Annotated in this window: 49 protein-coding genes, 1 tRNA gene and 1 pseudogene (2 of these 51 cut by a window edge); 25 read left to right on the forward strand and 26 right to left on the reverse strand. The window is 34.9% G+C overall.

Annotated features, from left to right (window positions below):
* The 3 genes from EKM00_RS09350 to thiL form a co-directional block, all read left to right on the forward strand.
* A protein-coding gene (locus EKM00_RS09350) for a GatB/YqeY domain-containing protein (RefSeq protein WP_126452703.1) crosses the window boundary here: on the forward strand, positions 1 to 269 show its 3' portion. It extends 181 nt beyond the left edge of the window; the window shows 269 of its 450 coding nt (coding positions 182-450); the start codon falls outside the window, past its left edge; it ends in the stop codon at positions 267 to 269.
* Positions 270 to 340: 71 nt separating this feature from the next.
* A tRNA-Arg gene (locus EKM00_RS09355) sits at positions 341 to 414 on the forward strand.
* 454 nt (positions 415 to 868) lie between these two features.
* On the forward strand, positions 869 to 1,915 hold the full coding sequence (gene thiL, locus EKM00_RS09360; RefSeq protein WP_126515999.1) for a thiamine-phosphate kinase: 1,047 nt from the start codon (positions 869 to 871) through the stop codon (positions 1,913 to 1,915).
* Positions 1,916 to 1,977: 62 nt separating this feature from the next.
* Here thiL and EKM00_RS09365 read toward each other — a convergent pair whose 3' ends face one another.
* The 4 genes from EKM00_RS09365 to EKM00_RS09380 form a co-directional block, all read right to left on the reverse strand.
* On the reverse strand, positions 1,978 to 2,673 hold the full coding sequence (locus EKM00_RS09365; RefSeq protein WP_126516000.1) for a response regulator: 696 nt from the start codon (positions 2,671 to 2,673) through the stop codon (positions 1,978 to 1,980).
* A gap of 24 nt (positions 2,674 to 2,697) precedes the next feature.
* Positions 2,698 to 4,722 (reverse strand): tetratricopeptide repeat-containing sensor histidine kinase, encoded by a 2,025-nt coding sequence (locus EKM00_RS09370; protein ID WP_233592271.1) that lies wholly within the window; start codon positions 4,720 to 4,722, stop codon positions 2,698 to 2,700.
* Positions 4,723 to 4,828: 106 nt separating this feature from the next.
* A complete protein-coding gene (locus EKM00_RS09375) occupies positions 4,829 to 5,014 on the reverse strand; it encodes a hypothetical protein (protein ID WP_126516001.1) in 186 nt (61 codons plus the stop codon).
* 173 nt (positions 5,015 to 5,187) lie between these two features.
* Positions 5,188 to 6,000, reverse strand: coding sequence for a LytR/AlgR family response regulator transcription factor (locus tag EKM00_RS09380; protein WP_126516002.1), 813 nt, complete (start codon positions 5,998 to 6,000; stop codon positions 5,188 to 5,190).
* Positions 6,001 to 6,570: 570 nt separating this feature from the next.
* On the opposite strand from EKM00_RS09380, the gene EKM00_RS09385 reads away from it, so the two are divergent.
* Positions 6,571 to 7,089, forward strand: a complete 519-nt coding sequence (locus EKM00_RS09385) for a DUF3575 domain-containing protein (protein WP_158614720.1) — start codon at positions 6,571 to 6,573, stop codon at positions 7,087 to 7,089.
* 70 nt (positions 7,090 to 7,159) lie between these two features.
* Here EKM00_RS09385 and EKM00_RS09390 read toward each other — a convergent pair whose 3' ends face one another.
* Positions 7,160 to 8,701: a glycine--tRNA ligase gene (locus tag EKM00_RS09390; protein WP_126461762.1), complete on the reverse strand. Its 1,542-nt coding sequence runs from the start codon at positions 8,699 to 8,701 to the stop codon at positions 7,160 to 7,162.
* Between the two features lie 97 nt (positions 8,702 to 8,798).
* Here EKM00_RS09390 and EKM00_RS09395 point away from each other — a divergent pair, with 97 nt between their 5' ends.
* On the forward strand, positions 8,799 to 9,482 hold the full coding sequence (locus EKM00_RS09395; protein ID WP_126452715.1) for a ComF family protein: 684 nt from the start codon (positions 8,799 to 8,801) through the stop codon (positions 9,480 to 9,482).
* Between the two features lie 330 nt (positions 9,483 to 9,812).
* A complete protein-coding gene (locus EKM00_RS09400; protein ID WP_126452717.1) occupies positions 9,813 to 10,421 on the forward strand; it encodes a superoxide dismutase in 609 nt (202 codons plus the stop codon).
* A gap of 298 nt (positions 10,422 to 10,719) precedes the next feature.
* Here EKM00_RS09400 and EKM00_RS09405 read toward each other — a convergent pair whose 3' ends face one another.
* The 4 genes from EKM00_RS09405 to EKM00_RS09420 all read right to left on the reverse strand — a co-directional run bounded on the left by EKM00_RS09405 (position 10,720) and on the right by EKM00_RS09420 (position 15,940).
* Entirely contained in the window at positions 10,720 to 12,618 is a 1,899-nt protein-coding gene (locus EKM00_RS09405) for an amidophosphoribosyltransferase (RefSeq protein ID WP_126516003.1), read from the reverse strand.
* Positions 12,619 to 12,749: 131 nt separating this feature from the next.
* The gene (locus EKM00_RS09410) at positions 12,750 to 13,673 is read right to left on the reverse strand and encodes a PfkB family carbohydrate kinase (protein WP_126461778.1); all 924 of its coding nucleotides are present in this window, start codon (positions 13,671 to 13,673) and stop codon (positions 12,750 to 12,752) included.
* A 144-nt stretch (positions 13,674 to 13,817) separates the two neighbouring features.
* Entirely contained in the window at positions 13,818 to 14,354 is a 537-nt protein-coding gene (locus tag EKM00_RS09415) for an ankyrin repeat domain-containing protein (protein WP_126516004.1), read from the reverse strand.
* Positions 14,355 to 14,416: 62 nt separating this feature from the next.
* Positions 14,417 to 15,940, reverse strand: coding sequence for a catalase (locus tag EKM00_RS09420; RefSeq protein ID WP_126516005.1), 1,524 nt, complete (start codon positions 15,938 to 15,940; stop codon positions 14,417 to 14,419).
* A gap of 96 nt (positions 15,941 to 16,036) precedes the next feature.
* On the opposite strand from EKM00_RS09420, the gene EKM00_RS09425 reads away from it, so the two are divergent.
* Complete coding sequence (locus EKM00_RS09425) at positions 16,037 to 16,975, forward strand: hydrogen peroxide-inducible genes activator (RefSeq protein ID WP_126452727.1); 939 nt, start codon at positions 16,037 to 16,039, stop codon at positions 16,973 to 16,975.
* A 3-nt stretch (positions 16,976 to 16,978) separates the two neighbouring features.
* Here the strand turns inward: EKM00_RS09425 and rnhA are convergent, their stop codons facing one another.
* Both rnhA and purN read right to left on the reverse strand, forming a co-directional pair.
* Positions 16,979 to 17,449 (reverse strand): ribonuclease HI, encoded by a 471-nt coding sequence (gene rnhA / locus EKM00_RS09430; protein WP_126516034.1) that lies wholly within the window; start codon positions 17,447 to 17,449, stop codon positions 16,979 to 16,981.
* A 5-nt stretch (positions 17,450 to 17,454) separates the two neighbouring features.
* Positions 17,455 to 18,024 (reverse strand): phosphoribosylglycinamide formyltransferase, encoded by a 570-nt coding sequence (gene purN / locus EKM00_RS09435; RefSeq protein ID WP_126516006.1) that lies wholly within the window; start codon positions 18,022 to 18,024, stop codon positions 17,455 to 17,457.
* A 176-nt stretch (positions 18,025 to 18,200) separates the two neighbouring features.
* On the opposite strand from purN, the gene EKM00_RS09440 reads away from it, so the two are divergent.
* From EKM00_RS09440 to EKM00_RS09465, 6 genes are all read left to right on the forward strand, one after another.
* On the forward strand, positions 18,201 to 18,437 hold the full coding sequence (locus tag EKM00_RS09440) for an acyl carrier protein (protein ID WP_007137004.1): 237 nt from the start codon (positions 18,201 to 18,203) through the stop codon (positions 18,435 to 18,437).
* Between the two features lie 178 nt (positions 18,438 to 18,615).
* Positions 18,616 to 19,869 carry a beta-ketoacyl-ACP synthase II gene (gene fabF / locus EKM00_RS09445; RefSeq protein ID WP_126516007.1) on the forward strand — a complete coding sequence of 418 codons (1,254 nt, stop codon included), beginning with the start codon at positions 18,616 to 18,618 and terminating at the stop codon, positions 19,867 to 19,869.
* A 6-nt stretch (positions 19,870 to 19,875) separates the two neighbouring features.
* On the forward strand, positions 19,876 to 20,616 hold the full coding sequence (locus EKM00_RS09450; protein ID WP_126452733.1) for a ribonuclease III family protein: 741 nt from the start codon (positions 19,876 to 19,878) through the stop codon (positions 20,614 to 20,616).
* Between the two features lie 113 nt (positions 20,617 to 20,729).
* Positions 20,730 to 21,218 carry an IPExxxVDY family protein gene (locus EKM00_RS09455; RefSeq protein WP_126516008.1) on the forward strand — a complete coding sequence of 163 codons (489 nt, stop codon included), beginning with the start codon at positions 20,730 to 20,732 and terminating at the stop codon, positions 21,216 to 21,218.
* A 5-nt stretch (positions 21,219 to 21,223) separates the two neighbouring features.
* Positions 21,224 to 22,654: a pyruvate kinase gene (gene pyk, locus EKM00_RS09460; protein ID WP_126452737.1), complete on the forward strand. Its 1,431-nt coding sequence runs from the start codon at positions 21,224 to 21,226 to the stop codon at positions 22,652 to 22,654.
* Between the two features lie 350 nt (positions 22,655 to 23,004).
* Positions 23,005 to 23,787, forward strand: coding sequence for an alpha/beta fold hydrolase (locus tag EKM00_RS09465; RefSeq protein WP_126452739.1), 783 nt, complete (start codon positions 23,005 to 23,007; stop codon positions 23,785 to 23,787).
* On the opposite strand, the gene EKM00_RS09470 is transcribed toward EKM00_RS09465, so the two are convergent.
* The 6 genes from EKM00_RS09470 to EKM00_RS09495 all read right to left on the reverse strand — a co-directional run bounded on the left by EKM00_RS09470 (position 23,784) and on the right by EKM00_RS09495 (position 34,171).
* Positions 23,784 to 24,233, reverse strand: coding sequence for an ATP-binding cassette domain-containing protein (locus EKM00_RS09470; RefSeq protein ID WP_233592272.1), 450 nt, complete (start codon positions 24,231 to 24,233; stop codon positions 23,784 to 23,786). The genes EKM00_RS09465 and EKM00_RS09470 overlap by 4 nt on opposite strands.
* Positions 24,234 to 24,320: 87 nt before the next feature.
* Positions 24,321 to 27,092, reverse strand: a complete 2,772-nt coding sequence (locus tag EKM00_RS09475; RefSeq protein WP_126516009.1) for a PD-(D/E)XK nuclease family protein — start codon at positions 27,090 to 27,092, stop codon at positions 24,321 to 24,323.
* A gap of 63 nt (positions 27,093 to 27,155) precedes the next feature.
* A complete protein-coding gene (locus tag EKM00_RS09480) occupies positions 27,156 to 28,598 on the reverse strand; it encodes an OmpA family protein (RefSeq protein WP_126516010.1) in 1,443 nt (480 codons plus the stop codon).
* Between the two features lie 112 nt (positions 28,599 to 28,710).
* Entirely contained in the window at positions 28,711 to 29,904 is a 1,194-nt protein-coding gene (gene kbl / locus EKM00_RS09485) for a glycine C-acetyltransferase (RefSeq protein ID WP_126452747.1), read from the reverse strand.
* Positions 29,905 to 29,951: 47 nt separating this feature from the next.
* Positions 29,952 to 33,542, reverse strand: a complete 3,591-nt coding sequence (locus EKM00_RS09490; protein ID WP_126516011.1) for a UvrD-helicase domain-containing protein — start codon at positions 33,540 to 33,542, stop codon at positions 29,952 to 29,954.
* Between the two features lie 173 nt (positions 33,543 to 33,715).
* Entirely contained in the window at positions 33,716 to 34,171 is a 456-nt protein-coding gene (locus EKM00_RS09495) for a DinB family protein (RefSeq protein WP_126452751.1), read from the reverse strand.
* Positions 34,172 to 34,246: 75 nt separating this feature from the next.
* On the opposite strand from EKM00_RS09495, the gene EKM00_RS09500 reads away from it, so the two are divergent.
* From EKM00_RS09500 to nadD, 6 genes are all read left to right on the forward strand, one after another.
* The gene (locus EKM00_RS09500; protein WP_126452753.1) at positions 34,247 to 34,597 is read left to right on the forward strand and encodes an arsenate reductase family protein; all 351 of its coding nucleotides are present in this window, start codon (positions 34,247 to 34,249) and stop codon (positions 34,595 to 34,597) included.
* Positions 34,597 to 35,484: a DMT family transporter gene (locus EKM00_RS09505; RefSeq protein ID WP_126461822.1), complete on the forward strand. Its 888-nt coding sequence runs from the start codon at positions 34,597 to 34,599 to the stop codon at positions 35,482 to 35,484. The genes EKM00_RS09500 and EKM00_RS09505 overlap by 1 nt, the downstream gene beginning before the upstream one ends.
* 184 nt (positions 35,485 to 35,668) lie before the next feature.
* Positions 35,669 to 36,529: a YicC/YloC family endoribonuclease gene (locus EKM00_RS09510; RefSeq protein WP_126452757.1), complete on the forward strand. Its 861-nt coding sequence runs from the start codon at positions 35,669 to 35,671 to the stop codon at positions 36,527 to 36,529.
* Positions 36,530 to 36,558: 29 nt separating this feature from the next.
* Positions 36,559 to 36,732: a hypothetical protein gene (locus EKM00_RS14735; RefSeq protein ID WP_158614889.1), complete on the forward strand. Its 174-nt coding sequence runs from the start codon at positions 36,559 to 36,561 to the stop codon at positions 36,730 to 36,732.
* Between the two features lie 115 nt (positions 36,733 to 36,847).
* Positions 36,848 to 37,420 carry a guanylate kinase gene (gene gmk / locus EKM00_RS09515; protein ID WP_126516012.1) on the forward strand — a complete coding sequence of 191 codons (573 nt, stop codon included), beginning with the start codon at positions 36,848 to 36,850 and terminating at the stop codon, positions 37,418 to 37,420.
* A gap of 67 nt (positions 37,421 to 37,487) precedes the next feature.
* The gene (nadD, locus tag EKM00_RS09520) at positions 37,488 to 38,099 is read left to right on the forward strand and encodes a nicotinate (nicotinamide) nucleotide adenylyltransferase (protein WP_126516013.1); all 612 of its coding nucleotides are present in this window, start codon (positions 37,488 to 37,490) and stop codon (positions 38,097 to 38,099) included.
* On the opposite strand, the gene EKM00_RS09525 is transcribed toward nadD, so the two are convergent.
* Positions 38,100 to 38,996: a LysR family transcriptional regulator gene (locus tag EKM00_RS09525; RefSeq protein WP_126516014.1), complete on the reverse strand. Its 897-nt coding sequence runs from the start codon at positions 38,994 to 38,996 to the stop codon at positions 38,100 to 38,102. It lies immediately after the preceding gene.
* 86 nt (positions 38,997 to 39,082) lie between these two features.
* On the opposite strand from EKM00_RS09525, the gene EKM00_RS09530 reads away from it, so the two are divergent.
* The 4 genes from EKM00_RS09530 to EKM00_RS09545 all read left to right on the forward strand — a co-directional run bounded on the left by EKM00_RS09530 (position 39,083) and on the right by EKM00_RS09545 (position 42,573).
* Positions 39,083 to 39,847 (forward strand): type 1 glutamine amidotransferase domain-containing protein, encoded by a 765-nt coding sequence (locus tag EKM00_RS09530; protein ID WP_199734632.1) that lies wholly within the window; start codon positions 39,083 to 39,085, stop codon positions 39,845 to 39,847.
* A gap of 4 nt (positions 39,848 to 39,851) precedes the next feature.
* The gene (locus EKM00_RS09535; protein WP_126516015.1) at positions 39,852 to 41,015 is read left to right on the forward strand and encodes an iron-containing alcohol dehydrogenase; all 1,164 of its coding nucleotides are present in this window, start codon (positions 39,852 to 39,854) and stop codon (positions 41,013 to 41,015) included.
* 308 nt (positions 41,016 to 41,323) lie between these two features.
* Entirely contained in the window at positions 41,324 to 42,319 is a 996-nt protein-coding gene (locus EKM00_RS09540; protein ID WP_126452769.1) for an NAD(P)H-dependent glycerol-3-phosphate dehydrogenase, read from the forward strand.
* A 38-nt stretch (positions 42,320 to 42,357) separates the two neighbouring features.
* Positions 42,358 to 42,573: a hypothetical protein gene (locus EKM00_RS09545; protein ID WP_126452771.1), complete on the forward strand. Its 216-nt coding sequence runs from the start codon at positions 42,358 to 42,360 to the stop codon at positions 42,571 to 42,573.
* 228 nt (positions 42,574 to 42,801) lie between these two features.
* On the opposite strand, the gene EKM00_RS09555 is transcribed toward EKM00_RS09545, so the two are convergent.
* From EKM00_RS09555 to EKM00_RS09565, 3 genes are all read right to left on the reverse strand, one after another.
* Positions 42,802 to 43,209 (reverse strand): hypothetical protein, encoded by a 408-nt coding sequence (locus EKM00_RS09555; RefSeq protein ID WP_126452773.1) that lies wholly within the window; start codon positions 43,207 to 43,209, stop codon positions 42,802 to 42,804.
* 78 nt (positions 43,210 to 43,287) lie between these two features.
* Complete coding sequence (gene pheS, locus EKM00_RS09560) at positions 43,288 to 44,307, reverse strand: phenylalanine--tRNA ligase subunit alpha (protein WP_126452775.1); 1,020 nt, start codon at positions 44,305 to 44,307, stop codon at positions 43,288 to 43,290.
* An 83-nt stretch (positions 44,308 to 44,390) separates the two neighbouring features.
* Positions 44,391 to 44,747 (reverse strand): hypothetical protein, encoded by a 357-nt coding sequence (locus tag EKM00_RS09565; protein WP_126452777.1) that lies wholly within the window; start codon positions 44,745 to 44,747, stop codon positions 44,391 to 44,393.
* Positions 44,748 to 44,893: 146 nt separating this feature from the next.
* Here EKM00_RS09565 and EKM00_RS09570 point away from each other — a divergent pair, with 146 nt between their 5' ends.
* The gene (locus EKM00_RS09570) at positions 44,894 to 45,397 is read left to right on the forward strand and encodes a CvpA family protein (protein WP_126452779.1); all 504 of its coding nucleotides are present in this window, start codon (positions 44,894 to 44,896) and stop codon (positions 45,395 to 45,397) included.
* A gap of 243 nt (positions 45,398 to 45,640) precedes the next feature.
* Here the strand turns inward: EKM00_RS09570 and EKM00_RS09575 are convergent.
* From EKM00_RS09575 to EKM00_RS09590, 5 genes and pseudogenes are all read right to left on the reverse strand, one after another.
* Positions 45,641 to 46,006, reverse strand: a pseudogene (locus EKM00_RS09575) (ribulose-phosphate 3-epimerase); the annotation flags it as partial.
* Between the two features lie 248 nt (positions 46,007 to 46,254).
* Complete coding sequence (locus EKM00_RS15090; RefSeq protein ID WP_255416275.1) at positions 46,255 to 46,383, reverse strand: hypothetical protein; 129 nt, start codon at positions 46,381 to 46,383, stop codon at positions 46,255 to 46,257.
* A 2-nt stretch (positions 46,384 to 46,385) separates the two neighbouring features.
* Positions 46,386 to 47,303: a hypothetical protein gene (locus tag EKM00_RS09580; RefSeq protein ID WP_126452781.1), complete on the reverse strand. Its 918-nt coding sequence runs from the start codon at positions 47,301 to 47,303 to the stop codon at positions 46,386 to 46,388.
* 61 nt (positions 47,304 to 47,364) lie between these two features.
* Positions 47,365 to 55,941, reverse strand: a complete 8,577-nt coding sequence (locus EKM00_RS09585; RefSeq protein WP_126516017.1) for a LamG-like jellyroll fold domain-containing protein — start codon at positions 55,939 to 55,941, stop codon at positions 47,365 to 47,367.
* 53 nt (positions 55,942 to 55,994) lie between these two features.
* On the reverse strand, positions 55,995 to 56,897 hold the full coding sequence (locus tag EKM00_RS09590) for a tail fiber protein (protein WP_158614890.1): 903 nt from the start codon (positions 56,895 to 56,897) through the stop codon (positions 55,995 to 55,997).
* A 112-nt stretch (positions 56,898 to 57,009) separates the two neighbouring features.
* Between EKM00_RS09590 and EKM00_RS09595 the strand changes: the two genes are divergently transcribed.
* Positions 57,010 to 57,671, forward strand: the 5' portion of a protein-coding gene (locus EKM00_RS09595) for a helix-turn-helix domain-containing protein (RefSeq protein ID WP_126516019.1). The gene runs 475 nt beyond the window's last position; the window shows 662 of its 1,137 coding nt (coding positions 1-662); its start codon is at positions 57,010 to 57,012; its stop codon lies beyond the right edge, outside the window.

Consider the following 57,671-nt stretch of genomic DNA (forward strand, 5'->3'; position numbering starts at 1 on the left):
CCCGTAAGGATAGCGCTAAAATTTTTACAGAACAAAATCGTTTGGATTTGGCTGAACCAGAATTAGCACAAATAGTAGTAATAGAAAAATTCTTGCCAGCACAATTAAGCGAAGCAGAAGTAGAAGCTGTAGTAGCAAAAATCATTGCCGAAACTGGTGCCGCAGGTATTGCAGCAATGGGAAAAGTAATGGGATTGGCCGCAGCACAATTAGGTGGAACTGCTGAGGGGAAAACGATCTCTACTATAGTTAAAAAATTATTGACATAGATTTATGATTTAAGAGTAACAGTTTTATATATAGGATATAAAACTGTTGCTGAATAATCTGAAATAATATTGACTGCGTAGTTCAACTGGATAGAATATCAGATTTCGACTCTGAGGGTTGCAGGTTCGAACCCTGCCGTGGTCACTTTAATAAACTCAATTACCTTGCTTTTTGGTAGTTGGGTTTTTTTTTGTTTTTTGAAAGTGCCAAACCATTGCCAAACCATATTAAAAACACTGAAAATTTAATACATTCGTAACTGTTTGATGATTTCAAATTTTAAACCAACGTTTGAACAACGTAAAACGGTAGCTTGAACAACTACCGTTTTTTTATACGTTAAGGGTTTCCTTGAGCGCGTGAGCGTATTGATTCATTTTTATTAATTATTTTACTTGTATACGTGTCACAGATAGGTGCAAACCTTTATTTTTACATCATAAGTAAATTTTCAATTATGCCCAACGGGTAACGATATCAAATAATTTCATTTTGTCCGATTTAAGTATTTGAAAGTTCAAATGAAATTAATGAAAATTGGAACAAATCAAGGCGAATATTTCTTTGTATATTTGCTACCTCAAAAATAATTTAAATAATGATCGAAGATAAAAACCCACAACGCACAAGTATTGCTCAGTTAGGTGAATTTGGATTGATTGCCCATTTGACAAAAAACTTCAAAATCAATCATCCTTCAACTTTGAAAGGAATTGGCGATGACGCCGCTGTTTTGGATTTCAAAGATAAAAGAGTAGTAGTTTCGACAGATTTATTGATAGAAGGTGTGCATTTTGATTTGGCATACATGCCCTTAAAACATTTGGGTTACAAAGCGGTAGTGGTCAATGTTTCTGATATTTGCGCCATGAATGCTAAACCCACGCAAATCACGGTTTCAGTAGCAGTCTCTAATCGTTTTCCTTTAGAAGCTTTGGATGAATTGTTTGCAGGGATTACGCATGCTGCAAATGAATACAATGTAGATGTTATCGGTGGGGATACGACTTCCTCCCAGAAAGGGTTAATCATCAGTATAACTGCCATTGGCGAAGCAGATGAGAATGAAATCGTGTATAGAAATGGTGCCAAACAAACTGATTTATTAGTCGTAACTGGCGATATTGGGGCTGCTTATATGGGTTTGCAAGTTTTGGAACGCGAAAAGCAAGTGTTTCAGGTGAATCCGAATTCACAACCGGATTTAGATGCGTACACGTATTTAATTGAACGGCAATTGAAACCTGAAGCACGCAAAGATGTTCGAACTTTATTGCACGCTTTAGAAATAAGACCAACTTCAATGATAGATATTTCAGATGGATTATCGTCTGAGATTATTCATTTGTGCAAACAGTCTAAGGTAGGGTGTAATTTATACGAAGACAAACTACCAATTGATCCAACATTTATTAATGTTTGTGAAGAATTCGATATCGACAGCACCACTGTTGCCATAAACGGAGGCGAAGATTATGAATTGCTTTTTACTATTGCCATGGACGATTTTGAAAAAATCAAAGGGAATCCAAACTTTACGATCATCGGGCACATGACACAAGAAAGCGAAGGTATTCATTTAGTGACTCGTGCCAACACTAAAATAGCATTGAAAGCCCGTGGTTGGGATGCTTTGAGTGAATAGAAATCTCTTTAAAATAAACAAAAAACGACACCTATTAAGTGTCGTTTTTTGTTCTTTTTACTTTAAAAAAGCAATCCTTTGTTTTTAGCTTCTCGAACTAAATCAATATCGCTTCCATGTTCTATTTTTAATAATTCTTTTAAATTCAGTTTGCGTTGCTCAATTGCGCCAAGTGAAATTGGAATATATTGTGGAATGTCATTCAGCTTGGTTCCTTTTGATATATGAAACAAAATATCTTTATCAAATTGATCAATTTCTATTGTGTTTTCCTCTGCCTGATTCAACATTTTTAAAACGGACTGGCTGTAATATTTTTCGTTTTTTATAACTTTATCGAAAGCAAAAATCAATTCATCAAAAGTTAAATCGTTTTTTATAACCAGTCCACTTGGATTTATTGTTTTGATAATGGTTTTTATCTTCAACAATTCGGTATACATGGTTAGTAATATAATTTTGCAGTTTGGCATGTATTCTAATATTAATTTTGCCAAATCCTCGCCGGAATAAATATTTTTTTCTTCATAAGGCGGCATACTAATATCTAAAAAAGCAATGTCAAATGGCACAATAGCTGGATTGGTAATAATATGGTAGGCTGATTCGCAATCTTTTGCTTTAGTTATAAAAAACTCGAATTCCTCCGGATTATACCTCGTAATTGCATTTTTATATCCTTCTATTATAAAAGGATGGTCGTCAACTATTAATATTTCATTCTTTGTTTTTACTGTATCAACGGAATCATTAGCCATTTTGTATAAGTTGTAAGATTGTTTTTATTCTATTGGGGTGGTAACCGTTATAATTGTTCCTCCTTTTTTTGAGGATTGTATGTCAAAGATACTATCGCATTCTTTGGCTCGAAAAAGTATGTTTTGCAAACCAATGCCTCTTTTAGTTGTTTTTATATTAAAACCAACACCATCGTCACTAATTTTTAAAATCAAATGATCTTCTTCTTTTCTTAGTTCTATTTTAATGGTATTAGCATTAGCATATTTATTACTGTTTTGGAGTGCTTCCTGCAGAATACGGTAAAAGTTGATTTTTAGCGAGTTACTCACCAGCTCCCATTTTATAGCTGGATCAATACTTGAAATTAATTTTGATTTATAAGTCTTTTTTTGGTCTTCAAATAAATTATCAACTATGGCGACGAAGTTATTAATTAATTCTGATTTTTCTCTATTCAAGTCATGTGAAATTTCTCGAATATCCTGCTCAATATTTTTTAATTCTATTAAATAGTTAGTTCTTTTTTCCACAGCATTCTTGTCAGTAATTTTATTCAAGCTGTCCAAGTTAATTCGCACTCCAAACATCCTGCCTAAAACGCCGTCGTGCAATTCGCGTGCTACTCTTTTCTTTTCCTTAATTCTATTTATTTCAATTGTGTTTTGTTGTGTGATCATTAAATTATAAATCTCTTCATTGGCCATTTGCTGATGTTGCTTGAATAACAACTCTCTGTTTTTTGCTTTTTGTGTTCTAATCACAAAGAAAAACAAGCTAAGCATTGCCAAACAGCTAAAGATATAAACTAAATTCCTGTTTTGTTGTACTAAGTCCGTATTCTCGTTTTTTATTTCCTCTGTTTCGTATTCAATACGGGTGAATTTATTACCCATTTTACGTTCTGATTTTTGTAATTTCTCGCTGACTTGCATGTATTCCTTTCCATAAACCGCAGCGTTTTGTGGCTCTATAATCGACAATAGCTTCAGCGAATTTAAAACATTACGATAATTGTTTGTTTTTTGAGATAATTCAAGGGCTTGTTTGGCAAACTGACTTGCTTTTAAACTTTTATTCTTAGAATTGAAATATTCGGATAAATTTATTTTAATGGCTATTATACCCGTAGTTAGTTGTAAACTATCTCTGATTTTTAATGACCGAAAAAACAAGTCTTCTACCCCTTTCTTCTCGTTAAGCTTGAATTTAGAATACGCTAGATTATTCAATAACATGGCGTACAATGATGGCTTATCTTTAAAGACATTTTTTTGATCTAGTCCTTTTTGAAAATATCTTTTCGCCCGGTTGAAATCTTGTTTTTTAAGGAGGAGGTAGCCAATGTTATTGTATGAAGTTGCTTTGGGCTGATAAAAAGAGTCCATTAACTCGTCATCAATACTGGCTAAAGCTTTATTGTGAAAGCCCATTGCATTGTTATAATCTTCTAGTTCATTATAAATCAATCCTAGTAAATTGTAAGCATCGTATAAGATGTCGCTTTGTTGTGTGTCCTTTATGATTTTTAAAGCTTTATAAGTCGCTTTTTCAGACCCTAATAAATCACTTTGGTTGAATTGTAAATTAGCTTTTATTATTATAGTTTTTGCAAGGTTGTAATTGTCGTTTAACTCAAAGTACATTTTTTCTGCTTTGTTATAGTACAAAAAAGAACTATCGGGAATGCCCAGAGAATCATAATAATCTCCTAAATAATTATTTCCTTTTGCCATACTAAAAGAATCCTGCGTAAGTTCAGATTTTTCAAGTATCAATTGGACTGTTTTTATATACTCCTTCCAATTTGCTATGTTGTAATAGCGATTAGCAATCTTGAAAAGGTTTACACGATGTAAAGAATCATTTTCTTGAGGAGTTATAATTTGAAGTGCTTTTTTTATGTTTTTATCTCGCTGTTCAGATGGTAAATCAAAATTGTTTGCTGTAGATAAATATTTAGAGAGGCTATCTTTAGAGTTTAAAGCAATTTTATTTAAAGTATTTTTTTGAGTACATCCAAAAAATAAAAAAATAAAAAAAAGTGTTGTATAGAAAGGATGTTTCAATAGTAGTATATTTTATCTTCAAAAATAAGAAAATAAACCTATTAGCATAAAAAAAAGCTGTCAAAAATTTGACAGCTTTTATAATTTTAGAAAAAAATCTATATGTTTAGTCCATTTTTTTGTTTCCACCAGCGGAACCATTTCCGGTAAGATTTAGTTGTACGTTTGCAATTTTGAAAACTTCTGCTTTGTTATCATTTTTTGTTGTTGAAGTAATTTCTTCATTTGAAGTAAATGAAGTTAATACCAGTACTAAAGAAAATAATCCGATTGTTAAAATTGCTTTTTTCATAATTTGGAGATTTTATATTGTTGTTTGATTTTACTTTTTAGAACCACATTGGTGTGAGATTTCATAGTAAACTTACTCAGACAACTTAAATTTTTTCTAGAAAAAAAGGTATATATGGTAGAACAAGTCTGGATGATAGTGAATGGGTGTCAAATATGGGTGAACGGACAATTTTAGATTTCTAAATAATTACCGTTAGCAAATTCAGCGATAACAAGGTCGATGTTTGTCTTGTACGACTTAGAAAAAGGGAGTTTGACGGTACTGTTTTTTATGTAACATACAGCATTTCCGCTGTGAATTCTGGAAATATAGTTTTGATTCACAATATAACTGTTGTGAATTCTTATAAAGGGATATAATAATACCCCTTCAAAATGTTTCAATGTTTTAAAAGCCGTAATCATTTCCCCGTTATTTAAATGAATGTCCGTTGAGTTATTATCGGCTCTAAGGTAACAGATGTCTTTTGCATCAATATAGCGATAATCTCCATAAGATTTGATACACAAAGTGAGTGACTGGTCCTGATGTACTGTTTCAGGTTGTGGCAGGAACGTTGGCTTTTCATCAAGGCTGATCGATTCATTCGAAGTAACCCCGCTTTCGATATTCGATTTATTTAATTTTAAAATCAATTTTATTACATCGATTCGTACTAGTGGCTTTAATAAATAATCAGTCACTTCATATTGTATTGCTTCAAAAGCCAACTCTTTTTTACGGGTGGTAATAATAATTTTAGGGATTATTTTTAGGTAACGGTACAATTCATTGATCAATGCCAAAGACAAATTGCTAGTTGCATCAACAGGATCGATTTCGAGAAAAATTAATTGTGGCGTATGTTCTAAAATTAGATGTAGTCCATCAGCATAATTATTTGCGAAGGCCACAAAAGTTAGTTCTGAAAAACCATCAGCAATGCCTTTTGTTTTCAAAACACTTTCTTGATTGTCGTCAATAATAATGTACAAATAATTCATCAATGGCTTTTCCTGGGATTGTTAAGCATTACATCCGATTTGCAAAGCAAAATATACTTTGGTTTATTAAATTAAGTGGGTTGTTTGAGCAATTCAATCAAACAAAAATATCAAAAAACGACTAAAATACTTCTGTTTAACATTTTAAAAATAAGCATTTAACTATTTTTTCACAGGTCTTGTTGATATGTTTTTAACAAATGTTGATACATTAAGATGAAATGCAAATTTATCTGATTAAGAGCACTATAGCTATTTTAAAATATGTTTGAAATTAAATGCACTTAGTAAATTTCTCCTAATAAGAGCTAGTTGCCAGCATAAAAGCTTTCCTAAAGTCAAGCTGTTACTTGTTGTACTGCTGATTCAAAGAGGAATAATGTCGATTGATAATAACTTTATCCGAATTAACCGCCAAAAAGTAACTGCTAAAAATATTTTTTTTAAAAATTTATCTTACTTTTATTCCAAAAAACAAAAACTATGAAATCGCCATGACAGAAGCTGTCTCAAACACCAATGAAGATCTGGCGATACCATATTCCTATAAAAAACAAATATTATCTACATATGAAAAAATTATTTGTCTTAATTTGCTTAACTTCTTCTTTATTTGGTTTTAGCCAAGAAAAAGAAACAACTGATTTCAAGAAAAATGAAATTAAACTAAATGTTGCATTTTTAGTTGCAGGTGGTTTCGAAGGAACTTTTGAAAGGATTATAAACGAAGAATCTGCTTTTGGGGTTTCTTTATTTATCCCGATAATTGAGGACATTGAACCAAACTTTAGCGTAACACCATACTATCGTTATTATTTTGGCAAAAAACCTGCTGCAGGATTTTTTGCAGAAGGTTTTGGAATGTTGAATTCCTATGATAGTTATATTTATAATGACAATTCATTTAATTCAGACATAGAAACCAGAACTGATTTTGCTCTTGGTTTTGGTTTAGGAGCTAAATGGATTACCAAAAAAGGATTTCTTTTTGAGATAAATGCAGGTGTTGGACGAAATTTATTTAATAGTTCTGATACTGACTTCGAGATCGTTGGTCGAGGCGGAATAACTTTTGGCTACAGGTTTTAATATTTTAAAGAAGCCTTCTCCCTTGAGAAGCCTTCTTTAAAATAGTCTATTAAGCAAGTCTGCACAGCTACTATATTTTCATGAGCCAATTCTTCATTGAAACTTCATTTTCGATAATAGATTTTAAATCTGCAATAGCCACACGGTCTTGTTTCATCGTGTCTCTGTGACGAATAGTAACCGTTTGATCTTCGATAGTTTGATGATCTACTGTGATACAAAACGGCGTTCCAAGCGCATCTTGTCTTCTGTAGCGTCTTCCTACGGCATCTTTTTCATCATACGTCACATTAAAATCCCAACGCAAATCGTCAATGATTTTATGTGCGATTTCTGGCAATCCGTCTTTTTTTACCAATGGCAAAATTGCTGCTTTAGTTGGAGCCAGAACCGAAGGTAATTTCAAAACAGTTCTTGTGGAGCCATCTTCTAATGTTTCTTCTTTTAATGAAGTGGCAAAAACAGCCAAAAACATTCTGTCTAATCCAACTGAAGTTTCTACTACATAAGGAACGTAATTCTGATTTAATTCAGCATCAAAATATTGTAATTTTCTGCCGGAAAACTGCTCGTGTGCTTTCAAATCAAAATCAGTTCTGGAGTGAATTCCTTCTAACTCTTTGAATCCAAAAGGAAAGTTAAACTCAATATCAGCCGCTGCATTGGCATAATGGGCTAATTTTTCATGATCGTGAAAACGATAATTTTCTCTTCCTAAACCAAGTGATAAATGCCATTTCAAACGGGCTTCCTTCCAAAATTCATAATGCTTCATTTCATCACCTGGACGCACAAAAAATTGCATTTCCATTTGTTCAAACTCCCGCATACGAAAAATAAACTGTCGGGCTACGATTTCATTTCTAAACGCTTTTCCAGTTTGTGCAATCCCAAAAGGAATTTTCATTCGTCCTGATTTTTGAACATTTAGGAAATTGACAAAAATACCTTGTGCCGTTTCCGGACGCAAATATAAATCCATTGCTGTATCTGCGGATGCGCCTAATTTGGTGCCAAACATCAAGTTAAACTGACGCACTTCGGTCCAGTTTCTGGAACCCGTTTCCGGACAAGCAATCTCCAGTTCTTCGATTAATGCTTTTACATCTTCTAAATCTTCATTTCCTAAAGAACGTCCCAATCGTTCCAGAATTTCTCTCTCTTTGGATTTATACTCTATAACGCGAGGATTTGTAGTCACAAATTCCTGTTCATTGAAGGTGTCACCAAAACGCACTCTTGCCTTTTCGATTTCCTTGATTGCTTTTATGTTGAGTTTTTCAGCATAATCTTCAATCAAAACATCGGCTCTATATCTTTTTTTTGAATCTTTGTTGTCTATCAATGGATCATTGAACGCGTCTACGTGACCCGATGCTTTCCAGGTAGTTGGGTGCATCAATATAGAGGCATCAAGACCTACAATGTTATCGTTCATTTGAACCATGGCGCGCCACCAATATTCGCGTATGTTCTTTTTTAATTCTACTCCGTTTTGTGCATAATCATAGACTGCACTTAAACCATCGTAAATTTCGCTTGACGGAAAAATAAATCCGTATTCTTTTGCATGCGAAATTACATTCTTAAATAAATCTTCTTGTTTTGCCATAATACTGCAAAAATATAAAAAGTGAACTTAAAAAAAAGGAAATTGTTAAAGATTGAAGCATTGTTTTGTCTATTTTTATAAATAAATCCCTGATTACATGTTTGAAAGCATTATTAATCTTTTTTTTCCAAAGGTCTGTTCCGGTTGCAACGCCTTTTTAATTGCGAACGAAAATGTGATTTGTACGGTTTGCAGACACGATATTCCGTTGACCAATCATCATTTGAATCCAGAGAATGATGCTTTCAAAAAATTTTACGGACGAATTCCTGTCGTGCATACTTCTGCTTTGTTTTATTTTCATAAAAAGGGAATTGTCCAAGTGCTTATTCATAATTTGAAATACAAAGGACACGAAGAAATAGGAACAATTCTAGGGGAATGGTACGCTGAGGATTTGAAAAACATTGAATTATTAACAACTGTAAATGAAATTATTCCAGTTCCATTGCATCGAAGGAAACTAAAAGAAAGGGGATACAACCAAGTTACTGCTTTTGGAAAAGCACTTTCCACTCGTTTAAATGTAGCTTACAATGACTCACTTTTGATTCGGAATGTGTATTCAAAAACGCAATCCAAGAAAAATTTACTAGGCAGAACGGAAGGAATCGAATCTGTTTTTGATGTTTCCTTTACTGAAAAAAATCACAACAAACATTTCCTTTTAATTGATGATGTTATTACAACCGGAGCTACCTTAGAAGCTTGTTCCCGGGCTATACTTAAAATACCGGGTGCAAAAATCAGTATTGTTTGTATGGCGATGGCGCAGTCGTAATTTGGATATTTCGGTTCCAAAACATGTATTTAAAACAGAATGATACCTTAAAGCACAGTCGTTTTTTAGCCCTGATTACTTCACCTAACTTTTACTCTTATAGGAGTTCAGTGAACTTTGTTTGAAGTGAAAATCTTTTTTATGCGCCTTTTCGGTGGATAAAAGATTGGAACAGACGAAGTAAATAGCTTCTGAAAACAAGTATGTTACAACTCTAAAGAGCGCACTATTAATTAATTTAATGAAATTATAACGAAATAGAATTTCTATTTCCAAAGTTAAATGATTAAATTTGGATAAAATATTTATAAATCATTAAACAATCATATTATGGCTTTTGAATTACCACAATTACCTTATGCGTATGACGCATTAGAACCTTATATTGATGCTCGTACAATGGAAATTCATCACTCGAAACATCACAATGCGTATACTACCAATCTTAATGCAGCTATTGCTGGAACGGATATGGAAGGTAAGACGATTGAAAATATTTTGATTAATCTTGATATGAAAAACATGCCTGTTCGCAATAATGGCGGTGGTTTTTACAATCATAATTTGTTTTGGACGGTAATGACGCCAAATGGTGGCGGACTTCCAACTGGAGATTTATTGGCTGCAATTGAAGCTGCTTTTGGAACTTTTGAAGAATTTAAAGCATCGTTCAGCAAAGCTGGAGCAACTCAATTTGGTTCTGGATGGGCATGGCTTTGTGTTCATAAAGGCGGTAAAGTTGAGGTTTGCGGAACTCCTAACCAAGACAATCCATTAATGCCAGGAATAGGTTGTGGCGGAACTCCAATTTTAGGAATGGATGTTTGGGAACATGCGTACTATTTGCATTATCAAAACAGAAGACCAGATTATATCGAAGCTTTTTTCAATGTAATTAACTGGACGGAAGTGGCGAGAAGATTTGCTTTAGAGAAATAAGCTCCCTAACACCCGAAGGGGGAATTAACAAAAGAGGCTAGAAAAAAAATTTTTTTCTAGCCTCTTTTGTTTCCTGCGAAAATATTTTTTATCTGCTTTGATTTCCCTTTAGTGGTTGGGGCTTTAATTTTATTCTAATAAAAAGGGTGGAATTTCTTCCACCCTTTTTGCCCCAAATCTACCACAAACTTAACCTATTAAAAATATGATAATTAAAAATATGATTGTTATCTATTGTTACCAAAAATGTTAGACGAACAGCTTAGAAAACTGATTAAAAACCACAAGCTGAAACTTACTAGTAAGCTCTAGCATCTTTCCCCTCGTAAAAATTCATAAAAGCTCTATTAACGACCCTATTTCCTCCTGGCGTTGGATAATCACCCGTAAAATACCAATCCCCTAAATTTTTAGGACAGGCAATATGCAAATCTTCTACCGTTTGGAAAATGATTTTTACCTCGGCCTTTATCTCCGGTGAACTCAACATTTGCGCAATTTTATCTGAAACCTCTTGCGGTTGAAAAGGCGCATATATTGCTGTTACATAATTGATAACTTCGGTGTCATTGAAGTTTTCCTGTGCTTTACATTTTACATATACCTCATCAACAATATGATACATGTTTCTTTCTTTTAGCAATTCTAAAGCTGCTTTAAAAGCTACTAATCCTTCTAGTTTTGCCATATCAATACCGTAACAATCCGGATAACGTATTTGCGGTGCAGAGGATACGATTACAATTCTTTTTGGATTCAAACGATCCATCATTTTGATGATACTCATTTTCAGGGTTGTACCTCGAACAATACTATCATCGATTATTACTAAATTATCCGTTGGTTTGATAACTCCATATGTAACATCATATACATGGGCAACCAAATCATCACGGCTGCTGTCCTCGGTAATAAACGTTCTAAGTTTTGCATCTTTAATTGCGACTTTCTCCGTACGAATTTTGACAGAAAGGAGTTCTTGTAATGATTCCTTAGTTAAGGTATTTCTATTTTGAAGAATATAATTGTTCTTTCTTTGATTCAGAAAATCTTGAGCTGCTTCCACCAATCCGTAGAAAGACGTCTCGGCAGTATTTGGAATATAAGAGAAAACTGTATTGTCTGTGTCTTGATCAATTGATTTTAACACCGCCGGAAGTATCAATCTTCCTAATGTTTTTCTTTCCTGATATATTTCAGCATCACTTCCTCTTGAGAAATAAATTCGTTCAAAAGAACAGGCTTTTTTTACTGTTGGAGGAAGAATCTCTTCCATGGAAACCGTACCGTTTTTCTTAATTATTAATGCAGTTCCAGGTTCTATTTCTTGAACTTTTTCGAAAGGCACATTGAAAACGGTTTGTATAACCGGTCTTTCAGAAGCCACAACAATTACTTCGTCATCTTGATAAAAATAAGCTGGACGTATCCCGGCAGGATCTCTAAAGACAAATGAATCACCGTGACCTAAAAGTCCAGCCATAGCATATCCTCCATCTAAATTTTTAGAAGAACGTCTCAAAATTTTAGCAATATCCAAGCGTTCGGCAATTACAGGAGAAGCTTCTCTTTTAGACAAACCTTCTTCTTTACAATCCTGATACAACTGCATCACTTCTTTGTCCAGAAAATGTCCGATTTTTTCCATAACCGTCACCGTATCTGCCATTTCTTTTGGATGCTGACCCAATTCTACCAAATTTTGGAAAAGTTCTTTCACATTGGTCATATTGAAATTCCCGGCCAATATCAGATTTCGATGCATCCAATTGCTTTGACGCAGAAATGGATGAACGCTTTCAATACTATTTTTCCCAAAAGTTCCATATCGCACATGACCCAAAAACAATTCGCCTAGGTAAGGAATATTTTCTTTTTGAAGCGCTACATCATCCGCATATTCAGGATGAGCTGCCATCTCTTCATTTATTCTTTCATTTATTTGTTTAAATACATCTTGAATAGGCTGCGAATGGTTTGATCGTACGCGACTTATGTATCGCTCACCAGGTTCAACATCCATTTTAATACTTGCAAAACCTGCTCCGTCTTGCCCGCGATTGTGCTGCTTTTCCATAAGGAGATACATTTTTTGTATTCCGTAAAAAGCAGTTCCGTATTTCTCTTTGTAAAATTCAAGCGGTTTGAGTAGTCTAACTAGTGCTATTCCACATTCGTGTTGTAAAGCGTCGCTCATTGTGTTGTTGTTTGTTGTTGTGTTATTCTAAAAAATGAATTGGACTGATTTATATATGGGCAATAATCAAACCAGATAGTATCTCTTCTATTTTTTTAACAAAAAAACCCCGTTTCCGAGGTTTCCATGTATTATAATTCTATGTCAAACTGTGTCAATGATTTAAATTGTTTTAATCTGGACACAACTTCCTCTTTATCTAAATTAACCATCCGCTCCGTTCCAAATTTCTCCACACTAAATGAGGCTAAATTAGAACCGTATATAACCGCATTTTTCATATTCTCAAAAGAGATGTTTTCACTCTGTGTTAAATATCCTGCAAAACCTCCCGCAAAAGTATCTCCTGCTCCTGTTGGATCAAAAACTTCTTCTAATGGCAGTGCTGGCGCAAAGAAAACTTCTTTATTGTGAAACAAAAGTGCTCCGTGTTCACCTTTTTTAATTACTACATATTTAGGCCCCATATTATGGATCTTAGCGGCCGCTTTCACTAAAGAATATTCTCCTGAAAGTTGTCTTGCTTCTTCGTCATTGATTGTAATCACATCAACACGTTTCATTACATCCAATAATTCAGGCAAAGCACAATCCATCCAAAAATTCATAGTGTCGAGCACCACTAATTTTGGTTTAGTTTCCATTTGGTCAATTACGCTACTTTGTACTAATGGATGTAAATTTCCTAACATTACTATATCGGCATTTTTAAAATTCTGAGGGACTTTCGGTTGAAAATCACCCAAAACATTAAGTTCCGTTGCTAATGTATCTCTTGAATTCAAATCGTTATGGTAAAGACCGCTCCAAAAAAACGTTTTTCCACCTTTTACTACTTCAAGTCCAGAAATATCAATGTTTCTTGCTGTCAATAAATCTAAATATTCTTGTGGAAAATCATCGCCAACGACAGAAACTATGGCAGATTGTAAATTAAAAAAAGAAGCCGAAAGTCCTATGTAAGGTGCAGCTCCACCTAAAATTTTATCCGTTTTGCCAAAAGGCGTTTCTATAGCATCAAAAGCAACGCTTCCAACAATCAATAATTTATTCATTTATGTAGATTCAAATTAAGGCGCAAAGATAGGGTATAACTTGTGAAGTTGCAAAGAGTCTGAGGTGTAAAATTTTGCCAAATTAAGAGGTAGTCCTAGACTAATTTACGCCATAATTATTAGAGTTGTTATCCTTATTTGAATTTATGATTTAACCAAAATATTTTTATTTAATAAGTCAATAATAGCCTCATTTTCTTGGTTCACCGCATAATCCAAAGCCGTTTTTCCAAAAATGTCTGTTTGATGCGTATTAATTTTATATTTCAACAAAATTTCCACACATTTTTCCTGACCAAAAGTGGCAGCAAAAAATAACGCATTTGCCTTATTGTAATTTATTATGTCTGGACTTGCTTTGTGTGCCAATAACAATTCTGCTAAGGAAGAATACCCTTTAAAGCACGCACCCATCAAAGCGGAATTGCCGGAGGAATCCTGAATATCTAAATTTGCTTTTTGCGAAATCAAATACGTTGCAACCTCATAATTATTATTGTAAACCGACAGAATAAGCAAACTATAACCAGAGGAATTTAATAAATTTATATCATTTCCTTCCTGTACAAATTTTTCAATCGTTTTTAGATCATTGGTCCTTGCCGCTTCAAAAACATCCTTGTTTTGTGCGTTCAAAAAACCAGGAATTAAAATCAATAAGGTGAAAATTATTTTTTTCATTTTTTTAAAATTTAAATAGTAAAGGAGCGCTAAAAACGCTCCTTTATTAAGTTTTCTTACAATTATTGCATCATTAAAGATTCTAATTCTTTACGATCCATTTTAAGTTCTTTTGCTAAACGCATTCCGTATTCTCTATCCGCTTGATAAAAATGAGCAATCATCTTAGCAACAATTACTTTGTTTTTTACTTGTTTTAAAGCACCTGATAAATTAAAAATTAATGCATCTTGATCTTTCTTAGAAAAAGAACGGTACAAATCGCCCGCTTGTGCGAAATCATTTGGTTTCGAAATTTTTGACTGTGCAGTAGTTGCGTTTGCAAATTCTGATGTTGAATACTTGAATTTTGCATCATCCTTTACCTCCGGTTTATTTGTTGAAGGCTGATAATTTACATCACCAGTTTGAGGGCGCAACGACATATACCCATTTTCATTGTAGGTGTTCACTCCGTTTTTAGGCAAGTTTACTGGAATTTGTTGAAAATTCCCTCCTAAACGATGGCGTTGTGTATCAGTATATGAGAACAATCTCCCTTGTAATAATTTATCTTCTGAAGGCTCAATACCTGGAACTAAAATTGCTGGAGAAAAAGCGGCTTGCTCTATTTGCTGAAAATAATTAGTAGGATTTTGATTCAAAGTCATCGTTCCTACTTTTATCAGTTTAGCAATTTTTTCAGGCCAAATTTTAGTAGGATCAACAGCATTAAAATCCAAAGCCAAAAAATCTTCTTTTTTCAACATTTGAACATACAAATCCCATTTTGGAAAATTTCCTTTTTCAATTTCATTGCGCAAATCCAAAGTAGCATGCTCAATTTGTGTGGATTGAATTGCATTGGCTTCTGCTTGCGATAAATTACGTACTTCTTGTTGCGGAACCCATTTGTATTTTACGTAGGTTACTTCGCCTTTCGCATTTACCCATTTGTAAGCATGTACTCCATTTCCTTCCATTTGGCGAAAATTAGCAGGGATTCCATAGTCAGAAAATACCCAAGTAAACATGTGCGTTGATTCTGGTACATTGGAAAAGAAATCGAATGCTCTGTTCGGATCTGATGCGCCATTTGTTATTGGGGACGGTTTAAAGGCATGAACCATGTCTGGAAACTTCATTGCGTCACGGATAAAGAAAACAGGCAAATTGTTTCCTACTAAATCATAATTTCCTTGTTCAGTATAAAATTTAACTGCAAAACCTCGAGGATCACGGTATGTTTCCGGGGAGCCTGCCTGATGTATTACCATTGAGAACCGAACCAATAATGGTGTTTTTTTACCCGCTTTATTTAAGAAATCTGCCATCGTAACATCCGAAAAATCAGAGGCAGCAACAAATTCTCCAAATGCACCAGTTCCTCGAGCATGAACCACTCTTTCCGGGATGCGTTCGCGGTCAAATGCAGCTAGTTTTTCAATCAAATGAATGTCTTCAAGCAGGACTTGTCCATCTTGTCCAATTGTTTTTGAATTTTGATTGTCTCCTACTGGAGCTCCGGAATTTGTTGTCAACGTTTGACCAAGTGTTAGCTGAGTTATCACTAATGCTAGTGATAAGACTAATGCTTTTTGTTTCATAAGGTTATTTTTTTATTTAATTCATGCAAAAATATTGACAAAAATCATATTGACATAACTGAAATTTTATATCTTTGCTATAGACAATATCTATATATGAATATCCAACAATTAGAATATATAATTGCAGTAGATCGCTTAAAAAATTTCACTAAGGCCGCAGAGTATTGCAATGTAACTCAAGCAACATTGAGCGCAATGGTCAAGAAATTAGAGCAAGAGCTTGGAATAGTGATTTTTGACCGAAAGAAAAATCCAACTGAAACAACCGAAATTGGAATAGAAACTATTGAAAATGCAAAAAAAGTAGTTCTTCATAGCCAGCTTTTAAAAGACAACGCCAAAAAGAGTATTGGAAAAATTGAAGGAAAAATTAGAATTGGAATCATCCCGACAATAGCAAACTCTTTACTTCCAAAAATTTTAAAACCTATTTTAGAAAACTTTCCTGACTTAAAACTAGAAATTTCAGAACAAACAACCAACTCCATTACAAAACAGCTGAAAGAAGGGCAACTTGACATGGGAATTGTTGCGACACCTTTACATGACACTGAAATTGAAGATATCGTGTTATTTTATGAAACTTTAATGGTGTATGGCGACATTGACCCGGTACAGAACTATATTTTACCCGATGAAATTAGAAATCATAAAATCTGGCTTTTGGAAGAAGGTCATTGTCTTAGAGAACAATTTATTAAATTATGTTCTTTAAAGAAAAAAGAAAAAATGGTTGAAAATTTAAAACTTGAAGCAAGTTCTTTTGATACTTTATTGAATATGATTGACGAATTTGGCGGATTAACTTTGATTCCCGAATTATATTACAACACCCTTTCTACCGAAAGAAAAAAACAAGTCAGTTTTTTTAATGCTCCTATTCCGGTTCGTGAAATGAGTATTATTTACCACCGTCCTTATGCAAAAATCAGAACCATTGAAGCGCTTGCCAAAATCATTCACAGCACAATAAACAAAGATTTGATTTCAAATAAATATAAAAAAAGCGAATTAGCAATTACTCAAATATAATAATCACTCACACGTGCTTTCATAAAAAGCATCTATAGAAAGTTGTTTTTGCATTGAAGCCATAACAGCTAAGGCATCACATCTTTCGTTTTGGACATGATTGTTGTGGCCTTTGATCCACTTAAAATCTACTTTGTGTTTTCTGTATACAATTAAAAATCGTTTCCACAAATCAGCATTTTTCCGGTCTGCAAAACCTTTTTTTTCCCAACCCAAAACCCATTTTTTTATTACTGAATCCACCACATATTTAGAATCCGAAATCACCAAAACGGTAGTATTAGGATTTTTTAGCTTTTCGAGACCTGCAATTACTGCCAACAACTCCATTCTGTTATTAGTGGTTCGACGAAAACCTTCATAGAATTCCTTTTTATAAGGTTTTCCTACCCATTCCATAACAACGCCATAGCCACCGTTACCTGGATTGCCTTTAGCAGCACCGTCTGTGTATATGTGTACGTCGTGAGAAATCAAAATTATAAATTATGAGTTAATAGTCTTTCAATCACTTCCGGAAAATACTTTTGTTCCAATTCATGAATTTTATAGGCCACTTCTTCTGGAGTTTCGTGACCTGATAAAATTATTTTTTTTTGAAAAAGAATATTTCCTTCGTCATAATTTTCATTAACATAATGAATGGTAATTCCGGTTTCTTTTTCATTATTTTCCACAATGGCTTGGTGAATATTCATCCCGTACATTCCTTTGCCACCATATTTTGGCAACAAGGCAGGATGTATGTTTATGATCTTATCCGGATAGGATGTGATGATATTTTCAGGAAATTTCAATAAAAAACCAGCCAAAACAATCAGATCAGGCTGAATTGTATTTATTTTACGTAATACTTCCCCTTCAATAAGTTGTTCTTTAGTAAAAATATTCGTTGCAACGCCATGGTTTTTTGCTTTGTCAAGCACCTTGGCGATGGAGCTGTTTGCAAAGACTGCTTGAACCGTTGCAAGTTTAGATTTTGCAAAATACTTTATGATGTTTTCAGCATTAGTACCCGATCCAGAAGCAAAAACGACAATTTTTTTCATAACCTAGCTTGTTTTAATGATGCAAAAAAAGGGATAAAAAATGAAAATAAATAACATTGTGGCAGCTTTGTTAAAATAAATTTCATAATTTAGTTGTCACATTTATTAACTAAATAGTTGTTTTCAAATAAAGTTTTTTATTTTTGCCAACAAATTAAATTCTAAAATTAAAGATTATGTCAGACATTGCATCAAGAGTAAAAGCGATTATCGTAGACAAATTAGGTGTTGACGAAAACGAAGTTGTAACAGAAGCAAGCTTCACTAATGATTTAGGAGCTGACTCATTAGACACTGTTGAGCTTATTATGGAATTCGAAAAAGAATTTGACATTCAAATTCCAGATGATCAAGCAGAAAACATCGCTACTGTAGGTCAAGCAATCTCTTACATCGAGGAAGCAAAAAAATAATAAATACGCACCCGTTTACAATCTTGTAAGCGGGTGTTATTATTATTTTGAAATTAAATTCGAGATTGGATTTCAATCAAAAAGATATTTATTGTAATACCCATGGCTCTTTTTGTAAAAATACAGTAAAGAAAGCATGGGTTTTATTTGTTTAAAGATAACAAAAAATAAAGAATTTATGGTATTAAGACGAGTTGTTGTAACAGGTTTAGGTGCTCTTACTCCTATTGGAAATAACATTCAAGAATATTGGAATGGACTTATTACTGGCGTTAGTGGAGCAGCACCAATAACTTATTTTGATGCTTCAAAATTTAAAACTCAATTTGCGTGTGAATTGAAAAATTTTAATGCGGAGGATTTCTTAGACAGAAAAGAAGCTAGAAAAATGGATCGCTATGCGCAGTATGCTATGGTTGCCTCTGATGAAGCGGTTGTAGATGCCGGTTTCAATTTTGAAAAATTAGACAAAGACAGAGTAGGTGTTATCTGGGGCTCTGGAATTGGAGGATTAGAAACTTTTCAAATTGAAATGTTGAATTTTGCTGCAGGTGATGGTACTCCTAAATTTAATCCTTTCTTTATTCCAAAAATGATTTCGGATATCGCAGGAGGACATATCTCTATAAAATACGGATTCAGAGGTCCAAATTTTACCACTGTTTCTGCTTGTGCTTCTTCTACAAATGCTATTATTGATGCTTTCAACTATATAAGATTAGGTCATGCTGATGCTATGATAACCGGAGGCTCTGAAGCTGCGGTGACCATAGCCGGAATGGGTGGCTTTAATGCCATGCATGCTTTATCTACCAGAAATGACGATCCTAAAACCGCTTCTAGACCAATGGATAAAGATCGAGATGGTTTTATCTTAGGCGAAGGAGCTGGCGCATTAGTCCTAGAAGAATACGAACACGCTATTGCTCGTGGAGCAAATATTTACTGCGAAATTGGCGGTGGCGGAATGTCAGCTGATGCTTACCATATTACGGCACCGCATCCTGATGGATTAGGCGCTAAAAATGTAATGTTAAACTGTTTGAGAGATGCCGGTTTACAAGCAACTGATGTAGATGGTGTGAATATGCACGGAACCTCTACGCCACTTGGTGACATGGCAGAATCTAAAGCAATACTTCATGTTTTTGGGGAACACGCTTACACGATGAATTTAAATTCGACTAAATCTATGACAGGCCATTTACTTGGTGCAGCCGGAGCAGTAGAAACAATTTCTTCGATACTTTCCTTAAAACATGGACTAGTCCCACCAACAATAAATCATTTCACAGATGATGAAAATATCGACGCTAAACTAAATTTTACGTTCAACAAAGTTCAGAAAAGAGAAATGAATGTAGTGATGAGTAACACTTTCGGTTTTGGAGGTCACAATGCTTGTGTACTAGTAAAAAAATTAGAAATCTAATTATAAATGCGTATAATTAGAAAAATATTTTCAAAATCCCGTTCTCCAGAAGACGGGATTTTTTTTGATTCTATTCAGAAAATTCTAGGATTTGCCCCATTAAACCTTGATTTTTATAAAAAAGCATTCACCCATCGTTCCTCTAATCGCCTTGATATTTTAGGAAATCCAATCAATTATGAACGGTTAGAATTCTTGGGAGACGCAATGTTAAGCTCCGTTATTGCGGCTCATCTATTCAATAAAGCACCTGCTGGTGACGAGGGATATTTGACTAAAATGCGTTCTAAAATTGTGAGTAGGGAGCATTTGAACGAATTAGGGAAAGACTTAAATCTTGTACAATACATAGAAAGCAAAGTGCCACTTCAGCATTTTGGCGAGAACATCCATGGTAATATTTTTGAGTCATTGGTGGGAGCGATTTACTTAGACCGAGGCTATGTATATTGCGAAAAATTTATTCAAAAAAGAGTAGTACTACCTTATGTAGATATTGCAAGACTCGAAGGAAAAGTAATCAGTTACAAAAGTCTGGTGATAGAATGGTGTCAAAAAGAAAAAAAAATATTTCATTATGATATTTTTGAGGACAATGCTATTGATGGGCAACGCTTATTTGGCGTGAAACTTAGCATTGACAATAAAGTGATTGCAAAAGCAAGAGCCACATCCAAAAAGAAAGCAGAAGAAAAAGCATCGCAACGCGCTTATTTTGCATTTCAAGAAAAAATGGAAAGAAAATAATTTAATATACACAAAACTATATCGTTTTCGTTTATAAATTAACAAAAACATCACCTTTTGAGCGGTCAATACTTCGATAGAAATACTATATTTACATCTTATTTTTTCATGAAATGGCTATTCTTAAACTTAATCTGGGCGAATTTGACGAAATAGATTACTATCTTATTGCGATTCATACTTCATTAGAGGACTATCGTTTGGCATTTTTTATTAATCAAATGCTGCCTGTCAATCTTAGTAAAAGTAAAAGTGAAATTCAAATTAATATTAAAGAAGGAGAAACAGGTTTTTCCCGATTTTATTATGAAGACATTGAAAGCGGCATTTCCTGGAATTTGATTCAAAATAAAAATGAAGTCATCCAGTATAAAAAAGGAAATAACCAAAATCTATTTTCTAACGTGTCCATGGAAGTTTCAACAAAAGTCTTTTTACTTCCTGAATTTAAAAAAGTAGATTATTTTTTAAAAATAGAACATCACGAAGATGCCATAAACGTGTCCCAAACGCAGCTCCTATTAAATACCATAAACAGCATATCTACTGTTTATATAGTAGATACAAATAAAATAAAATCTAAAAACAATTTAATTTTTTAATACAAATGCTTACAAACAAAAAAACTAAAATTGTAGCCACACTTGGGCCTGCATGCAGTACAAGAGAGATCATAAAAGACATGATCGAAGCTGGTGTAAATGTGTTCCGAGTAAACTTCTCGCATGCGGACTACAATGATGTAAAAGAAAAAATAAGCCTTATACGAGGTTTAAATGAAGAGTTTGGTTATACAACTGCTATTCTTGGCGATTTACAAGGGCCAAAACTTCGAGTAGGAGTTATGGAGGAAGGTGTCGTCGTACACGATGGGGATCTAATTACATTTACAACTGCCGAAGATATTCTTGGAACTGCTAAGAAAGTATTCATGAAATATCAAAACTTTCCAAATGATGTAAATCCTGGAGAAAGAATTTTGCTTGATGATGGTAAACTCATTTTCGAAATCGTGGAGACGGATAAAAAATCAGAAGTTATAGCAAGAGTAATTCAAGGTGGCGAATTGAAATCAAAAAAAGGAGTAAATTTACCTAATACAAAAATATCCCTACCGGCAATGACCGAAAAAGATATTGCAGATGCCATTTTTGCCATTGGCCAAAATGTAGATTGGATTGCCTTATCTTTCGTGAAAACACCACAAGATTTACAAGAATTACAAGAATTAATCGCCAAACATTCAGAACATAAAATTCCAATTATTGCCAAAATCGAAATGCCGGAAGCACTAGAAAACATTGACAAAATTGTTGCTTATTGTGATGGTCTGATGGTTGCCCGCGGAGATTTAGGAGTTGAACTTCCTGCTCATGAAGTACCGTTAGTTCAAAAAGAACTTATTCGCAGAGCCAAAACGGCTAGAATTCCAGTTATTGTTGCCACGCAAATGATGGAAACAATGATTACGTCTCTTACACCAACTCGTGCCGAAGTAAATGATGTTGCTAACTCCGTTATGGATGGTGCTGATGCCGTAATGCTTTCGGGAGAAACAGCAACTGGAAATTATCCGGTTCAGGTAATTCAAAAAATGACACAAATCATTGAAGCTGTAGAAGATTCACCGCTAATCCAAGTGCCACAAAATACGCCACAGATAAAAACAAAACGATTTATCACTAAAACAATTTGTCACCACGCTGCCTCCATGGCTAATGTAATCAAAGCAAAAGCAATTTGTACTTTGACAAATAGTGGGTATACCGCATTTCAAATTTCTGCATGGAGACCAAATGCACATATTTTAGTGTTTACCTCAAATAAGAGAATCCTTACTCAGCTTAATTTATTATGGGGTGTAAAATCTTTCATGTACACTAAAGATGTAAGCACAGATGATACCGTAACGGACATAAATGAAATTGTAAAACAAAAAGGGTTTGTACAAAAAGGAGATTTCCTTATCAATTTAGCAGCAATGCCTATTAAGGAAAAGGGGATGGTAAACACCCTGAGAGTTTCTGAAATAGAATAATAAAACATTCTCATTATGTATTAAAAATCCGTCTGGTTCGATCAACAGACGGATTTTTTTGTTAAAAACACGGTAAAAAATTGATTTTCAATAAGTAAATTACAATTGCACTTTACTTATTGGGTTATGACAGATTTGTCTCAATCTAAAATTGCTATTTTGCTTTTTTATCGTTAGTTCTAAATAGTACACTGATTATGTATCTTTGTTCGTGGATTACGGGGCTCCTTATTTTTAACTTTTGTCAGGCGTAAATAAACAACATTTGTTGCATTTGAACGAAAGGGCGGAAATGTCTTTTTTATAAAGTTACATTAATTAGCTGAATCTAGTACTTTAAACAAAAAACCTTGAAACAAATTCTCTTTAAAAATACCAACATCTCCTATTCCGATACCGGGAAGGGAACCGCTATTGTCTTACTTCACGGTTTCTTGGAAAATAAAGGCATGTGGGATTTTTATATTCCGGAGTTTGCTAAAAAAAACCGCATCATCACCATTGATTTATTGGGACATGGCGAAACGGAATGTTTGAGTTACGTGCAAACGATGGAGGATAATGCTGATGCTGTGCACGCTGTTTTATCGGAACTACGCATCCGTAAAGCCATTTTTGTAGGGCATTCTATGGGCGGTTATGTAGCTTTGGCTTTCGCCGAATTGTATCCGGACACGATAAAAGGATTGGTTTTATTAAACTCGACCGCAAGAGCCGACAGCGAGGAACGAAAAACAAATAGAGATCGGGCTATAAAAGCAGTAAAACAATCTTTTGTCAATTTCATCTCACTTTCCATTGCAAATTTATTCAGTGAAAACAACAGAGAGCGCCTTTTATCAGTAATTGAAAGCGTAAAGAAGGAAGCTTTAAAAACACCCCTTCAGGGAATCGTTGCCTCACTGGAAGGTATGAAAATACGACAAGACAGAGAAGTGTTGTTGCATTTAGCACCTTTTCCTAAACTTTTGATTCTGGGCGAAAAAGACCCGGTTCTAAATTACGAAGAAACCAAAGAACAGATAGAAGGCACGGCCATGAAACTGGTGACTTTTCCGGACGGACACATGAGTCACATTGAAAACCAAGACGAATTGTTGAACGTATTATTAGCTTTTTTCAAAAGCATCTAAATCATTCCAGGTTTCAAATACCCTTTTTCCACCAATTCGCTTTTGTCTTTTAAATGATGCATTTTTCCTTCTTTCATAAACGCCAGTTTTGTGGAGACTTTTATCACATTTTCATAATTATGATCTGTGATAATAATGCCTTTTGTGCTGGACATTGCAGTGATTAATTCATTAATTTTTTCAATCATTATGGGTGATAAGCCATTGTATGGTTCGTCTAGTAAAGCAAATTTAGATGCATTATTCAGGATTAATTTAATTTCTAAATACCGTAATTCTCCGCCAGATAAATGTTTTATTTTTTTCTCTAACATCGATTGAATCATATCGTCAGCATAAAAATCCTGTAATTTATCTTTGGCAATAGCCAATTGAATAGTCTTTTTTATCGAAAATGAATTTGGAATAAAATTATCTTGAGACAAATAACTGATTTCGTTTAGCAAATCACTAGTTTTTGATTTCACGTTAATTGTCAAAGTGCTTTTGTAAAACTCGAAGATATTGGCTAGTTTTCTGATTGGGAATTTTGTTTAAATTAGTTTTTCTTCAAAAGGAATGTTTTCATCTAAAATTTCGCTTAATAAAAGAACCATTTGCTCTAAATAATTACCTAATATTTCTTCATTTATAATTGCATTTATTTCGTTGATTTCTTTAAAATTAAACGCAAGAAAACCTGCTTTTAAATTCTTAAAAGAAATTATTCCTGCTTCAATTGGTTTTCCTTTAGCGTCATACATATAAGCATACGCCAGCACCTGAATGATTTTGTCGCTTTTAATATCTTCAGTAAGTCCTTTCCATGATTTCAGTGTAACGCTTGCTTTTTCTACTTTTCCGGTTTTATAATCGATAATTCGAATGATTCCGTTGCGCTCTTCAATCCGGTCTACATTTCCTTTTATCAATACCGGAAAAGGCAAATTAGGATGATTTATAATTCGCTCGAATGTTTGTTCCAAAGCTATAATTTTTATTGCATCACCATTCTTGATACTTTCCAGTTCCACTTTCAGGAAATTGGAAACATTGCGCTTGGCGACTTCAAATGCCAGCAAATTTTTACCCTTTTTGATTTCACCTTCTTTGTACACCAATTTGAATTGTTTCAAAACCTCTGTATCTATTTGTTTGAAACAATTTAGAATATCACTTTCTGATATAAATTTATCAATGAAAGGCTCGTATAAAACTTTCAAAGTTTCGTGGATAATAGTTCCCAAGGTATTCAAGGCAATATTTTCCTCTACTTCTTCGACTTCGCTGATGCGTAAAATCTTCTGGAAATAAAACTGAATTGGATTCCGGATATAACTCGTCATCGCCGATGGAGAAAACCCTTTTTCGGCTATTTCTTTCAATCGCAGCATAACACGTTCTGATTTTGGAATCACCATAGGCTGATACGCTGTTTCGGGTAGCACGGCATTATAAATTTCGTGAGTCAGCGTATGATTTTTTTGTTTTTCGACTTCCAGTTGCGTGATGAATCTGCTTTTTTCTCCTGCATCCAATCCTTCACTTTCGGTATTATAAATTAAATAAATGTTCTTTGCTCTTTGTAATAGATGATAGAAATGATAGGTGTAAATTGCATCTTTTTCTTTGAATGTGGGCAAGCCCAATTCGCGTTTTACATCATAGGGGATAAACGAATTTTGCGATTTTCCGGCCGGGAATTTCCCTTCATTCATCGAAGTGACAATAACGGTGTCAAAATCTAATACACGGCTTTCTAAAACGCCCATAATTTGCAAACCATTGAGCGGTTCTCCTTCAAATGAAACCTCGGCCAAATCAATAACTTGTTTGTAAATGGCATAAAGAGTTTCGATTTTATCGATATGTTCGTGCTTTGAATAATAATTAATTAGTTTGTTAATGACTTTAAAAATAGCAAAAACAAAAGCTTTGGTGATTTTTTCTTCTTCGTTGTCGTTACTTAAATTTCCTTTGATGGTTTGCAATAATTTTGAAATGGTCTCTAAAACTGGAATCGAACCCTTTTCCCATTTTTGGAATAAGAAAAGAAATATTTCACTTGGAATTCCATTCAATTCCATCAATTTATGATGCGTAATAAAAGTATAATTATTTTGGTTAATGGTTTGGACTAGCACGCTGGTTTTTGCGTATGGTTCCACCAAGGGATGGGTTAAAATATCTAAGATATCTTTGTAGTATAAGACATAGCTTTTAGCATTTCTGGACAATGCATTTGTGTGCATTTTGAATAATTTAGCAGTCAAAATCTGCGCTGGATTGTTCTTGCTGGAATATCCCATCGTAATATTCAAAGCGCCAACACTTGAGGGTAATGAATATAAAAGCGGTACCAAAAGATTTTCTTCGCCCAGAACCACAGCAACTTTATCTAGCGTTCCATCAGTTTCTAGGCTTTTGGATTCATTGATGATATTCTCGATAATACTCCCGGCTATTTTGGCTTGACCAATTGTTTTGGGTGTGCCAATGACCTGAATGTTTTTAGTTTGAGAAAAATCATTTACAATCCATTCAAATGGATGTAATTTATAATGTTTCCAATTTTCTTTAAAACGTCGTACAAACAAACCAGCATCATGATAGGGATCATTGAGAAAGGTTTGGTCTGCGTCCCAATATATTATGGCTTGATCAGAAGCGATGAGGTGTTGGATTATTTTTTCTTCGGCTGCATTCAATGCATTAAAACCCGCAAAGACGAATTTTTTGTCATGTAGGGAATTCGAAAAATGATTTATGTTATGCACTGCTTCACGATAGATTAATCCTTGATAGCCGATTCCCTTGTTCAGTAAATGAGCGTACAATGATTGATAATAGTTGGGCAGTAGTTTCCAAAAATCAATATATTTTTCTAATAATGCCGTTTTGTTTTCTACTTCAATTCCCCATTTTTTAATATCTTCAATGTCTTTCAGATAGGAAAGAACATGGGATGGATCTAGTAAATAGCGGTCAATTTCATTGAAGTCCTGCAGGAGTGTTTTGGCCCAATTGGCAAATAATTCAAAGGATTGTTGATTTGCTGTAGCGGTAATAGATAAATACACTTCATAGAATTCGAATAATAATTCGATAGGATCTATAGTGCGGATACCAGCTATGTTTTGAACAAAATCCTCAATACTTATAATTTCGGGTGAAATTATGTTGGTGGCGACTTGTTTCTTTAAGGCTTCAATCAGGAATATTTTAGCTCGTTTGTTTGGTAAAACAACAATCGTATTGGAAAGAGTGTCAGCGTATTTTGCGATTAAAACCGAAGCTATTTTATCTAGAAAAGAAGTATTTGTCATTTTATAAAAATAAAAAAAACGCCTCGATAAATCGAGGCGTTTTCTAAAAATTTTTGAACAATATTATTTTTGCAATAACAATTCAGTTCTTCTGTTTTTAGCTTTACCTGCAGCAGTTTTATTTGTTTCAACTGGAGTGCTTTCGCCAAAACCAACAGTATTTAAGTTTTCAGCTTTTATTCCTCTTTCGATCATAGCTTCTTTAACGATACTAGCTCTATCTTCAGAAAGTTTTTGGTTGTATTCATCTGAACCATCGCTATCTGTATGTCCTTCAATGCTAAATTTCGCATTTGGATAATTTTTCAGGATTTCTGCCATTGCATCTAATCTAGCTGGAACATCTCCAGTTTTGAAAGTTGCTTTACCAGAATTAAAGTAAACTGCTCTAGCTTGAATTTTAAGATTGTCTAAAGCTTCAGTAGTTACTTCAGGACATCCTTTGTTGCTAGCTGGGCCAGCAATAGTAGGACACTCATCATCTTTGTCTAGAACACCATCTCCATCAGTATCTGGCCATGGGCATCCACCGTTTTCTTTAGGACCTGCAACTGTAGGACATTTGTCATCTTTATCAGCAACACCGTCTCCATCTGTATCAGGACATCCTTTTAATTCTTTAGGACCAGCTTCATTTGGACAAGCATCATCTTTATCAGCAACACCGTCTCCATCTGTATCAGGACATCCTTTTAATTCTTTAGGACCAGCTTCATTTGGACACTCATCTTCACTGTCTTGAATTCCGTCTCCATCTGTATCAGGACATCCGTTGAATTCTTTTAAACCAGCAACTTCTGGACAAGCATCATCTTTGTCATATATTCCATCACCATCTGTATCTTTTCCACCAAATTTGAAGATAATACCGGCAGAGTGTTGAAAATGGGATGGAGCATCAGGAGTTGCAAAATCAATATCTCCTTCAGTTCTATCTCCAAAAGCTTTTTTATATCTTGTAGAAAGTTCTAAACCAACATTTTCAGAAAACCATAAAGTTAAACCAGCACCTGGATTTAAAGTTCCAAAACTACTGTCTCCAAAGAATGTATATCCACCACCAATAGAAAGAGATGGGTCAATAACTTTAGATTTAATCAAATTCATGAAGCTATATCTGATTGTAGCATCAACACCATAATACATCAAATCGCCCGGATTAGTGACATGATATCCTCTAGAATCAGCACCTACAGTACCTGGAGAAAAAGTTACAAACTTATCAATTTTGTTTACAGATCCAGTAAGACCAAAAGAGAAATTATCTCCTACGTATTTGGATACACTTAAATAGGATACAGAAGGAAGAACGTTCCAGTTTGTTTTTGCGTCAAATGGTTGAGAAAAATGACGGTCTAGCCAATTATTACCACCTTCAGCACCAGCTTTAGTGTCGACGGCATTTACTCCAAAAGAGATTGCCCATGGGTTGTTACTGTCTTGTGCGTGAGAACTTAAACCCATCACCATCATCGCAGCAACTAAAATTTTGTTAAGATGTTTCATACTTAATTTTTTTAATGACAAATTAGTTAATTACTTGCAAAAATAGGACGTAAATTTTAAACTACAAAATGTTATGTTAAAAAAAACTTACAAGCAAGGCTAAAAGTGCGAATTATACAACATTTAGCTCTTTTCCTACCGCTACAAATGCATTTATTGCCTGATCTAAATGCGCTTTTGTATGTGCCGCAGAAAGTTGTACTCTAATTCTTGCTTTATCTTTAGGAACTACTGGAAAAAAGAAGCCTATGACATAAATTCCTCTTTTTAATAATTCATTTGCCATTGTTTGAGACAATTTTGCATCATATAACATCACCGGTACTATTGCAGAATCCCCATCAATGATATCAAAACCTGCTTTTTTAATCCCATCTCTAAAATAATTAGTATTCCATTCTAGTTTGTCTCTAAGTGTTGTATCTTTTTCTAAGAGTTCAAAAACCTTAATGGAAGCTCCAACGATTGCTGGTGCTAAAGAATTTGAAAATAAATACGGTCTGGAACGTTGGCGTAATATTTCTATAATTTCTTTTTTAGCGGTCGTATACCCTCCCATGGCGCCACCAAGTGCTTTTCCTAAGGTTCCCGTAATAATATCTACTCTTCCCATGACTCCTTTTAACTCAAGTGTCCCTTTTCCGGTAGCACCAATAAATCCGGCAGCATGGCATTCATCAACCATAACCATTGCGTCATATTTATCGGCCAAATCACAAATTTTATCCAACGGAGCTACAACGCCATCCATGGAGAAAACACCATCCGTAACAATTAATTTGAAACGGGTACCGGCTTCTGTAGCCTTAATCAGCTGCTTTTCCAGGTCTCCCATATTGCTATTTTCATAGCGATATCGCGTCGCTTTACACAAACGAACACCATCTATAATAGAGGCATGATTTAAACTATCCGAAATAATACAATCCTGATCTCCTAATAAGGGTTCAAAAACACCTCCGTTTGCATCAAAAGCGGCTGCATAAAGAATGGTATCTTCTGTGCCATAAAACTCAGAAATCTTTTTTTCTAAAGTTTTATGAATGTCTTGTGTTCCACAAATAAAACGCACCGATGACATTCCAAAACCATGCGTATCAAGAGCGTCTTTTGCAGCCTGAACAACTTCTGGATGGGATGACAAGCCAAGATAATTATTGGCACAAAAATTTAAAACCGTTTCTCCTGTCGAAATCGTTATTTCTGCATCTTGTGGTGAGGTGATAATGCGCTCTGATTTGAAGATTCCATTGTCTTCTATTGTTTGTAATTCTGACTGTAAATAGTCTTTAATTTTTCCGTACATTTTTTATGTTTTTAAAATTCAATTTTGCGAATAATTCATTTTTTAGACTACAAATTTACTACATCGATTTCTTTTCCTATATAAATTAGTACTTTTTTTACCACTTTATACCCCATTAATTCAATTGCATTTTGATATTTTTCTAATTGTAAGTGGTATTTAGGATTATGTGTTCCTGTTTTATAATCCAACAGCAACACTTCTTTATTTTTTGTCAAAACCATTCGGTCCGGTTTTATAGTCTTTCCTTCCTTTTGAATAATTGTTTGTTCATTCAGTACCTCATTCCCTTCCGAAAAATAATCGGTTAGTTCTGTATGAGTGACAATTTCCTGTATGGTACTGTAAACGGCTTCCTTTTGTTTAAAAACGATGAGTCCGTTTTCAATCGCTTTTGTTATAGCTAAATCTATATCGTTTTTCGTTTTCACAAAAGATAAAATCTCATGAATGACGTTTCCATAGGCAATGGCTTCCTGTTGTTGTGTTCCCCACATCAATGCTTCTCTTTGTGCAATTTTAATGTTTTTTGGATTCAAAATTTCCAAAACTAACGGAATTGTTTTGGAGGTATCAATGTGTTTTTTTTCTTTTGATAATTTAGCGATATCCCCAAAATCATATTCCAATTTATCGGTATCGAATTCCCCTTTACTCTCTAAATAATTAATAAAAAAAGCACACATATTATTTTTTGGAACTTCCCCTTTACTGGATAAATTCATATTTGAAATCACATACAACTGTTCCTCCGCTCTGGTCAAAGCCACATAAAGAACATTGATATTGTCTAATAATTCTTCCTGTTTCTTTTGATTGTAAATCTCAGCCGCTTCCTCTCCAAATCCTTCTACGGCGCTATTGTTATCAATTAATACTTTTGACAGGCCAAAAATTCCTCCTTCAGCATTGAGCCACAATTTATCTTTTGGTTTCCTGTTGTAATCTTCCTCTGCAAATGGCATAATGACTACCGGGAACTCCAATCCTTTTGATTTATGAATTGTCATAATCCGAACGGCATTATTTCCTTCTGGTGAAGGAATACTAAATTTTTGTGCATTTTTATCCCAGAAATTTAAAAAATCAGAAATTCCTGCTTGGTTGCGAATGTCACGTTCCAGAACTATGTCTAAAAAATATTGGACGTAGGCATTCCCCTCCCCAACCTTCCCCGAAGCTGCAGGAGCCGACACCGATAAGTTGGAGTCTTGAATTTCTTCTCGTTGAATTAATTCTTCTTTTATTCGTTTTAAAACTTCCGAAATATTCTTTATAACCTGTTCATTGGTAAATCGAATGACTTTATACCCTAATTTATTTAGGGTAATTGTTCTATTATTATCTAACTGAACCTGCTCTTCGGTAAAATGATAATCCTCATCCACTTCAACAACCAGTTTTTTCGATAAACAAACAAAATGAACAATAAAATCAGCTATCAAATGGTGTTGCCTGAATTTATAATCTTCAAATGATCTAGATTTAAACTCCATCCAAAGAATTTTCTCAGCATGTATTGATTCAATAAGATGGAATTTATCCTTACGATTAACCACTTCGTCATCCTTTTCTTTGGAGAGGGCCGGGGAGAGGAACTTTGCAATAATAACCTCCACCGCTTCATACAATGATTTTTTTCTAATGTCTTGAAACGACAATGAAATATTAAAACTCACCAGCCAATTTTCGAAATCCGTTTCCTGAAACAATGCCATTCCTTTGGCAATGAAATCAGCAACAGGTAATCTGTCCTGAATATGCGTTCCTATATAGTACAGGAAATTCGCCTTAGCTTCTAAATCAGCGTTGTTTTTCAGGTATTTTAATAAATGAATAATCAATCGTACTTCAGTAGCATTTTGAATCATTAACGTTTCCGAGGATAAAAGCGGTATTCTTTGCTCTGTCAAATAGTTCGCAATCGCAATTCCCTGATTTCGTTTCCGGGTAAGAATGACAATATCTTTGTATTCAAATCCTTTTTGAATTACTTTTTGAATCGTATTCAGCGTGGCCAAAACATATAAATCAGTTTTATCTAAAGCTTCTTCGTCTCCAGAAGCTTCCGGATTATCATTTGTTTTCTCTACCTTTGGGATAAAAGAAATATTCACATAACCTCCTGTTTTGTCATTGGTTTTTTGGTGGCTGTGATTTTCATACAACTCTTTGTAATCTAAATGAGCAAATTCACCGGACAACAATTTAAAAAATTCATTATTAAATTCGATTACCTGCGAATAACTTCGGTAATTTTTATCAAGATGTTCAAGTTTTTTATCAGGATTATTGAACGGGTTTTGATCTTTGCTCAATTCAATAAACTGTTCGGCTTTTCCGCCGCGCCACCTGTAAATAGACTGTTTGGGATCGCCCACAATCATCAAGGTTCCTTTTTCTCCATAATCATCCTGTCCGGAAAGGGCATTATCAATAAGCGGAATCAGGTTTTGCCATTGCATCTCCGAAGTATCCTGAAATTCATCGATAAAAAAATGGCGGTAGCGTTCCCCCAATCGTTCGTATATAAAAGGCGCCGGCTGGTTTTGAATTTCCCTATGGATTATGGCATTAAATTCTGAAATGGAAAGTACATTTTGTTCACTTTGTATTTTGGCTAATTCATTACTTACCGTATTTAATAAGGAAAGTGGTGTAATGTTTTTCAGGAAGGCTTTATAGAAATGGATCTTTTCGAAAGCTTTGTAAACTTTGTCTAAGAATTGCAATAAATCTGGAATTATGTTTTCAATAATCGCACGATCTTTTGCTGTTTTATTGATTTTGACATCCTCAAATTCATGAAAGGTTTTGTTTTTTGGATTGAATTTTCCTTCTTGAATGCTCAATATATGTTTGGGAAAATGTCCTGCCGAGAACGATTTTACATCAATTCCATTGGTATCAATCAGTAACAAAGCCGCTGCTGCAAAAACAACAGTCTGTTTTTCTAAATCTTTACTGGCTTCTACTAATTTCTTTTTTATTGCAACGAACTCAGCGATGGATTTATCCTGAAACTGCGTGATTTCGTTTCTGTTATTTTCATTGAGGATCAAACGGCCTGTCTCTAGAATTTCACGGGAAATATCCCAAGATTTATCATCGTCAGTTTTTTCCATCGTGAAATCGATGAGCAGTTTTGTCAACGTTTCACCTTCACCGGCCTGAGCAATTATAGCATCTACAGCCTCAATTAATAAATTTTCAGTGTCCAGGGTGACTTCAAAAGTCATGGGCAAATTCAAATCATGCGCAAAGGCCCGAATTACTTTATGCGTAAATTTATCAATCGTAGAAATATCAAATGCAGCGTAGTTATGAATAATATGCTTGATGATTTGCTGTGATTTAGTTTTGATTTCGAGGATCGAAAGTTCTGTATCTATTGCTAAATCTTGCATCAAGTCCTGGGCTTTGTGGCTGGGCTCGTCTTTTGCAAATTCAGAAAGACTACCCACAATTCGGCTTTTCATTTCGTGCACCGCTTTGTTGGTAAACGTAATGGCCAGTATAGTGCGATAGGCATCATTTTTTTTTGCAACAAGAATAATCTTGAGGTACTCTTTGACAAGCGCATAGGTTTTTCCGGATCCAGCTGATGCATCGTATATGGAAAATGAAGGTCTTTGCATGTTGCTATTATTATACGCTGTGAGTTATATAAATTACTACTTTTTTTATAAAAAAGAACCCTTTTTATAGTATTCAAGTACAAAAAACCAAACTGCTTGTGCTTCCTTTTCAGGGTTGTGTCTTAATGAAAAACAAAGCAAGTAACAGGGAATTTTTCTTTTGCAAAAAGTGATTAAATAAATTTTCTAATGCTCATCATAATCCCAATGTGAAGCCCTTCATGAAAATCATTGAAAGCCATTGCATCCTGAGCACTTTCTAGCGTATACCCTGTTGATGTAGGATATTCAGTGAAGTTTTTGAAGTTTTTATTTTCAAAATCAAGTTTAGTTTGATTGATAGTTTCAAATAACAAATCCTTCATTTCGGCTAATTCTTCTTGTGTTGCAATATGTTCTGGCTTAGTTCCTTTTTTATATTTTTCTACCATTTCCTCAGAAACCATCATCGGTAAACCCGATAATTTATAAACTAATACTTGCTGTGTCACTATTATATGACCGATGTTCCAAATCAGGTTATTGTTGAATCCTTCCGGAATCGTGTTGAGTTGCGCTAAAGTATATCCTTTTAAAAACTGTGAAACTATTTTTCGGCTGGTTAAAGTAATGTCTAATATTTGATTCATTTTTTTATTTTTTGATAAAAATAATCATTTTCCGTGTCAAATGAATTTTCTTTGCACAAAGAAATTGCTATTTATATGGACATAATATATTATCTCGCTTCTTGCGACACCTGTAGAAAAATCATAAAATCACTTCCTAAAGAGCATGATTTTAAGTTTCACGACATCAAACAAGATCCAATTACTGTTGCCGAATTAGAACGAATGCGCGAACTTTCCGGAAGTTATGAAGCGCTTTTTAGCAAAAAAGCACAACTGTACAAATCGATGGATTTAAAAAATAAATCCTTGACCGAAGACGATTATAAAAAATACATTCTGGAACATTACACGTTTTTGAGTCGCCCTGTATTTATCATCAAAGACAAGATTTATATCGGGAATACCCAACAAAATATGTTGCAGGTAATGAAAGCCTTGGCATAATGTCCAAAAGAAATCTTGCACTAATTGGTGCTACTTTTGTCTCTATTATTTACGGAGTCACGTTTACTATTGCCAAAGATGTCATGCCGTTGTATATTGATGCCTATGGTTTTATACTGTTGCGCGTAGGTGGTTCAATGATTTTGTTTTGGATCTTTTGGCTTTTTATGCCGAAGGAGAAAATTGCCTTCAATGACTTTCCCCGAATTATTGCCGCAGCTTTCTTTGGCGTAGCATTTAATATGCTTACATTTTTCAAAGGATTAAGCCTTACTTCGCCTATTAGTGCTGCAGTTATCATGGTTTCCACACCAATGATTGTGTTGACGCTTTCGGCCATCATCATGAAGGAACGCATGCAAAAACGAATGGTTTTTGGAATTATACTTGGTCTGATAGGGACTGCTTTTCTTATTCTGTACGGAAAATCCATTGGCAGCGCCACAAACGCTGGATTGGGGAATTTTCTGGTATTGGTCAATGCTATTTCCTATGGATTTTACCTAATTATCGTCAAGAAATTAATGGATAAATACAATGCGTTTACGTTTGTAAAATGGATTTATTTATTTGGATTTATTATGGTTTTGCCTTTTGGCTGGAGCCAATTTCAAACGGTGGACTGGGCTTTGGTTCCCATGGATATTTGCTGGAAAATTGGATTTGTTGTCGTCATTTCTACATTTCTGACCTATTTGCTTAATTTGCTTTCGATGAAAGAATTAAAACCAACGACGGTTGCCGTTTTTATTTATTTGCAACCGCTATTTGCCACTATTTTTGCGATAAGCTTGGGCAAAGACGAATTGAGTTTGGTAAAAATTGGTTCGGCAGTTTTGATATTTATCGGCGTTTATTTAGTGACACAGAAAAAGAGTGTGCAGTAATCAGCTGTTAGTGTTCAGCGCCTAAATTGCAGGTTATTGTCTTTTATAACGTTCGTTGGGCTATTTATATCAACTCAAAAATTAAAATTTGATTACTAAATATGTACTTATGCCGAGTCACTGTTTACTAAAAACGGACCACTGACCACTTTTTTAGTATCTTTGACCTCTTTTAGAAAATTATATGATACAATCAATGACGGGTTTTGGTAAAGCTACTTTGCAATTACCAACCAAAAAAATCACGGTAGAAGTGAAATCTTTAAACAGTAAAGGTTTGGATTTGAATGTGAGAATGCCTTCGCTGTATCGCGAAATGGAATTGGGTTTACGCAACCAAATCGCACTGAAGCTGGAAAGAGGCAAAGTAGATTTTTCTGTTTTTATCGAAACTACTGCCGAACAAACTTCTACGAAAGTAAATGTGCCCATTGTAAAAGGGTACATCAATCAGTTAAGAGAAGTGTATGCTGATGCAGATGAAACGGAACTGATGAAAATGGCAATCCGTATGCCGGACACCATGAAAATAGAACGCGATGAAATCGATGAAAACGATTGGGTACAAATCCAAACCGTTATCGAAGAAGCCTTGCAAAACATCTTGACCTTTAGAAGAGATGAAGGAATGTCTCTTGAAAAAGAATTTCAATTGCGCATTGGCAACATTAGGCAGTATATGACGGAAGCTTTGGCACTTGATCCAGAACGTGTTCAGGCAATAAAAGACCGTTTGCAAACTGCAATTGCTGAACTTAAAGTGAATGTAGACGAAAACCGTTTTGAGCAGGAATTGATTTATTATTTGGAGAAATTAGACATCACGGAAGAAAAAGTACGTTTGACGAATCACCTGGATTATTTCTTGGAAACCATCAACGGAACGGAGGCCAATGGTCGGAAATTAGGTTTCATTACCCAGGAAATGGGACGTGAAATCAACACGATGGGTTCTAAATCCAATCACGCACAAATGCAGAAATTAGTCGTTCAGATGAAAGACGAATTAGAAAAAATAAAGGAGCAGGTATTGAACGTATTGTAGAAAAGAGTTGATTAACAAATTTAGATTTAATGCTAAAAAATATAATTCTAACTGACGACAAGTTTTTTGAGAAAAAGAAGGGACTAACAAAAATTAAAATAGATAGTTCTGGTTGGTTAGTATATTATTTAGATGAAAATTTAGAAAAATGGATTGAGGAATATCCAAATTCAGAATATCACGGAGGGGAATACCTCAATTAAGATTAATTGACAAATTCTCTTGGGATAAATAATATCTAATTATATTTAGATAAACACACACTGAGGGAAAATAAAAAGAGGGTGAAATTGCTTCGTTCCTCGCAATGACTTTAAAATGAAAAAAGGAAAATTAATCGTATTCTCAGCACCGTCAGGATCAGGGAAGACCACCATAGTTAGGCATTTATTAAGCAAAGAAGATTTGAATCTGGAGTTTTCTATTTCGGCAGCCTCCCGCGAGCCAAGAGGCGAAGAGGTAAATGGAAAAGATTATTATTTCATGTCTACCGAAGACTTTAAAAAACACATCAAGAACGAAGATTTTTTGGAATGGGAAGAAGTGTATCGTGATAATTTCTACGGAACCCTAAAAAGTGAAGTGGAACGCATCTGGTCCATAGGTAAAAATGTAATTTTTGATATTGATGTCTCTGGTGGATTGCGCATCAAGCATAAATTTCCGGAAGAAACTTTAGCTGTTTTCGTGAAACCACCAAGCGTAGATGAACTAAAAAGAAGATTAAAGGAACGTTCTACCGAAAGTGATGACAAAATCAATATGCGCATCGCTAAAGCTTCTGTTGAATTGGCTACAGCGCCACAATTTGATGTGATTATAAAAAACTACGATTTAAATATTGCTTTGGAAGAAGCATATCAATTGGTAAAGAATTATGTAAACAAGTGAAATAGTGAATAGTGAGAAGTGAAAGGCTTCTTCTCACAATTCATTATTCACGACTCACTAAAATAAAATGAAAATAGGACTTTATTTCGGAACGTTTAATCCCATTCATATTGGACATCTTATCATTGCCAATCACATGGCCGAGCACGCAGATATAGACCAAGTATGGATGGTGGTTACGCCACACAATCCTTTGAAGAAAAAAAATACTTTGCTCGAAGATTATCATCGGTTGCAAATGGTGCATCTTGCCACCGAGGATTATCTAAAAATCAAACCTTCTGATATTGAGTTTAAATTGTCACAGCCCAATTATACAATAAATACCTTAGTTCACTTGCAGGAAAAATATCCCAATTACGAGTTTTCGTTAATCATGGGCGAAGACAATTTAAGGTCGTTGTACAAATGGAAAAACTACGAAGCTATTCTGGCGCATCACGAGATTTATGTGTATCCTAGACTCGAAAACAAAGACCAAACAGGCGAAGCCATTTCTTCGGAAGCAGAAAATACAACTTTCAATAATCACCCAAAAACCCACCTGATTGATGCTCCGGTTGTCGAAATATCGTCATCATTTATTCGGGATAATATTAAAAAAGGGAAAAATGTGCAACCTTTATTGCCTGCAAAAGTTTGGGAATGTATTGATCATAACAACTTTTATAAGAAGTAATTACGCCAGAATTATTTTTAATTCCAATTGAATATTCTCAAAAACAGGACTCAAATTATCGTTTTTACCGGATAATACAAACACATCCGTACTTGGCATTTGCTTGCTGTTCCACAACAATTGGATTTTCTTCTCTGCTATTAAATTTTTTGCGTTTATATCCCAAACAACTGCTATTCCGGTATTTTTCGAAATTATTTCCAGCATTTCATACTCCGAGGGAATGATATAATTGGAAATCATTGAGGGCCTTTTTTTATTAAAAACATATAGCCAAAACAACTTTATATGCGGAATCTGTGCATTGTGGCTGAACCACTTTTGGTCATTCAGCCAAAATTCGGTTGCCGTGAAATCTTTTATTTTGATATTGGACTTTAATTTGGAAGCATCGATCGTATTAGACCCAATAAGGATTTGTTTAATTTTTCCAACTTTTTTCTGAATCGTATCAAACGTGTCATATTGTTTGGTCACAATTGCAAAATCCAGTTTTTTAGAATCCACCAATTCAAAAAGCGTGTCGTTTTCATGAAAGCTGAAATCGATATATTCAAATTTCGCTATCAAACAACTTCCCACGCTGCGCATCAAGTGTTTCGAAATGCCAATTGAAATTAATCTGTTGGCATTGAATGCTTTGGCGCGAAAACCATTCTCCACATTTTCCAGTCGGTCTAATGCTTCGATAATTAAATTATTGAGTAACTTAGCATATTCCGTTGGTTCCACACCTTTCGACTTTCGATTGAAAAGTTTGTATCCTACATGCGCTTCCAACATTGATATTTGTTGACTTACGGCAGGTTGACTGATAAATAATTCCTTGGCCGCCAACGAAAAATTACCGTTTTTATAAACCGATTTAAACGTTCGGTACCATTCGAGATTAACCATGATATAAATATATTTATCACAAACATAATTTAAATTATTTTTACAAATAACATATTCGCCCTAAATTTGTAAAAACAAAATAAGAAATGAAGAAAGTTGCATTTTTTGCCGTTATAGCATTAACAGTAAGTTGCATTACAGCAACTGCACAAAATAAAAAAAGTATGAAAAAAGTATTATTTGTTGTTACGAGTCACGATAAACTGGGTAACACGGGAGAAAAAACAGGATTTTGGACGGAAGAGCTTGCTGCACCATATTATGAATTAGCAGATAAAGGAGTTGTTATTGATATTGCTACCCCGTTAGGAGGACAACCACCTATAGATCCAAAAAGTGAAGATCCATCTGCAGCAACTGAAGATACTAAACGATTTGATGCTGATACCGAGTTATTGGCAAAACTAAAAAACACACATAAATTAGCCGATGTAAAAGAGTCGGATTATGATGCCGTTTTTTATCCAGGAGGTCACGGACCGTTATGGGATCTGGCTACGGATGAAAACTCAAGCGCTTTGATTGAAGCTTTTTACACGAATAATAAACCTGTCGCTTTTGTATGTCATTCACCAGCGGTGTTGAAAAACGTAAAAGTAAATGGGGATTTTTTGGTAAAAGGAAAAAAAGTAACCGGATTTTCTAATACGGAAGAGGAAGCTGTTGGTTTGACTGACGTAGTTCCATTTTTACTAGAAGATGCATTGCAGGCAAATGGCGCAACGTATTCAAAAGTGTCCGACTGGCAACCTTATGCCGTTGAAGATGGATTACTGATTACAGGACAAAACCCAGCTTCGTCTAAATTGGTTGCAGAAAAATTATTAAATCAATTGAATTTAAAAAAATAAAAACATGTTAAACTTCGAATTATACAATCCTACTAATTTAATTTTTGGAAAAGGACAAATTGAAAAACTTTCGACTTTAGTGCCACAGGGCGCAAAAATTCTTTTGGCTTATGGAGGCGGAAGTATTTTTAAAAATGGAATCCATGAACAGGTAGTTAATGCTTTAAAAGATTTTGAAATCGCAGAATTTTCTGGAATCGAGCCAAATCCACATTTTGAAACATTGATGAAAGCCGTAACCATTATTAAGGAACAAAACATCGATTTTATCCTTGCCGTAGGTGGGGGATCTGTAATTGACGGGGTAAAATTCATTTCGGCTGCCGTTAACTTTGAAGGAAACCCTATTGATATTCTTCAAAAACAAGTATTAACTAAAGATGTATCTAAAACAATTGCTTTTGGAACAGTTTTAACGTTACCAGCAACAGGAAGTGAAATGAATTCTGGCGGTGTAATTACCATTGAATCTACACAAGAAAAATTATCATTTGGAGGTAGCGCCTTGTTTCCAAAATTTTCTATTTGCGATCCAACCGTCATTGAATCTTTACCTAAAAGACAATTGCAAAACGGAGTTGTTGATGCCTATACCCATGTTTTGGAACAATATTTAACTTATCCACATGAAGGATATCTTCAAGATAGAATTGCCGAAAGTATTTTACAGACCTTGATTCAAGTTGGTCCTGATGTTGTTGAGAATCCTAAAGATTATGCTTTGGCTTCTAACTTTATGTGGAGTTGTACGATGGCTCTAAATGGATTAATCCAAAAAGGTGTCCCTTCAGATTGGGCTACGCACATGATTGGTCATGAATTAACCGCTTTGTACGGAATTGATCATGCCAGAACATTGGCGGTTGTAGGTCCAAATTTATACCGAGTAATGTTTGAAACCAAAAAAGGAAAATTGGCACAATACGGAAAGCGTATTTTCAATTTGACGGGAACCGAAGATGAAATAGCAAACGAAGCGATCAATAAAACAGTCGAATTTTTCCATACAATGGGAATGGAGACTAAATTATCGGATTACACCAAAGACTATGATAAAACGGCTGATTTTATAGTAGAACGTTTCAAAGAAAGAGGCTGGTTAGGATTGGGCGAAAAAGAAAATATTACTTTAGAAAAAGTAAAGTCAATTGTTGAAATGAGTTATTAGTGCAACAACTTATTCCTACTTAAGGCAGTTTAAATAAAAAGGCGTTCTCATTTTGTATGGGAACGCCTTTTAAAATTCAAATATATAACTAACTAATTCAATTCTATTTTTTTTGTTAAAATAGTAACTATAATAAAGCACTAACGGGATTAATGTATTTATATTGTGTTTAAAGATTAAATGTTTTAAATTTAATTTAATATATTGTGACATTGCTGTTGAAAACCCTAGTAAACCCGAGATTTAAGGCGATGCTTTTGTGGCTTGATTCATAGTTTTTAAGTACTTTTGAGTAAATTCAATAAAAAATGACTGAAAACATAAAATTTGCAGTAATTGGTGGCGGTAGTTGGGCAACAGCCATAGCTAAAATGTTATGCGTAAATCTTACCGAAATTTCATGGTACATGCGCAATGATGCTGCTATAGAACACATCAAGACCTACAAACACAATCCAAATTACCTAAGCTCTGTTGAATTTGATACCCAAAAATTGAAGCTAACCAATGATATTAATGAAGCAGTAGCCTATGCGGACTACATTATCTTTGCTATTCCTTCCGCTTTTTTAGAGGGTGAATTAGAAAAATTGACTGTTTCGTTGAAAGATAAAATTATTTTTTCGGCTATAAAAGGGATTGTTCCTGAGACCAGTTTGATTGTAGGGGAACATTTTCATGTGAAATATGATATTCCTTATTATAATATTGGTGTAATCTCTGGTCCTTGTCACGCAGAAGAAGTGGCTATGGAACGGTTATCATATCTGACAATTGCTTGTGGCGACTCTGATAAGGCAAAAATTATTGCCGATACTCTCGCTGGAAATTATATTAAGACTAAAATTACGGATGATATTATAGGAACTGAATATGCTGCGATGTTAAAGAACATTTATGCCATTGCCGCAGGAATGGCCCATGGACTGGGTTATGGAGATAATTTCCAATCCGTATTGATGAGTAATGGGATTAGGGAAATGAAAAAATTCATCAAGAAAGTCCATAAAATGAAGCGCAACATCAATGATTCTGCTTATTTAGGCGATTTACTGGTTACAGGCTATTCCGTTTTTTCGAGAAACAGAATGTTTGGTAATATGATAGGTAAAGGCTACACGGTGAAATCAGCAATGATGGAAATGAGCATGGTTGCTGAAGGATATTACGCTACTAAAAGTGCTTATAAGCTAAATCAGGCTTATGGTGCCAAAACACCTATTATTGATGCCGTTTATGAGGTTTTATACGAAGGAAAAGATGCGAAAACCATATTTAAGAAACTGACAGACAAACTGGATTAATTCTGCTATATATTTAATAATCAAAACACAATCACTTCATGAGCGAAAGATGGAAATATCAAATTAAAACTGGCGGAATTTGGGGTGTATTTATGACAGTTTTCAATGTGTTATTCGACATTAAAGAAATCCCTTTTTCAGTGCAGGTTGCTACCCCTAATTTTTATATTCGAGCAGCTGCTTATGTTGGTGTAGGAATTTTTGTTCTAGGTTATTTTACATGGAAGTCCAAAGTTAAACAACAAAATCGCTAAATCATTTTTATGGGTAAAAGGTGGCGATTTCAGATTAAAAACGGGATGGTTTGGGGAGTTATTCTTTCTTTAAGCTTGCTCGTTTTTGACTTATTCGAACGCTCTTTTGAGGATGCTTTTTTCTCCAAAAGAAACCTGTTCCGAACGCTTTATTTCATCTTATTCGGAATATTTGTAATAGGATATTTAAATTGGAAGAAAAAAAATAAACGCGACAATAGTGCTGATTTATCTCACGATAACACCATCAATAAATAAAATAGGCACTTCTTCGACTGCTGATTCGCAGATGGATTGTGCTTTGAAAATGTATTTTTTATCGTATAGTTTGTCTCCGATAAAGAAAGTCAGCATGAATTCATTGTTGAGTGCTAAAACGCTTTTTTCAATCATTTCGATTTTCATTACTGAAACTGGCGGAACTGCTACAAAAGCGTGGCGCAAGAGGGATGTTTTTTTCATTTCACCGTTGATGGTTCCAAATGCCTTAGAAACAACCATGACGCTTTCGATTAAAAAGTCACTGTCATTTATTAAATAGGCGTACCATACTTTTTCCATGAAATCGTCGCTCCATTCTTGGACTGCAGCTAGGAATACGTTTTCTACTTCGGGGGTGATGATGTCGGATTTCATTTGATTGTTGAGTGATGATTACCGATTTTTGATTTCAGATTTAAACTTCTAAAATCAAAAATCAGTGCTCTTAAATTTTTATATACTTGATTTGAATTGTTCTAAGAAACGCACGTCATTTTCGTAGAACATACGGATATCGCCTATTTGATACAACAACATGGCAATTCTTTCGATTCCCATTCCAAAGGCAAAGCCGTTGTATTCCTCAGGATTGATGCCGCAATTTTTTAAAACGTTTGGATCCACCATTCCACAGCCCATGATCTCTAACCATCCGGTTCCTTTGGTTATTCTATAATCAGTTTCTGTTTTAAGTCCCCAATAAATATCAACTTCAGCGCTTGGCTCCGTAAAAGGAAAGTAGGAGGGACGCAGACGGATTTTTGATTTTCCGAACATCTCTTTGGTAAAATACAAAAGGGTTTGTTTTAAGTCGGCAAAAGAAACATCTTTGTCTATATAAAGCCCTTCCACTTGGTGAAAAATGCAGTGAGAACGAGAGGACACGGCTTCATTACGAAAAACTCTTCCCGGAGAAATGGTCCGAATTGGCGGTTTATTTTCTTCCATGTAACGTACCTGTACGGAAGACGTGTGTGTGCGCAACAAAATATCAGGGTTGGTTTGTATAAAAAATGTATCTTGCATGTCGCGTGCCGGATGGTATTCCGGGAGGTTCAATGCGGTAAAATTATGCCAGTCGTCTTCGATTTCAGGACCTTCGGAAACATTGAAACCAATATTTGAAAAGATATCAATAATTTGGTTCTTCACCAATGAAATAGGATGGCGGGAACCAATAGTTATTGGTTCAGCCGAACGCGTGAGATCCCCGTAAAAGCCGTTCGTTTCTTCTTTGTTTTCTAAAGCTTCCTGAAGGGTTTTTACTTTGTCTTCGGCAGATGTTTTGAGCAGGTTGATTACTTGTCCGAATTCCTTTTTTTGATCGTTAGGCACATTTTTGAATTCCGCAAAAAGGTCTTTTAAAAGCCCTTTGCTTCCTAAGAATTTAATTCGGAACGTTTCTAGTTCTGCTGGGTTTTGCGTTGAAAAAGCATTTGCTTCGCCAATATATTCTTTTATCTTATCTATCATTTTCATTCCAATAATTAATTATGCAAATTTAGTGATTTTTGTTGATAGGGACAAGTCACGACTGGTCCGTACAATAAATAATATCAATCAATAAGTTTCTTCTCCAGGAAATAATTCACAATGGCTTCTTTCATTAAAACGGATTGTTCTCCAGCTTTTAGCGGTGGTAATTCCTCTTTTACTTTGTAATGTGGCCAACCTTCCTCGTCAAAAAATTCAAATTCATAGAATCCATAAGGCTCTAATAACCTGCAAATCGCGATATGCATTAGGTTTAGTTTTTCGTCTTTCTTGTATTCGTTGTGTACTTTCCCGAGTTCTTGTACGCCAATTAGATAAATAATAGCGTCTAAATCTAAATCTTCTCCTTGAGAAAATTGATTGGAAAGTATATTTACGAGCTGTTCCCAGCGTTCTTTAAGTTGTGTGTCTCTTGACATTTTTGTTTAATTATGAATTATGTGTCATGAGTTATTAATTCATTTATCATAAAATTATTTCGCGCAAAGATAAGAACTTGAAAATTGACTATGGTAAAGAATAATTCTTTTATATTTGCTGTTTGATCGTTGCAAATTAATTAAGTATGGGATTTTTTGATATCATTTTGGGTGTATTGCTTGCTTTTGCTTTTTACAAAGGCCTTCAAAACGGTCTTTTTATGGAGTTAGCATCACTAATTTCACTACTGGCCGGTATTTATATTGCAGTACAATTTTCTTCCTATATGCGGGACATATTAGTGGGATTTGTCAAATGGAATCCTAATACCATTCAAGTAGTAGCTTTTGTTCTTACGTTCATTATTGTAGTTGTTGTGGTTTCAGGTTTAGGTAAATTACTGACAGGAGTAGCTGATTTTGCTTTTTTGGGCTGGTTGAATGCTTTGGGAGGTGGTTTTTTCAGGGTGCTGAAAACTGTTTTGATTCTGGGTATTGTTTTCGCGGTTTTCGAGAAGATTAACTACAACCATCTGTTGGCCAAAAAAGAGACACTGGATAATTCTCTTTTTTATAATCCAATCCAAAAAGCAGCGCGATTCATGTATCCTTCACTACAGGAATGGTATGGTAGTTTGAAAAAAAAGTAAGTAGTAATGCGTTTTTAGTCGCAGCCTCAAAAAACAGGGGTGAAATCTGGATCAGTTGCCTTTTAAATCTGTAATTTTTTGTTTAAGCTTTTCGATTTTGTCTTTAAAGCGCTCAATGAGTTTTTCAGAGCGTTCCTTTATAAAAGTTGCATTGACCGTGACAGCTGCATGTTGGTTTTTGTAACTGCTATTTTATTTTCAACTAGTCCCGATCTAATAATAATTGGATCGGGACTTTTAGTATTATAGGCTTGTCAATTTCTTTAAATCAGCAATTGTAGCTGTTGGGTTTTCTGCTTTAAAAACATAACTTCCAGCTACCAGAACATCAGCTCCGGCTTCTACAAGTTGTTTTGCGTTTTTGTTGGTAACACCACCATCAACTTCTATAAGTGTAGTCGCCCCTTTTTTATGGATTAAATCTTTTAATTTTTTAACTTTTACGTACGTATTTTCGATAAATGATTGTCGGCCAAAACCTGGATTTACACTCATGATGCAAACCAAATCAATGTCGTTGATTACATCTTCTAGCAAGTCAATATTTGTGTGTGGATTAATGGCGACTCCAGCTTTCATTCCTTCGGCTTTGATGGCTTGCAGTATTTTGGTTTATTGGACAGACAGCACGGCCAATATCGAACTCCTTTTTCTTTTGGATATCCATACCATAGGAATAGTTTTTATGATCTCTAGAACAAACCATCAGGACTTAACGTAACCTTACAGCCGTGTCAGGAACACTTCTTTTACAGTTTCATTGGCAGTAAAAGGCGATCACTTACAGATCCAGTTTTCTTATTTTGGAAAGTTTCAACAGGACGATGTCTTTAAGAACCATTTTTAGTAGAAAAAAATTACTCCACTACTATAAATTCTCCTTGAGCAACACTTTTACAAGGTAATTCATCTGCTTTGCATCCCAGGAATAGAGATATTGCCATTAGAATTCCAATAATTTTTAAACTTTTGTGTATTCTTTTCATAATCATTTTTCTTTTAATATTATATTAATAAGTTTCCATTCATTTCCTAGCGTAATAACATAAGAGTTTGGATTGAGATTATTGAATACTACCTCACCATTTGTAATTTGTTTGGTTGAAACGGTCTTGCCATTACTTGTCATTACTACCGGGGCTCCTTCTTGTTTAGAGACAACTTTTATTACACCATTTACATTGCAAACAGCATCTTTTTTATAGAACAAAGTAGGAGTGCTTATTTGATTTACATTAACTGTATAACTGCTAAGACTTGATTCATCTTCAGAAAGGACTTCGTATGTTATTGCAGAAGAAAAATTATCCATAATTTCCTGCGATTTTTGTACAATTCTGTTTTTTAACAGCTTTCCCCCTTTACTCAAAGTAAATACAGGCTTTAGGGTAGCTATATTGGAACTGTCATACAGGCTAATGATTACCTTCCCACCATTAATTACCGATGACAAACTTTTTATGTCCATAAAATTGAAAGACAGAATTTCAGACTTGTCGTTTAAAGCAGGTTCGGCAATGCTATAGGATTGAAATAAATTCCCTTTGTGCTCATTTACTCCAAATTTTACTTGCTTGCTTACAGCCGTTATTTTATTAGTGGTACTGTCGTATAACTGGAAGGATACAGCTTCATCTTGTGTATTTGAAAACACGGTGAGGTAAGCATAATAATTGGCTTCACTAGCAACATAGGTTAAACTACTGATTCCTCTGCAACTACTGCCGACAAATGCGGCAACTTTGTCATTTTTGCCAATTAACTGCTTCCCATCCACATTAAGTTTTGCCATAAAAGTCATGGTGTATTGATAGCCACTCTCATTCACTGACCAAGTGGGAACCTGCGCGAATAATGCTTGGACAGAAAGGAAAAATAGTATAAATAAAAATGTTGTTTTTTTCATGAAAAAGATATTTATTCCGGAAAAGAATTTCTTAAAATAGAGCTTTTCCGGAATTATTATTTTAGTTTTTTATTATTTTTTCTGTTATTACTTTACCCTTAATTTGTACTTGAAGGAGATAAACACCACTAGGCACCGCAGGACTGATTTTCAATACTGCAGCATCCGAATTGATTTTAAAAGCGTCTTCAAATACGATTTGACCGAGTATGTTATAAATCAAAATTGTAGCTTCACCTCTTTCTTTGGTTTCAACTGCTATCTCTAGGTCATGATAAAATGGATTTGGGAAGATACTTATTTTTTCTTCCGATAAATCAATTAGAATTGGATCAGCAATACTACCCAAGATAGCATCTGTAGAAAAACGAATCGATTTGGTCGTCGCTTGGGCGCTATTCCCTTTACCAATATAGGCTGTAAGTGTTTCTGGTTGATTGCCATAAATAGTTATAAAAGCCAGATTTGTACCTTCAATATTTTGAGTCGTAGTGTTTCCTCTTAATTGTCCGGTTTCATTGTAAAAGGTAAGTTTTTCAAAACCAGAGGGTAATTTTACTACTGCACTCATCGTATTAAGGAATTGAGCATATTGATTTGACAATACCTCAGATTCTTTGCCGCTTTCAAGTCCTTTATTTTTAGAAATCATTTTGGCACTTGTTCGGTTTAAATATTCGGGATACGTAAACTTTTGTGCTTTACTTGTTTTTAGCATATACCCTTCACCCGCTTTTAAATATGACAGAGATCCTTTCCATCCAATATTGGGACTGTATATAGCAAATGAGGATTGGGACTTTATGAAATCACCATCACTAGCATCAAGATTAGCTAAAGCATCCGAAACGGGTACATTTTTTGAAACTACAAAGGGAAGCCAATTCCAATTTTGTTTCAAATCAAAAAACCAAGTATTTAAATCTACAGGAACACCTTTGATGTTTAATTTTTGCGCCGTTGTCAGTTTAATTTTATACATTTTGTTTGTTGAAATACCACCATTACTTGATACAGTCCCCGACCAGCCACTTTCAGTTGGATTAACTGCATTAACCTGATAAGCATCAAATAGTGCCGGAGCATTTGATTTTATCAAATCCGAAGTGTTGAGAACGAGAGTTTTTGTAAGGGCATTTAAATTTCCGAATCGAGCATCAGTTACGTTAAAAGAGGTCCATGTCCAGCCTTGGTTAAAAGAGATTTGCTGACCAGTTACGTTTGTATTATTAAAGATAGCGGGGCTGGTATATGTTCCAATAACTTCATCTGCCATATATGGGATAGTGAATACGTTGTTTAAAGTGGCTTCTTTTAATTTTCCATCGGAAGCATCCCAAATATAAAATGAAATATTTTCTCCGCTAACTTCGTTACTATACACCGTTAGATATACTAAATATTCCTTAAGACTTGGGTCATAGATAACACTTGCTTTTCCGCGAACTTCACCGTTAACTGCCGCAACCACCTTATCATAAAGGTCATCCGAAAAAAAAGCATCTAATTTTACTTTTCCTATGATGCTCATTGATTGGCTAAACTTGCTGGGATCAAGTTCTAATATAGGTTCTTTTTCCAATACCCTTAAGTCTAACTGTATTTTTTCGTTGTAACCATAATCTGTAGATAGGGATAAAACAGTATTGTAATTTCCAATTGCCAGATTATTATCAACTGTTGCTTTCAGCGTAACCGTTGTGTTTGACGCAATAGTTCCAGATTTTGCTGATAGCGTTAACCAATTAGGCAAGTCAATAGTGTAAGGTTGTGACATTCCTCCCCGGTTAATTATGGTAATGTCAAAAGTCAAATTTTCATTGGCTCTTTTCATTAAATTTACAATGTCATTGTGTCCTTCTACAAACCATTTTACTGGGTTTTGATTAATGAAGGCGCTCCAGGTTACTGGTGATTGTTGCCTGTTATCCGCCATATCATTAAGATTAGAAACCGTAATGTTAGCTACTTTTCCTTCTACGCTTGCCCAGTCTGTAATTTGTGGGTTCAACACTATTGCATCTCCATTTATTACAGCGTTTACAACAATTGATTCTGTAGGACGAATCGGTTTAATAGCAGGGGTTTCATCAGAAAAAGCAAGTGGTTTACTGTCTAATAAAGCGTAACTGCTTCCTTTTTCAAAAGCGTTTTGCGGATAATAATATGTGGGGCCATTCGCGTTTGCTGTTTCCGGTTTATTGAATGTAGAATATAATAGCAGTCCGGTACTTTTAAAATCGAGCTCATGGTACTGATCCGCCTTTATTTGCTCGGCGCTACGAGCCATATTCCAAAGGCACAATTCGTCCATTAAACCATTATACTTATTATCTATTCTATCGAGTGGGCTGCCGATTTGACCCCGGGCGCCAACGAAAATCTTACTGGCAGAAAATCCTCCTAAATCAGCACTTGCATAAGAACTTAGCTGATTACCATCAACATACATTCGCATGGTTCCATTTCTGGTTAAACTCAATGCAATATGATGCCAGCTGTTGTCGTTTAATTTAATACTGCCAAAAGGGAATGTTTTTGCTTCCGCTTGCAGTTCAATGTTACCGGCAGCATTCAGGTTTATTGCCCATTTATTTCGAAATCCATTGCTTTCGATTGCATCCGTAGCATCACCTTTACCATTAGATAATAGGGTTGCTGTGCCAGCTTGATTGGTTTTCATCCAAAAAGAAAGTGTGGCATCCATTTCTTTAGAAATAATTACTTTTGAAGCTTCTGTAAAATTTAAATAATTTGTACCATTAAAAGCATAAGCCGATCCTTTAGGAGTAATGTCCCAATTGGTATTGGCAATAACAAGATGTTTAAATCGGGCCAAATCATTGGCAATAATGCCATTTCCTTCATTTATTGGCCAGTATCCTAAAAGGTCTGTCTCGTTACCATTCAATACGACGTTCATATTAGCTACAGCAGCTTCTTTTGTTATACTGCGCTTCCAGAATCGTAGATCGTGTAGGTTCCCTTTAAAGGTGTTCCCTCCTAATACCACAGGATTCTCATTGGTGAAGTTTAACTTTGTGCTGGGCGTGCTTGTCTTTTTTTCCTTGTCATTTTCTATGATACTCAATTTATTGGCAGCAGCATCATAAGAAAGTGCATAGTGATTAAATGTATTGTCTTTTGTGATAGTGGCACTAATGCTTTGACCACCAATTGTGTATTTTAAATCACTATTTGTCAATTCTATTTTAATTCCGGTATTTTGACTTAATAGGGTAGAAGTTCCAGCCGGACTTGAATTTTTCAGCCAAAACTCGATGCTAAAATCTCCGGTTGTAATAGCAGGTTTATTGATGGTAGCCGTATTGCTTGAACCATTAAAAGCGAGTGACACCTCATGTTTTACCGGGCTTTGGTTTTTTTGAACTAAAAATTCAAATTTAGTTACTGTACCATTGGTTTTAATTGGCTCATTAAATCGTAAGGTAATATCATCACCAAGATTTAATATACCATTTTTTGGTGTAGGTGTGCCAAAGAGAACAGGAGCAGTGAGATCCACTTTCCCTTCTATAATTTCCGATTCGTAGGCAGTTTGGTTATTGCAACTTGTACGGGCATGAAGTTCATAGCTTCCATTGGCTAAACCTAGTGCGGCAATATCCCAGGCATAATTTAATTCAGTACCTATTATAAGTTCTATATTGGAGTCTCCGCCAGTTTTAGCACTATTATAATCTTCCTGGGTTTTAAAATACGTTCTTAATCCAATCCAATTGGGTGTACCTTTTAGACGATATTCTAAATTAATCTTTTGGAAACTGGCAAAGCTGGTATTGTAACCCCCTAATTTAATATTTATGGGTTTAGTTACTATGCCATTATAGGCAGTATTCAGGTTCATCAGCCAGTTGTTTGACGGCGCCATAATCGTTACCGGAGAACAAGCAGGCACAAAAGTTGCCGATACCAGCACAGAAGCTACAGCATTTCCGTCGCAAGCAGATTCAAGAGACACGCTGATATTTTTATAATCAAACTGATCTTGTTTTACTTTTTTAAGGGTCATGGTGTACAATACCGTTTTTCCTGCCGGAACATTTACAATTGTTCCATTAGGCTCAATGTTGATCAGCGCATTACCTGGGTTTGTAGTTTGATCTACCACAAGTTTAAAAGAAGCGTCTTTATTAATGGTGCTGGTATTGCGTAGTTGTAAAACAAACTCAGCATTCCGACCATCAAATACCCCTGTTACATCTGCTACTTTTACTGTTATTTCAGGTTTCTCTAAAGCGATGGTTGCTATTGATAGCGCTACACGATCAGATTCGGCAAGATCAACGATAGCCCCTGAGGTGTTCGTTACATTGGCATGAGTCGGGTTGTAAAAATGAGAAAGTTCTGCGCCCTCATAAGGACAAGAGGTTTCTCCCCCTTTGGTAATAAAAATAGGGCCGTTTCCATCAAAAGCGTTAATTACATCAACACTAAGTGAATTGCCTGAATCATTATCTTTAAGCGTATAGCTTATGTTTGTGGTTTCATTGCTACTGTCCTCACTGGAACTTCCAGATCCGGATCCGCTGATTGTGCTTGTTTCCATTCCAAAACCAGCCTCGTTGACTGTAGCCCCAAGAGCTAAAGCGACTGAAGCATCAATTTGTAAATCGTAAGAGAGCGAATTAGAAGTTAAACGTTCTATTTGAAACCCTTTTGTAAATTCACCGATACCGGCATCAAAAGAAATATTTTCATAAAAGGTAGTATTCAATAAATCCTTAAGCTGCTTATCTGAGGCCGATAAAGTTTTAGTTACCGGGTCTTTCAAGCTTTCTATGATCGAATTTAAGGATGTTTTCAGTTTATCCTTGTCTGTAAGCGCTTGATATTTTGTCAATTCATTGTTTAAAATTATTTTTCTCCAAAGCTTAATTGAGGAATTATAAGCGCTTTTTGTAAGAATACCATTCGTGTTTTCAACAAGAGCTTTAGAATCAATTTTACTAATAATGTCTAAATACTTTGGTATAACTTCATTTAATATGTTATGTTGAGAATAAACAAACAATGTTTTTTCCGGGGATTCTTTGAAATACATTGCTTTATTAATCTTAGGGTACAATTTTGTAGTATTTGATGCTGTTCCAGATGTGTAGGCAACCGAAATTGGTGTTGAATTAACTGTAGTTGAGGCAACTAATTCATTATAGGTTCCATAAAATTGGTTGGCCGATGTTCCAATATACAAATCGGCATCGCTACCAATCCAGCTTGGATCGTCACTCGTAGAAATAGTTTGATTAAAGCTATAGGTATTGGTTACACTTTTTCCGTTTGTTGAGGATTGCGCCATAGTAACCCCGGTAGAAATATCGTTAGTGGTTTCTGTTTTTATTACCGGCCCTAACATTCCGCCCCCTAAGCTTAGTTCGAATCCAAGAGAAATAGTTGCGCTTGATTCGCTGCCTGCATTTTTACTTAAAGTATTTTCTTTTGAAAAACTAAAAGAACTTCCTTTTTCTATAGTGGCCGAACTGCTTGATCCCGGCGGATCCCGCAATACAAAGTCAGGTAATTCCGGACCCGCAGTTACAAAGGTTTGTGTGCCATCAGCCACGCCTCCCAAAACAATACCATCTGTTTTATAACCCGTTAATGGATAATCAACCCCATCATTTGATCTGAATTTTAAATCAATGGTTCTTTTAAAGTTGGTAGCCGCATCTGTGTTAGGCGTTCCTCCTTTAAAAGTGTATATCAATATGCTTGGATCCTTGGAAGAAATAACAGATTTTTCACTATTTTCCAAGGCTAAATTATTGGTTGCAATTAAAGTACCTCCTTCTACCGGAACAGTGCTGATAACAGGTGTAGTAGCACTTTTGTCATAGTTATAATACAATTCCTGTCCTTGAACCTCAATCGTATAGTCGCCAAATTGACTGTAAATTGGGGTCTGATTTGGCGAAACGGTGTAGGTTGTACCACCAGAAATTATAGTTCCATCAGAAGTTTGGCTTAATACCTTGTGCACAGGCTTGGCAACATGAGTAAATTTCAGAACTTCCTGATAGGGCTTTCCTGTTATGGTGTCTTTTCCCTGAATAAAGGTTGGATATTGTAATCCTTTTATACCCGTAAAATTTATTGTTTTATCCGCGTCTAAAATGGGGGTATTGTCTGGATTTTTACCACTGGTAAATATCAAATCATTTTTAGATAGCATGTAACTTAAAGGCAATAGAGAAACACGGTATTCTCCTGTTTCATTATTGGTTACAAAATTTGTTTTATACTCTGGTGTTATACTGGTTGCGCCAGATGGGAGGTAACCAAGTGTTAATTTTGCACTTCCAATATTATTTTCAGAGGTATAAATTACCGTTCTATCTATTCCGCCTGCGTCTTTATAGGAGTAGGTTTTTTTTCCATCATATCCAAAACCAATCTTTTTATCGGCTTGTATAGTTCCGCCTACAACTCTTCCTACTACAAACACTTTGGTATTATCTATAAAGGTAATAGGCTCGTCACGGTCTTCATAAAAATCTTGGTAAGTATTGGCATAAGTGGTCACTCCGTTTACAGTAGTACTGTCTTTTGCTGGGTAACGCCCCTGTAAAGCAAAAGTATGCCCACTTTTAGTTATACTAATAGCATGTTTACCTATCGGTACTTCAATAGTAAATCGACCATTAATATCTGTTTGGATAGGAATATTGAAGGCATCAATGGCTTGCACATTATCAATAAATACGTTTGCCCCTGGAACCGGAATTTGCGCATATCTATTCAATTGTGTTTCCCCATTGGCAATTTTCACGGCCCAATATTCTCCTTTTTGATATTTACGGTCACCTTTAATATAAGCATTGTAGGATTCATTTTCTTTGATGTCTCCTGTAATTGGAGCATCTGAGGTAGCAGGGAAAACGCCTCTGCTATCATAAACCGCAATTCCTTTAAATACAAACGAAGATTTATCAATAAAGTCTATTTTATTAACCACTGTAGAACCTACGCCTAAAAAGGCTAACTGTTGATTAGGATTAAATGCATGTTTTCCAAACGAAGGGATAATGGTAAAAGAATCTCCATTTCCGCTGTAGGGAATAGCTGATATCACATAATTCCCAAACTCGTCTGTTACACCTAAAACACCTAGCTGACTATTTGTTGGGATGTTGGTGCCTGTATTATCAAATGTTGGTGTTTGAGCAATGGTTAATAGGGAATTACTCAGTTTTGCATTATTACCATGGAAATTAAAACCGGTATGGGCAATATCATAAGCGTAATCACCAATTTTTTCATTGGCACTAATATAGGTGTTTAAAAAAGCTTCATTCCCCTTCAAATAACGGCGATAATCGCGTCTGATTTGAGAAGGACTCAATGCTGTTTCCCATACTCTAAATTCGTCTAAATAAGCTGTTTCTCCTCCTCCCATTTTAAATTGCGTCCAGGTTTGTGGCTGTCCTTTAGTTGAGATGTTTAATTTAACAGGTGAATTTGTAATATCTATTCTAACTGGCGGTAATCCAGTCTTTGCTAAAATAGTAGTCATTTTAGCCCTATACGCCTCATTAATTAAGCGTCCGTTAATATAAAAATCAACAGCTTTATTATCTCTAATGACCGCACTAAAATGTGTGAAAGAGTTTGTTATAGTGTTTATCGGCAAAAGAATATCATCACCACTATTATCGATCTCACCACTTGGGTAATGTCCAAAAACTGCAACATATTCATTCCCTATCAATAATTGAATATATCCTCTACTAGCATCATAATAAGCTCTAAAATTCAAAGATTCGTTAGCATCACTTTCCAAATTGTATAACGTCAAGACCGACTTCCAATCATTTACTGGTTTTGCCCATGCTTGTAATGTGATAGAATCTTTTAAATTTTTATGCAATCTTGGCACCGAAACATAACCACCAGCCAGTACTTTTAAAGAACTACCGAATTTTAAAGAATTACCTGTTGGATTAGCAACTACCAATACATCTTTCACCGGATTTCCGCCTGTAAAAGTAATATTACCCGTAACTACACCTGTGGGGTTTCTGTAACCTACGCCTGTAATATAAGTTGAATATAGAATTTCTAAACCATCAATTTCTACGCCTTTTGCCACTATTTTATAGCGATATAATTTGCCGCCGTCAGTATTAGCATCTACAAAAGTTCCCGCATCTGCCGGTAGTGTTTTTAGTGATTTTCCCCAATCTGGATTCACACTATTAATATCTTCTGTACGATACACAGATATGCTCACAATTTTCTCCCGGTTCATTTTTATATCCCAGTTGATCTCAATACGATCACTGAAATAGCCTTTGGATACCGTGAAAGCATCTTCTGAAAAAGTGCTATAACGGTAGCGAATTCCCCAGGGAAAACCTAAATCTTGTTTGTAGTATTGTGTAGGATTGTTAGTATATGGCTTATCAGTTACCCCCATATAAGGCAAGCCAACCTGCAGGCCTACCTTTTGTATGGTAAATGTTTTATTTACGCCATTTACCTTTTGGGTTAATGTGAGATTGAGATTCTCTTTTTGAGAAGCGGCAGCGCTAATTACAGAAGTTACGCCCTTTTTTTCTTGAGCAACTAAGTTGCTAAACCCAAAAAGCACTAAACACAGTACAAGAATATATTTCATTGTAGTAAAATTTTGTTAGGAGAATAAGGAACAGGGCAAGAAATCAGGTTAGATTATATTTTGATAATATAGTTTACACCATAGTTGATAGGGCGGGTTTCAGTTCCTCCTGTTGCAGCGGTACTACCGGAAACATTGTGAGTGTGGGCTCCATCAGTTTTAATGGGCAGCGAATAAACTAAATTTGGTTCTTCTACCCCCCAACCATTTTTATTATCTGTACTAGTAACTGTATATGCGTTTTCTATTTTTAAAACTCTATTAAAGCCATCATTATTATCATTATGGTTATGTGATCCAGTTTGATTGGTGTTTAAATTTACGCCATGGAGATGCGAATTGATATCATCTTGTTGAACAATTTTTAATAGTGACCCAGTACGTCCGTTACCATTGCCGGCACCACGCAAAAACATCGATCTTAAGTCTGGTGTATTTGTGGTACCTAATAATGTTCTTAGGTTTAAAGTATTTGTAGTAATAGTAATGGCACTACCATCACAAAGCAGCCAGCCGTTTGGCGCTACGGTTCCTATAAAAGGCATAATTGAACCGGTGGGTACTCCGTTTTGCGCATATATAGCATACGGAACCGCTTGCAATTTTTCATTAGAGAAAACTACACTTCCCTGCACAACCTTTAAATAAGCAGATTGCGTACTGATTTGATTATATTGTAATTGGTCTATATCCAATACATAAGAGAATACACCAAAATTATCGGTTCTTACATTTGCCGTTTTGGTTAAAATAAGTTGTTCACTATTGCCAGCACCTAAATAATATACGGTAAAAACAAGGGCCAATTGGTCAATGTTAGCTATAGCCGCATTGGTTTCATCACGGGCAATTCCTTGAATAGACATTCCAGATGAAGTTACATTCGTTTGGGCATTTGCATTTACGGTGATAAGAAGTACAATAAAAACGGTAAGAATTAGGTAGATTTTTTTCATAATAAAGAGTAGGTTACATTTAATATCTAGCAAATAACAAGAATAGAAAGATACAATACACATACTTGTTTTAAAACACCTATATTCGTGACATATTTCGAATATTTGACACATGTTTTTAAATGTTGTATCTTTACTAGTTGGTTTCTTGTGCCTATTTGTGGTGGTCTTAATGCTTTTTAATCCAAAACCAAATCGCAAAACAAATGTCTACCTAATAATGATTTTATTTGTGGCAGGATTGCAACGATTTGTAAATGCTATTGAAGTCTTGGGGTTCACGACAATTACGTACAGCCCATTAAAAATAAGACTGACGGTTGCCTTTTTTATTGTTCCGATTTACTACTTATTTTTCAGAAGACTTATTCGTAGAAACAGCAAACTCAAAAAAGAGTTGTTGCATTTTGTTTTACCAACCGTGCTGATATTGATTGATATACTAATGGTTGATTACAAGCTTAGCTATCTTTTGTATCTGGCTTTCACTCTTTTCTATTTTGTATCCATAATGTTGCTGGTAAAGGAATTGATACAAATGAAGAAGCTTTCGATGTTCGAAAAGGGTAATTATAAAACCATAAGAACCTGGGCGCTATTAATGACTATTGTCACTTTTTTATTAGTTGTTTATTCTAATTATTTTTTATTTAGCGAAGCGAAACCAAGAATAAGTTTAAATGTTTTTTATCGGATTTCTTCTTTACTATGGCTGGCAGTATTGATCTATATGTTTAGAAATCCAATTATTATATTTGGAGAAAACAATTTATT

Origin of the sequence: Flavobacterium sp. RSP15 (assembly GCF_003968755.1) — a bacterium.
In the GTDB taxonomy this organism is placed as follows: domain Bacteria; phylum Bacteroidota; class Bacteroidia; order Flavobacteriales; family Flavobacteriaceae; genus Flavobacterium.

Coding starts and splice junctions, on each gene's coding strand:
- EKM00_RS14735 (WP_158614889.1), top strand. CDS start 36,559: ATGCTAAAAAATATAATTCTAACTGACGACAAGTTTTTTGAGAAAAAG.
- EKM00_RS09510 (WP_126452757.1), top strand. CDS start 35,669: ATGATACAATCAATGACGGGTTTTGGTAAAGCTACTTTGCAATTACCA.
- EKM00_RS09555 (WP_126452773.1), bottom strand. CDS start 43,209: ATGAAATCCGACATCATCACCCCCGAAGTAGAAAACGTATTCCTAGCT.
- EKM00_RS09375 (WP_126516001.1), bottom strand. CDS start 5,014: ATGAAAAAAGCAATTTTAACAATCGGATTATTTTCTTTAGTACTGGTA.
- EKM00_RS09580 (WP_126452781.1), bottom strand. CDS start 47,303: ATGAAAAAAACAACATTTTTATTTATACTATTTTTCCTTTCTGTCCAA.
- EKM00_RS09395 (WP_126452715.1), top strand. CDS start 8,799: ATGTTTGAAAGCATTATTAATCTTTTTTTTCCAAAGGTCTGTTCCGGT.
- thiL (WP_126515999.1), top strand. CDS start 869: ATGATCGAAGATAAAAACCCACAACGCACAAGTATTGCTCAGTTAGGT.
- EKM00_RS09535 (WP_126516015.1), top strand. CDS start 39,852: ATGTTAAACTTCGAATTATACAATCCTACTAATTTAATTTTTGGAAAA.
- EKM00_RS09525 (WP_126516014.1), bottom strand. CDS start 38,996: ATGGTTAATCTCGAATGGTACCGAACGTTTAAATCGGTTTATAAAAAC.
- EKM00_RS09405 (WP_126516003.1), bottom strand. CDS start 12,618: ATGAGCGACGCTTTACAACACGAATGTGGAATAGCACTAGTTAGACTA.
- pheS (WP_126452775.1), bottom strand. CDS start 44,307: ATGATAGATAAGATAAAAGAATATATTGGCGAAGCAAATGCTTTTTCA.
- EKM00_RS09450 (WP_126452733.1), top strand. CDS start 19,876: ATGCGTATAATTAGAAAAATATTTTCAAAATCCCGTTCTCCAGAAGAC.
- kbl (WP_126452747.1), bottom strand. CDS start 29,904: ATGTACGGAAAAATTAAAGACTATTTACAGTCAGAATTACAAACAATA.
- EKM00_RS09545 (WP_126452771.1), top strand. CDS start 42,358: ATGAGCGAAAGATGGAAATATCAAATTAAAACTGGCGGAATTTGGGGT.
- EKM00_RS09530 (WP_199734632.1), top strand. CDS start 39,083: ATGAAGAAAGTTGCATTTTTTGCCGTTATAGCATTAACAGTAAGTTGC.
- pyk (WP_126452737.1), top strand. CDS start 21,224: ATGCTTACAAACAAAAAAACTAAAATTGTAGCCACACTTGGGCCTGCA.
- EKM00_RS09390 (WP_126461762.1), bottom strand. CDS start 8,701: ATGGCAAAACAAGAAGATTTATTTAAGAATGTAATTTCGCATGCAAAA.
- EKM00_RS09385 (WP_158614720.1), top strand. CDS start 6,571: ATGAAAAAATTATTTGTCTTAATTTGCTTAACTTCTTCTTTATTTGGT.
- EKM00_RS15090 (WP_255416275.1), bottom strand. CDS start 46,383: ATGAAAAGAATACACAAAAGTTTAAAAATTATTGGAATTCTAATGGCA.
- EKM00_RS09480 (WP_126516010.1), bottom strand. CDS start 28,598: ATGAAACATCTTAACAAAATTTTAGTTGCTGCGATGATGGTGATGGGT.
- gmk (WP_126516012.1), top strand. CDS start 36,848: ATGAAAAAAGGAAAATTAATCGTATTCTCAGCACCGTCAGGATCAGGG.
- EKM00_RS09590 (WP_158614890.1), bottom strand. CDS start 56,897: ATGAAAAAAATCTACCTAATTCTTACCGTTTTTATTGTACTTCTTATC.
- purN (WP_126516006.1), bottom strand. CDS start 18,024: ATGAAAAAAATTGTCGTTTTTGCTTCTGGATCGGGTACTAATGCTGAA.
- EKM00_RS09425 (WP_126452727.1), top strand. CDS start 16,037: ATGAATATCCAACAATTAGAATATATAATTGCAGTAGATCGCTTAAAA.
- EKM00_RS09410 (WP_126461778.1), bottom strand. CDS start 13,673: ATGAATAAATTATTGATTGTTGGAAGCGTTGCTTTTGATGCTATAGAA.
- EKM00_RS09415 (WP_126516004.1), bottom strand. CDS start 14,354: ATGAAAAAAATAATTTTCACCTTATTGATTTTAATTCCTGGTTTTTTG.
- EKM00_RS09505 (WP_126461822.1), top strand. CDS start 34,597: ATGTCCAAAAGAAATCTTGCACTAATTGGTGCTACTTTTGTCTCTATT.
- EKM00_RS09500 (WP_126452753.1), top strand. CDS start 34,247: ATGGACATAATATATTATCTCGCTTCTTGCGACACCTGTAGAAAAATC.
- EKM00_RS09440 (WP_007137004.1), top strand. CDS start 18,201: ATGTCAGACATTGCATCAAGAGTAAAAGCGATTATCGTAGACAAATTA.
- EKM00_RS09420 (WP_126516005.1), bottom strand. CDS start 15,940: ATGAAACAAAAAGCATTAGTCTTATCACTAGCATTAGTGATAACTCAG.
- EKM00_RS09495 (WP_126452751.1), bottom strand. CDS start 34,171: ATGAATCAAATATTAGACATTACTTTAACCAGCCGAAAAATAGTTTCA.
- fabF (WP_126516007.1), top strand. CDS start 18,616: ATGGTATTAAGACGAGTTGTTGTAACAGGTTTAGGTGCTCTTACTCCT.
- nadD (WP_126516013.1), top strand. CDS start 37,488: ATGAAAATAGGACTTTATTTCGGAACGTTTAATCCCATTCATATTGGA.
- EKM00_RS09380 (WP_126516002.1), bottom strand. CDS start 6,000: ATGAATTATTTGTACATTATTATTGACGACAATCAAGAAAGTGTTTTG.
- EKM00_RS09540 (WP_126452769.1), top strand. CDS start 41,324: ATGACTGAAAACATAAAATTTGCAGTAATTGGTGGCGGTAGTTGGGCA.
- EKM00_RS09455 (WP_126516008.1), top strand. CDS start 20,730: ATGGCTATTCTTAAACTTAATCTGGGCGAATTTGACGAAATAGATTAC.
- EKM00_RS09490 (WP_126516011.1), bottom strand. CDS start 33,542: ATGCAAAGACCTTCATTTTCCATATACGATGCATCAGCTGGATCCGGA.
- EKM00_RS09570 (WP_126452779.1), top strand. CDS start 44,894: ATGGGATTTTTTGATATCATTTTGGGTGTATTGCTTGCTTTTGCTTTT.
- EKM00_RS09400 (WP_126452717.1), top strand. CDS start 9,813: ATGGCTTTTGAATTACCACAATTACCTTATGCGTATGACGCATTAGAA.
- EKM00_RS09565 (WP_126452777.1), bottom strand. CDS start 44,747: ATGTCAAGAGACACACAACTTAAAGAACGCTGGGAACAGCTCGTAAAT.
- EKM00_RS09475 (WP_126516009.1), bottom strand. CDS start 27,092: ATGACAAATACTTCTTTTCTAGATAAAATAGCTTCGGTTTTAATCGCA.
- EKM00_RS09365 (WP_126516000.1), bottom strand. CDS start 2,673: ATGGCTAATGATTCCGTTGATACAGTAAAAACAAAGAATGAAATATTA.
- EKM00_RS09585 (WP_126516017.1), bottom strand. CDS start 55,941: ATGAAATATATTCTTGTACTGTGTTTAGTGCTTTTTGGGTTTAGCAAC.